The 55,832-nt window shown below is 73.9% G+C and carries 48 protein-coding genes and 2 pseudogenes (1 of these 50 only partly in view); 28 read left to right on the top strand and 22 right to left on the bottom strand.

Going from position 1 to position 55,832, the window contains the following annotated elements:
- The first annotated feature begins 364 nt into the window (after positions 1-364).
- The 3 genes from ACIQU4_RS21395 (at position 365) to ACIQU4_RS21405 (ending at position 4,321) form a co-directional block, all read left to right on the top strand.
- On the top strand, positions 365-1,612 hold the full coding sequence (locus ACIQU4_RS21395) for an MFS transporter (protein ID WP_403732881.1): 1,248 nt from the start codon (positions 365-367) through the stop codon (positions 1,610-1,612).
- 160 nt (positions 1,613-1,772) lie between these two features.
- The gene (gene surE, locus ACIQU4_RS21400) at positions 1,773-2,705 is read left to right on the top strand and encodes a 5'/3'-nucleotidase SurE (protein ID WP_403732884.1); all 933 of its coding nucleotides are present in this window, start codon (positions 1,773-1,775) and stop codon (positions 2,703-2,705) included.
- Entirely contained in the window at positions 2,702-4,321 is a 1,620-nt protein-coding gene (locus ACIQU4_RS21405; protein WP_403732887.1) for a carboxylesterase/lipase family protein, read from the top strand. The genes surE and ACIQU4_RS21405 overlap by 4 nt, the downstream gene beginning before the upstream one ends.
- A 106-nt stretch (positions 4,322-4,427) precedes the next feature.
- On the opposite strand, the gene ACIQU4_RS21410 is transcribed toward ACIQU4_RS21405, so the two are convergent.
- Positions 4,428-5,498 (bottom strand): DUF2330 domain-containing protein, encoded by a 1,071-nt coding sequence (locus ACIQU4_RS21410; protein ID WP_403732889.1) that lies wholly within the window; start codon positions 5,496-5,498, stop codon positions 4,428-4,430.
- A gap of 117 nt (positions 5,499-5,615) precedes the next feature.
- Here ACIQU4_RS21410 and ACIQU4_RS21415 point away from each other — a divergent pair, with 117 nt between their 5' ends.
- Positions 5,616-6,098 (top strand): hypothetical protein, encoded by a 483-nt coding sequence (locus ACIQU4_RS21415; RefSeq protein ID WP_403732892.1) that lies wholly within the window; start codon positions 5,616-5,618, stop codon positions 6,096-6,098.
- Here the strand turns inward: ACIQU4_RS21415 and ACIQU4_RS21420 are convergent.
- From ACIQU4_RS21420 to ACIQU4_RS21440, 5 genes are read right to left on the bottom strand one after another with little or no spacing between them, the layout of a single operon-like run.
- Positions 6,056-6,766 carry an HAD family hydrolase gene (locus ACIQU4_RS21420; RefSeq protein WP_403732895.1) on the bottom strand — a complete coding sequence of 237 codons (711 nt, stop codon included), beginning with the start codon at positions 6,764-6,766 and terminating at the stop codon, positions 6,056-6,058. The two genes, ACIQU4_RS21415 and ACIQU4_RS21420, sit on opposite strands and share 43 nt — an antisense overlap.
- Positions 6,763-7,872, bottom strand: a complete 1,110-nt coding sequence (locus ACIQU4_RS21425) for an ABC transporter ATP-binding protein (RefSeq protein WP_403732898.1) — start codon at positions 7,870-7,872, stop codon at positions 6,763-6,765. The genes ACIQU4_RS21420 and ACIQU4_RS21425 overlap by 4 nt, the downstream gene beginning before the upstream one ends.
- Before the next feature lie 5 nt (positions 7,873-7,877).
- Positions 7,878-8,837 carry an ABC transporter permease gene (locus ACIQU4_RS21430; protein WP_403732900.1) on the bottom strand — a complete coding sequence of 320 codons (960 nt, stop codon included), beginning with the start codon at positions 8,835-8,837 and terminating at the stop codon, positions 7,878-7,880.
- Entirely contained in the window at positions 8,825-9,736 is a 912-nt protein-coding gene (locus tag ACIQU4_RS21435; protein ID WP_403732903.1) for an ABC transporter permease, read from the bottom strand. Before ACIQU4_RS21435 ends, ACIQU4_RS21430 begins: the two co-directional genes overlap by 13 nt.
- Entirely contained in the window at positions 9,736-10,899 is a 1,164-nt protein-coding gene (locus ACIQU4_RS21440) for an ABC transporter substrate-binding protein (protein ID WP_403732905.1), read from the bottom strand. Before ACIQU4_RS21440 ends, ACIQU4_RS21435 begins: the two co-directional genes overlap by 1 nt.
- Positions 10,900-11,152: 253 nt before the next feature.
- Between ACIQU4_RS21440 and ACIQU4_RS21445 the strand changes: the two genes are divergently transcribed.
- Positions 11,153-11,899, top strand: a complete 747-nt coding sequence (locus ACIQU4_RS21445; protein WP_403732908.1) for a GntR family transcriptional regulator — start codon at positions 11,153-11,155, stop codon at positions 11,897-11,899.
- Between the two features lie 212 nt (positions 11,900-12,111).
- The gene (locus ACIQU4_RS21450) at positions 12,112-12,996 is read left to right on the top strand and encodes a LysR family transcriptional regulator (protein ID WP_403732912.1); all 885 of its coding nucleotides are present in this window, start codon (positions 12,112-12,114) and stop codon (positions 12,994-12,996) included.
- A gap of 65 nt (positions 12,997-13,061) precedes the next feature.
- Here the strand turns inward: ACIQU4_RS21450 and ACIQU4_RS21455 are convergent, their stop codons facing one another.
- On the bottom strand, positions 13,062-13,775 hold the full coding sequence (locus tag ACIQU4_RS21455; RefSeq protein WP_387289099.1) for an ABC transporter ATP-binding protein: 714 nt from the start codon (positions 13,773-13,775) through the stop codon (positions 13,062-13,064).
- Between the two features lie 198 nt (positions 13,776-13,973).
- On the opposite strand from ACIQU4_RS21455, the gene ACIQU4_RS21460 reads away from it, so the two are divergent.
- From ACIQU4_RS21460 to ACIQU4_RS21475, 4 genes are all read left to right on the top strand, one after another.
- Complete coding sequence (locus tag ACIQU4_RS21460; protein WP_403732917.1) at positions 13,974-17,273, top strand: FtsX-like permease family protein; 3,300 nt, start codon at positions 13,974-13,976, stop codon at positions 17,271-17,273.
- The gene (locus tag ACIQU4_RS21465) at positions 17,270-20,083 is read left to right on the top strand and encodes an FtsX-like permease family protein (RefSeq protein ID WP_403732920.1); all 2,814 of its coding nucleotides are present in this window, start codon (positions 17,270-17,272) and stop codon (positions 20,081-20,083) included. The genes ACIQU4_RS21460 and ACIQU4_RS21465 overlap by 4 nt, the downstream gene beginning before the upstream one ends.
- Entirely contained in the window at positions 20,080-21,057 is a 978-nt protein-coding gene (locus ACIQU4_RS21470) for an ABC transporter ATP-binding protein (RefSeq protein WP_403732923.1), read from the top strand. The genes ACIQU4_RS21465 and ACIQU4_RS21470 overlap by 4 nt, the downstream gene beginning before the upstream one ends.
- Before the next feature lie 144 nt (positions 21,058-21,201).
- Positions 21,202-22,752 carry a condensation domain-containing protein gene (locus tag ACIQU4_RS21475; protein ID WP_403732927.1) on the top strand — a complete coding sequence of 517 codons (1,551 nt, stop codon included), beginning with the start codon at positions 21,202-21,204 and terminating at the stop codon, positions 22,750-22,752.
- 43 nt (positions 22,753-22,795) lie between these two features.
- Here ACIQU4_RS21475 and ACIQU4_RS21480 read toward each other — a convergent pair whose 3' ends face one another.
- Both ACIQU4_RS21480 and ACIQU4_RS21485 read right to left on the bottom strand, forming a co-directional pair.
- A complete protein-coding gene (locus tag ACIQU4_RS21480) occupies positions 22,796-24,016 on the bottom strand; it encodes an RNA polymerase sigma factor (RefSeq protein WP_403732931.1) in 1,221 nt (406 codons plus the stop codon).
- A 125-nt stretch (positions 24,017-24,141) separates the two neighbouring features.
- The gene (locus tag ACIQU4_RS21485) at positions 24,142-24,501 is read right to left on the bottom strand and encodes a YciI family protein (RefSeq protein WP_403732934.1); all 360 of its coding nucleotides are present in this window, start codon (positions 24,499-24,501) and stop codon (positions 24,142-24,144) included.
- 174 nt (positions 24,502-24,675) lie between these two features.
- On the opposite strand from ACIQU4_RS21485, the gene ACIQU4_RS21490 reads away from it, so the two are divergent.
- Positions 24,676-25,056, top strand: a complete 381-nt coding sequence (locus ACIQU4_RS21490; RefSeq protein ID WP_403732937.1) for a hypothetical protein — start codon at positions 24,676-24,678, stop codon at positions 25,054-25,056.
- Between the two features lie 19 nt (positions 25,057-25,075).
- Here ACIQU4_RS21490 and ACIQU4_RS21495 read toward each other — a convergent pair whose 3' ends face one another.
- From ACIQU4_RS21495 to ACIQU4_RS21505, 3 genes are read right to left on the bottom strand one after another with little or no spacing between them, the layout of a single operon-like run.
- A complete protein-coding gene (locus ACIQU4_RS21495) occupies positions 25,076-25,345 on the bottom strand; it encodes a hypothetical protein (protein WP_403732940.1) in 270 nt (89 codons plus the stop codon).
- Positions 25,346-25,395: 50 nt separating this feature from the next.
- Positions 25,396-26,655, bottom strand: a complete 1,260-nt coding sequence (locus tag ACIQU4_RS21500; RefSeq protein ID WP_403732943.1) for a Dyp-type peroxidase — start codon at positions 26,653-26,655, stop codon at positions 25,396-25,398.
- Positions 26,656-26,657: 2 nt separating this feature from the next.
- Positions 26,658-27,323: a molybdopterin-dependent oxidoreductase gene (locus ACIQU4_RS21505; protein WP_403732945.1), complete on the bottom strand. Its 666-nt coding sequence runs from the start codon at positions 27,321-27,323 to the stop codon at positions 26,658-26,660.
- Positions 27,324-27,610: 287 nt separating this feature from the next.
- Between ACIQU4_RS21505 and ACIQU4_RS21510 the strand changes: the two genes are divergently transcribed.
- From ACIQU4_RS21510 to ACIQU4_RS21520, 3 genes are all read left to right on the top strand, one after another.
- A complete protein-coding gene (locus tag ACIQU4_RS21510) occupies positions 27,611-27,949 on the top strand; it encodes a thioredoxin family protein (RefSeq protein ID WP_403732948.1) in 339 nt (112 codons plus the stop codon).
- Between the two features lie 136 nt (positions 27,950-28,085).
- Positions 28,086-29,273, top strand: a complete 1,188-nt coding sequence (locus ACIQU4_RS21515) for a cytochrome P450 (protein WP_403732951.1) — start codon at positions 28,086-28,088, stop codon at positions 29,271-29,273.
- A 5-nt stretch (positions 29,274-29,278) separates the two neighbouring features.
- Positions 29,279-29,482, top strand: a complete 204-nt coding sequence (locus tag ACIQU4_RS21520; protein ID WP_134068070.1) for a ferredoxin — start codon at positions 29,279-29,281, stop codon at positions 29,480-29,482.
- A 41-nt stretch (positions 29,483-29,523) separates the two neighbouring features.
- On the opposite strand, the gene ACIQU4_RS21525 is transcribed toward ACIQU4_RS21520, so the two are convergent.
- On the bottom strand, positions 29,524-30,522 hold the full coding sequence (locus tag ACIQU4_RS21525; RefSeq protein ID WP_403732954.1) for a BtrH N-terminal domain-containing protein: 999 nt from the start codon (positions 30,520-30,522) through the stop codon (positions 29,524-29,526).
- A 169-nt stretch (positions 30,523-30,691) separates the two neighbouring features.
- On the opposite strand from ACIQU4_RS21525, the gene ACIQU4_RS21530 reads away from it, so the two are divergent.
- Together ACIQU4_RS21530 and ACIQU4_RS21535 are read left to right on the top strand one after the other, a co-directional pair.
- A complete protein-coding gene (locus tag ACIQU4_RS21530; protein WP_053688530.1) occupies positions 30,692-31,045 on the top strand; it encodes a DUF1304 domain-containing protein in 354 nt (117 codons plus the stop codon).
- Positions 31,042-31,623 (top strand): TetR/AcrR family transcriptional regulator, encoded by a 582-nt coding sequence (locus ACIQU4_RS21535; RefSeq protein ID WP_403732956.1) that lies wholly within the window; start codon positions 31,042-31,044, stop codon positions 31,621-31,623. The genes ACIQU4_RS21530 and ACIQU4_RS21535 overlap by 4 nt, the downstream gene beginning before the upstream one ends.
- A gap of 77 nt (positions 31,624-31,700) precedes the next feature.
- Here the strand turns inward: ACIQU4_RS21535 and ACIQU4_RS21540 are convergent, their stop codons facing one another.
- The gene (locus tag ACIQU4_RS21540; protein ID WP_385587748.1) at positions 31,701-31,907 is read right to left on the bottom strand and encodes a cold-shock protein; all 207 of its coding nucleotides are present in this window, start codon (positions 31,905-31,907) and stop codon (positions 31,701-31,703) included.
- 117 nt (positions 31,908-32,024) lie between these two features.
- A complete protein-coding gene (locus tag ACIQU4_RS21545; RefSeq protein WP_403732960.1) occupies positions 32,025-32,378 on the bottom strand; it encodes an HGxxPAAW family protein in 354 nt (117 codons plus the stop codon).
- 108 nt (positions 32,379-32,486) lie between these two features.
- On the opposite strand from ACIQU4_RS21545, the gene ACIQU4_RS21550 reads away from it, so the two are divergent.
- Entirely contained in the window at positions 32,487-32,981 is a 495-nt protein-coding gene (locus tag ACIQU4_RS21550; RefSeq protein ID WP_403732963.1) for a MarR family transcriptional regulator, read from the top strand.
- A gap of 86 nt (positions 32,982-33,067) precedes the next feature.
- Positions 33,068-34,567 carry a DEAD/DEAH box helicase gene (locus tag ACIQU4_RS21555; protein WP_403732965.1) on the top strand — a complete coding sequence of 500 codons (1,500 nt, stop codon included), beginning with the start codon at positions 33,068-33,070 and terminating at the stop codon, positions 34,565-34,567.
- Between the two features lie 111 nt (positions 34,568-34,678).
- Here ACIQU4_RS21555 and ACIQU4_RS21560 read toward each other — a convergent pair whose 3' ends face one another.
- The 3 genes from ACIQU4_RS21560 to ACIQU4_RS21570 all read right to left on the bottom strand — a co-directional run bounded on the left by ACIQU4_RS21560 (position 34,679) and on the right by ACIQU4_RS21570 (position 37,593).
- The gene (locus tag ACIQU4_RS21560) at positions 34,679-35,623 is read right to left on the bottom strand and encodes a class I SAM-dependent methyltransferase (RefSeq protein ID WP_403732968.1); all 945 of its coding nucleotides are present in this window, start codon (positions 35,621-35,623) and stop codon (positions 34,679-34,681) included.
- Between the two features lie 204 nt (positions 35,624-35,827).
- Positions 35,828-36,322, bottom strand: coding sequence for a hypothetical protein (locus tag ACIQU4_RS21565; protein ID WP_403732971.1), 495 nt, complete (start codon positions 36,320-36,322; stop codon positions 35,828-35,830).
- Positions 36,323-36,579: 257 nt separating this feature from the next.
- Complete coding sequence (locus ACIQU4_RS21570; RefSeq protein ID WP_403732974.1) at positions 36,580-37,593, bottom strand: NUDIX domain-containing protein; 1,014 nt, start codon at positions 37,591-37,593, stop codon at positions 36,580-36,582.
- Positions 37,594-37,812: 219 nt separating this feature from the next.
- On the opposite strand from ACIQU4_RS21570, the gene ACIQU4_RS21575 reads away from it, so the two are divergent.
- The 4 genes from ACIQU4_RS21575 (at position 37,813) to ACIQU4_RS21590 (ending at position 42,156) form a co-directional block, all read left to right on the top strand.
- Complete coding sequence (locus ACIQU4_RS21575; RefSeq protein WP_403732978.1) at positions 37,813-39,579, top strand: VanW family protein; 1,767 nt, start codon at positions 37,813-37,815, stop codon at positions 39,577-39,579.
- A complete protein-coding gene (locus tag ACIQU4_RS21580) occupies positions 39,576-40,784 on the top strand; it encodes a DUF418 domain-containing protein (protein WP_403732981.1) in 1,209 nt (402 codons plus the stop codon). The genes ACIQU4_RS21575 and ACIQU4_RS21580 overlap by 4 nt, the downstream gene beginning before the upstream one ends.
- A 77-nt stretch (positions 40,785-40,861) precedes the next feature.
- Positions 40,862-41,326 carry a hypothetical protein gene (locus tag ACIQU4_RS21585; protein WP_403732984.1) on the top strand — a complete coding sequence of 155 codons (465 nt, stop codon included), beginning with the start codon at positions 40,862-40,864 and terminating at the stop codon, positions 41,324-41,326.
- Positions 41,327-41,502: 176 nt separating this feature from the next.
- Positions 41,503-42,156, top strand: a complete 654-nt coding sequence (locus ACIQU4_RS21590; protein ID WP_403732987.1) for an NAD(P)-dependent oxidoreductase — start codon at positions 41,503-41,505, stop codon at positions 42,154-42,156.
- Here the strand turns inward: ACIQU4_RS21590 and ACIQU4_RS21595 are convergent.
- Positions 42,150-43,148 (bottom strand): helix-turn-helix transcriptional regulator, encoded by a 999-nt coding sequence (locus ACIQU4_RS21595; RefSeq protein WP_403732990.1) that lies wholly within the window; start codon positions 43,146-43,148, stop codon positions 42,150-42,152. The genes ACIQU4_RS21590 and ACIQU4_RS21595 overlap by 7 nt on opposite strands.
- 111 nt (positions 43,149-43,259) lie before the next feature.
- Between ACIQU4_RS21595 and ACIQU4_RS21600 the strand changes: the two genes are divergently transcribed.
- The 6 genes and pseudogenes from ACIQU4_RS21600 to ACIQU4_RS21625 form a co-directional block, all read left to right on the top strand.
- The gene (locus ACIQU4_RS21600) at positions 43,260-43,910 is read left to right on the top strand and encodes a TIGR03086 family metal-binding protein (RefSeq protein WP_403732993.1); all 651 of its coding nucleotides are present in this window, start codon (positions 43,260-43,262) and stop codon (positions 43,908-43,910) included.
- An 87-nt stretch (positions 43,911-43,997) separates the two neighbouring features.
- Entirely contained in the window at positions 43,998-45,833 is a 1,836-nt protein-coding gene (locus ACIQU4_RS21605) for an RNA ligase family protein (RefSeq protein WP_403732996.1), read from the top strand.
- Positions 45,833-48,748 (top strand): poly(A) polymerase, encoded by a 2,916-nt coding sequence (locus ACIQU4_RS21610; RefSeq protein WP_403732999.1) that lies wholly within the window; start codon positions 45,833-45,835, stop codon positions 48,746-48,748. Before ACIQU4_RS21605 ends, ACIQU4_RS21610 begins: the two co-directional genes overlap by 1 nt.
- 335 nt (positions 48,749-49,083) lie before the next feature.
- Complete coding sequence (locus ACIQU4_RS21615; RefSeq protein ID WP_403733002.1) at positions 49,084-51,240, top strand: discoidin domain-containing protein; 2,157 nt, start codon at positions 49,084-49,086, stop codon at positions 51,238-51,240.
- A gap of 157 nt (positions 51,241-51,397) precedes the next feature.
- Positions 51,398-52,278: pseudogene (locus ACIQU4_RS21620) on the top strand (SPFH domain-containing protein); the annotation flags it as partial.
- Positions 52,229-52,981 (top strand): annotated as a pseudogene (locus ACIQU4_RS21625) (serine/threonine-protein kinase); the annotation flags it as partial. The pseudogenes ACIQU4_RS21620 and ACIQU4_RS21625, both read left to right, overlap by 50 nt.
- 7 nt (positions 52,982-52,988) lie before the next feature.
- Here ACIQU4_RS21625 and ACIQU4_RS21630 read toward each other — a convergent pair.
- From ACIQU4_RS21630 to ACIQU4_RS21640, 3 genes are all read right to left on the bottom strand, one after another.
- Entirely contained in the window at positions 52,989-53,906 is a 918-nt protein-coding gene (locus tag ACIQU4_RS21630; RefSeq protein ID WP_403733139.1) for an NADP-dependent oxidoreductase, read from the bottom strand.
- 145 nt (positions 53,907-54,051) lie between these two features.
- Complete coding sequence (locus ACIQU4_RS21635) at positions 54,052-55,437, bottom strand: GH1 family beta-glucosidase (RefSeq protein WP_403733004.1); 1,386 nt, start codon at positions 55,435-55,437, stop codon at positions 54,052-54,054.
- 22 nt (positions 55,438-55,459) lie between these two features.
- On the bottom strand, positions 55,460-55,832 hold the 3' portion of the coding sequence (locus ACIQU4_RS21640; protein WP_403733007.1) for a carbohydrate ABC transporter permease. The gene runs 518 nt beyond the window's last position; only the last 373 of its 891 coding nucleotides appear in the window; its start codon lies off the right edge, out of view — the gene reads right to left on this strand; the stop codon is at positions 55,460-55,462.

A 55,832-nucleotide genomic window follows, 5' to 3' on the forward strand; every position in this document is an offset into this window, starting at 1 on the left:
GTCGCCGCGATGCGGCACGGAGTATTGCGGATTTTTGACCGCCACCACAAGCGCAAGATGGATTCCGGACACAATCTCCCTGCTCAGTGGCCTTGAGAGGGTGGTTACACGTCCTTGCACCGTCGACCACCCATCGATCACGATCCGCATACCGCCCGGCCGCAACCTCTAGCGGGGCTCCGGATTGGGTGCTACACAGTGTCCAAGCGCCGAAGGTGACACGTGTAACAACATCACGTGAATCGCCATCGCCTGCCGGGCCATCCCCGGGCGCCGCCACACCCGTCGAAGCCGCAGGTTGCGCCCCCTCCCCCCGCGCCGCACCTCCGCACCCCCTTCTCGCTCCGTCCCCCGAGGAGTCGTCATGGCCCAGAACGAACTCATCGACCCGCCCGCCCAGGCGGATCCGGAACCTCCCCGCCAGCGCGCGCTCCTGCCCCTGCTGCTGGTCGCGAACTCCGCCCTCCTGGCGGTCTACATGGGCGTCGGATCGATCCTGCTGCCCACCCAGATCGCGGAGATCGACCCCGCGCACAAGGTCGCCGTACTCGGCGTGATCGGCGGGATCAGCGCGGTCTTCGCGACCGCCTTCAACCCGATCGCGGGCGCCCTCTCCGACCGCAGCGGCCGTCGCAACCCCTGGATCCTCGGCGGCGCCTTCGCCGCGCTCGCCGCCCTGGCCTTCCTCGGTTACGCGACCACCGCGCTGGTCGTCGGCACCGGCTGGTGCCTCGTACAGGCGACCATGAACGTCTACCAGGCCGCCGTCACCGCGATCGTCCCCGACCGCGTGCCCGTGGCCCGGCGCGGCACCGCGTCCGCGCTGGTCGGGCTGGGCCTGCCGATCGGCGGCACGGTCGGGGTGCTGATCGCCTCCGCGACCGCGGAGCACCTGCGCACCGGGTACCTGATCTTCGGTGCGATCGTCGCCGCCTCCGCGCTGCTGCTCACCACCCTGTGCCGGGACGTACCGCGCACCGGTCCCGCCCCGGCCGCGGTCTCGAAGAAGGCCCAACTGGCGGCGTTCCTCTCCGCGTTGGCGAACCACGACTTCCGGTGGGCGTTCATCGGCCGGGCCCTGATGGTCCTCGGCTACTTCTCCGTCGTCGGCTACCAGCTGTACATCCTGGACGACCACATCAGCCTGCCCGCAGGGCTGACACCGCCCGCCGCGATGGCGGTGCTGACCCCCGTGTCGATGATCGCGATGGCCGTCTCGACCGTGGTGGGCGGGATGCTGTCCGACCGGTGGGACCGCCGCAAGGTGTTCGTCGGCGTCTCGGCCGCCCTCGCCGGGCTCGTCATGGTGGTCCCCGTGATCAGCCCCACCTGGACCGGCATGCTCGTCTTCAGCGCGCTCAACGGGCTCGCGTTCGGCTGCTTCATGGCCGTCGACACGGCGCTCGTCACGCTGGTCCTGCCCCGGGCCGAGGACGCCGCCCGCGACATGGGCGTCCTCAACATCGCGAACGCCGGGCCGCAGATCATCGCGCCCTTCGTCGCCTCGGCCGTCGTGACCGCCCTCGGCGGGTACACCCCGCTCTTCCTCGTCGGCGGCGCCCTCTCACTGATCGGCGCACTCGCCATCCTCCCGATCCGCAGCGTGCGCTGATCACTGCCGGGCCACCGCTTCCCGCACCTGCCGGCGGCCCGGCTCCCGAACTCCGGCGGGCGCATGCCGAGGGTCGTGCGCCCGCCGGTCCCCACACCCACACCCTCACCGCACTTCAGCGCACTTTCGCCTCCTTCCCTCCCTTCTCAAGGAGTCCTCTGTGAGACGCAAGCGAGTCCTGCCGCCGGCCGTGCTCATCCTGTGCACGGCCGCCCTCGCGGGTACGGCCCCCGCGGTCGCCTCGCCGCTGACCGCGCCCGAGCCCGCGCGAGCTGCGGCAACTCCCGCGGCCCCGCTGCGCATCCTGCTCACGAACGACGACGGCTACAACGCGCCCGGCATCCGCAAGGCGTTCGAACGCCTGACCGCGGCCGGGTACGACGTCACGATCGTCGCCCCGCTCACCAACCAGAGCGGGACCGGCACGAAGATGATGAGCGCCCCCACCATTACGGTGAAACACCCCGAGCCGAAGGTGTGGGCCGTCGACGGCACCCCCGGTGACGCCGTGCTCTTCGGCCTCTCCGAGGTCTTCGAGGGCCACGCCCCCGACCTGGTGGTCTCCGGCACCAACTTCGGCCCGAACGTCGCCGGTCTCGCCACCCACTCCGGTACGGTCGGCGGCGCCGTGGCCGCCCTCGAAAGCGGCGTCCCGGCCATCGCCCTGAGCACCGGCGGCCTGGCGGTTCCCGACCCGACCGCCACGATCAACGCGATGGGCCCCACCATGGACTTCGCGGTCAAGCTGATCGACCGCCTGCGCACCCGGGCGAAGTCCGGACCGCTGCTGCCCAAGGGCGTCGGCCTGAACGTCAACCACCCGGTCGTCGGCGCGGACGGCACGGGCACCGCGGCCGGTGTGGCCGCGACCTTCCAGGACCCGCAGGCCCCGCTCCAGCCGGACTTCACCGACTCCGGGGACGGTACCTGGAAGGTGAACGTGCAGTTCCGCCCGCAGCCGGCCGCCAAGGGCGGTGATGTGGAGGCGGTGAACGCCGGCAAGATCGCCATCAGCCCGATGAACGCCGACTGGAACACCGGACCGGCCGAGTTCGCCGCCACCGCGGCCCTGCTCGCGGGAGTCCGCCCGTGAGCAGGCCGCGTACGAGCGCGGCACGGTCGCTGCTCGCCGCCGCCTGCGCGGTGGCGGCCCTGCTCACCTCGGCCCTGCTCACCTCGGCGCTCCCCGCCGCGGCGACCACGAGGGCTTCGTCCGACGGATCCCCGCGCCCGCAGGCCACCGTCGCGCAGGGCGTGCTGCGCGGGCAGACCCACGATGGCGCCGAGGAGTTCCTCGGTGTCCCCTACGCCGCTCCCCCGGTCGGGGACGCACGACTGCGCCCGCCGCAGGCTCCGCGCCGCTGGACCGGGGTCCGCGAGGCCGTCCAACAGGCTCCGGCCTGCCTGCAGTTCTCGCCGTTCGGGCTGCGCGATCCGCAGGCCGTCAGCGAGGACTGCCTGTACCTCGACGTGTACCGGCCCCGCACGGCCCGGGCCGGAGCCCGGCTGCCCGTGATCGTGTGGGTGCACGGGGGTGCGTACAGCCAGGGCACGGGGACGCAGTTCGGCGGTCGCACCATGGCCGATCTCACGGGCAGTGTCGTCGTCAGCATCAACTACCGGCTGGGACAGCTCGGTTATCTCGGGCTGCCCGAGATAACCGGCCAGAACGACCGGCACTCGGGCTCCTTCGGGCTGATGGACCAGATGGCGGCGCTGCGCTGGACCCGGGAGAACATCGCCGCGTTCGGCGGGAACCCCGGGAACGTCACGGTCTCGGGGCAGTCGGCGGGCAGTGGTTCCGTCTGCGCGCTGCTCGCGGCGCCGTCGGCGGCCGGGCTGTTCCACCGGGCCGTGCTGCAGAGCGGGCCGTGCACGCTGCTCGGTACGCCGGACGGCGCGCGGGCCGAGTCCGAGGCCCGGGCCTTCGCCGCGGGCGCGGGCTGTACGGATCCGGCGTCGCTGGCCGCGTGTCTGCGCGGCGCGTCCGGAACGGCGCTGGTCGAGGCGGCCCGTACGGTGCCCACCTCGGGACCGGCGTCCGGTGACGGGCTGCTGCCGGTCGATCCGGCGGCGGCCATCGGGAGCGGCAACTGGAACAAGGTGCCGGTGATGATCGGGAGCACCCGCTCCGAGGCGCGCCTGTTCGTGGCGCTGACGCAGCCCTACCTGACGCGGGAGCAGTACACCGCGCAGGTCCTGGCGGGGTACGGGGCCGCGGGGCCGGAGGTGCTCGCCCGGTATCCGGTGTCGGCGTACGGGTCCCCGTACCTGGCGCTGTCGGCGGTCATGACGGACTCGACGTTCGCGTGCCAGACGGCGTGGACGGCGCAGCTGTTCGCCGCCCAAGTTCCCACGTACGTCTACGAGTTCGACGACCCGAACTCGCCCACGCTGTACGGGGCGCAGGTGCCCGGCCTGGACGAGTCGAACGCGCACAGCGCGGAGCTGGCGTACCTGCACGACTTCACCATGGGCGAACGCCCGCTGACGGTGGATCAGATCGCGCTCGCGACACGGATGAAGCGCTACTGGGGTGCGTTCGCGCGCTACGGAACCCCCGTGGTGCCGGGCCAGACGGCATGGCCCCCGACCGGGTCCGGGGCCACGGTCCTCACCCTCAGCCCCACGGCGACGCGGACGGGTACCTCGTTCGGGTCGGACCACCAGTGCGCGTTCTGGAAGACCCAGCCGCCCCGGCCGCTCTGACCGGCCGAGCGCGGCCGCGGCCCGGGATCCCGACGATCCCGGGCCGCGGCCGCGTCGCCCGCGCGGCGCGTGGTCGGGCGCGGCGGCGCGTACGGGCGGGCGGGCGTCAGGCCCTCGCGGTACGGGACCTGCGGCGGCGGAGGGTGAACGCGGCCGCCGCGAGCGCGACGAGGACGGCCGCGACGGTCAGCAGCCAGGCCGGGATCCCGCCGACGGTGATCAGTTCTCCTTGGTAGATCACCTTGCGGTACGGGGTGTCGGCGGCCGTGGCGCGCAGTTCGTGGTCCCCGTCGATGCGGCCCGGCTCCGGGAACTCCTGGTCGATCGCCGTCAGGAACGCCGGTTTGCCGCCGGTCAGCGCGGCGAGGCCGCCCTCCGGGGTGACCTCGCCGGCGAAGGTGACCTTCGGCTCGGCGCCGCCGATCGCGGAGGCGGGCTCCATCCGGTGGTCGGCCAGGATGTACAGGCCGAGCGACTGCGGGGTCTTGGCCAGCCGGGACAGCCGCATCGGGTAGACCAGCCGGTCGCTGGCGAAGCGGATCTTCAGCGGGTCGAGGGTGCCCGTGAGGGTCTTGCCCTGTTGGCGGGGGGCGAGGCGTACGGCGACGTACTCCCACTTCTGGTCGACGTACGGCTTCAGTTCGGCGGCGAGCCCGTCGGGCAGCTTGAAGCCGTTGGCCTCCAGCCAGTTGCGCAGCGCGTCGGGGTCGGTCGCGGTCAGGCGCGCGACGTCGAAGTCGCCGAGCTGCTCGCGGCCGACGACGCCGACCGCGGGAACGCCCGCGCCGGGGAGCGGGGCTCCCACGGAGTCGCCATTGGTGGAGGAGAACGGCCAGTCCTGGTCGCGCGGCCAGAAGTAGCCGCGGGTCTTGTACTCGGGGCGGGTCAGCCAGGTCAGCTGGCGGAACATCTCCCCGTCGCCCAGCTCCACCGTCGCCCGTCCCGGCACCGGCATGATCCAGGCTGCCCGCGGGGCGTCCCCGCGGACGACGAACCGCATCACGATCTGTTCCGTACGGCCGTCGAATCGCACGACGGAGGTCTCGCGTTCGACGCCGATCCGGGCGTAGCCCTCGGGGATCATCGCCCCGCAGCCGCATGCGTACGCCGGGCTGATCAGGGATCCCAGCTGCGTCGCGAGCAGGGCCAGCAGCAGGGCGGCAATTCTTCGTTTCATCCACACGGGGTCTCAGACGAAGACCTCAGTGATCCGGTTCCGGCCGGGCGGTCACAGGAACGTTCCGACTGGTGGAACCCCCTGGTCAGGGCGGTTCCCGATCCCCATACTGCTCGCATGAGAGGGACGGACGGCACGCCGCGCAGCAGCCCCCTGGTGCCCGACGCGGTGGGGGCGGAGATCGGCCGGCACCACTGGGAGGCGGTCACCTGTGGCTGCGGCCGCGGCGCGGGGCATCTCGTGGACACGCTGTGGGCGGCGGCCGAGGGACATCCGGCCGCCTTCCGCGCGCTGGAGGGCCACGCCTTCCTGTCCGGCCGCCTGCACCCGCCCGCTCCCGCGGTGTGCGGGGTGCTGATGGCCGTCTGGTCGGCGGGCCCGCCGCGGCTGACCACCCGCGAGGCGCTGCTGTGGACCCTGCTGTCCCTGCTCGGCACCGAGGACGACGGGTCCTCGCACGAGGCCGGGCTGTACGGGCAGTGCGCGGCGTTCGTCCGCGCCGGTCTGCCCTCGCTGCGCCACGCGGCGGCCGCCGCTCCGGGCTCCGTGTCGGCGGCCTATGTGGACGGCGTCGTGGAGTTGCTCGGCCTGGGCTCCTGAGGCGGGACGCCCGCGGCGGCGCCGAGGCAGCTCCGCAGCAGCTGCGGAGTGACGTCCTCCAGGGACCGCGCGAAGGTGCGTACGGGAGAGGCCGGCACGTCCAGCAGCGACGGCACCACCAGTACCCGGCAGCCGGCGGCCTCCGCGGAGGCCGCGCCGTCCGGCGAGTCCTCCACCGCCACGCAGTCCCGTACGTCGGCGCCGAGCCGCTCGGCGGCGCTCCGGTACGGGTCCGGATGCGGCTTGGTCCGGTCCGTGTCGTCGGCGGACAGCGTGAACGCGAACGGGACATGGGCCAGCGAACCGCCGACGACCGAGTCGACGACCAGCCGCGGCGAGGCGCTGACGAGGGCGAAGGGCACGCCCTGCGCTTCGAGCGCGGTCAGCAGCCGCTGGGCGCCGGGCCGCATCGGCGCCCCGGCCTCCACCCGGCCGAAGAAGTCCGCGGTCAGGGCCCGCGCCACCTCGGACGGGTCTCCCCCTCCCGAGACCCGTACGAGGTGGGCGGCGGTGTCCTCGACGGCGCGCCCGACGACCTCGGGGGCGTCCGCGTCGGTGAGTTCGTGGCCGAGGCCCTGCGCGACCTGCTCGGTGGAACGCCACCACAGCACTTCGGTGTCGACCAGGGTGCCGTCCATGTCGAACAGGACGGCCGCGAGGCCGCTCACGCGGACCGGGCCACGACGAGGACCGGGCGTTCGGCCAGGCCGACGGCGGCCCGCGCACCCGGCGCCAGCTCGCCCGCGTCCCGCGAGGGCAGGTCCGCCTTGACGGAGGTGCCTCCGGGCAGGTCGAGGTGGAGCCGGGTCACCGCGCCGAAGAAGGACGCGGAGACCACGGTGGCCGTGCCCTCGGGGTCGGCGGTCGCGATGACGTTCTCGGGCCGGACCAGCACCTCCACCTCCCGGGTCGCCGTCGGGACCGGGCCGTCGACGGGCAGCCGGGTGCCGGCCACCTCCACCAGGCCGGAGTCGGTGAGCCGGCCGGGCAGCCGGTTCATGGTGCCGACGAACTCGGCGACGAACGGCGTCGCGGGGCGCTCGTACAGCTCGGCGGGGGCCGCGCACTGCTCCAGGCGGCCGGCGTTCAGGACGGCGACCCGGTCGGCCATCGACAGCGCCTCCTCCTGGTCGTGCGTGACGAACACGGTGGTGATGCCGAGGGAGAGCTGGAGCCGGCGGATCTCGTCGCGCAAGTTGGCCCGGACCTTGGCGTCGAGCGCGGAGAGCGGCTCGTCGAGCAGCAGGACGCGGGGGCGCAGCGCCAGGGCGCGGGCGAGGGCCACGCGCTGCTGCTGGCCGCCGGACATCTGGTGCGGGTAGCGGTCGCCGTGCTCCGGCAGGCCGACCAGGTCGAGGAGTTCGGCGGAGCGCTCGCGGCGCTGGGCCGCGCCGACCTTGCGTACGCGCAGGCCGAAGGCCACGTTGTCGCGGGCGCTGAGGTTCGGGAAGAGGCTGTACGACTGGAAGACCATCCCGGCGTCGCGCCGGTTGGCCGGTACGCGGGTGATGTCCTGGCCGTCGACCAGGACATCACCGGAGTCGGGCTGCTCGAAGCCCGCGACCACGCGCAGCGCGGTGGTCTTTCCGCAGCCCGACGGGCCGAGCAGGGCGACGAGTTCGCCCGGCTCGATGGTCAGGTCGAGCCCGTCGAGGGCGACGGTCGAGCCGAACGCCCGCCGCAGGCCTCGGAATTCGATGCGCGCGCCCGGCGCGGAGTCCGCGCGGTCATCGGAGCCCTCGGGCTTCCTGGCCGCGGGAAGGGTGGTGGACATGGAGGTCAGGACTCCTTGCGGGAGGTGGGGGACGTGCTGGGGGCGGAGGACACCGTGGCGGGGTTGGTCCCGGCCCGCGAGAGGACGAGCAGCAGCAGCCAGGTGATGAGGAGGCTGAGGATGGAGACGGCGACCGACATCCGGGCGTGGGCACCGGAGATCGTGACGATCCACACGGCGAAGGGCCTGAAGCCCAGCAGGGAGGCGATGGTGAACTCGCCGAGGACCAGCGCCAGGGTGAGGAAGGCGGCTCCGGCCAGCGAGGCCCGCAGGTTGGGCAGGAGCACGCGCAGGACCACGTACGGCCAGCTCGCGCCGCAGCTGCGGGCGGCCTCGACCAGCGTCGGCACGTCGATGGCGCGCAGGCCCGCGTCGAGCGAGCGGTAGACGAACGGCAGCGCCAGCACGGTGTAGGCGAGGACCAGGACGACGGGGAACTGCTCGTTCTGCACGGCCAGGAAGGTCTGGTAGAGCGGGGTCCGCGACAGGTGCTCGGGGCCCCAGCGCAGCACGGTGGTGATACCGGTGACCAGCGCGATCGGCGGGACCACCAGCGGCAGCATGCACATCACCTCCACGACCGGGCGCAGCCGCGGTGAGCCGAGGCGTACGGCGACCAGCGCGGGCACGGCGAGCAGCAGCGAGGTCGCGATGGTGGCGGCGGCCAGGCCGAGGGAGAGCAGCATGCTCTCGGTGAACCCGTCGGCTGCGAGGAGCTGGGTGTACGCCTCGAAGCTGATGCCCTGGCCGGGCACGTGCACGGTGAAGACGAAGGAGGCCAGGAGCGGGGCGAGGAAGTACGCGCCGGCCAGCAGGAGTACGGCTCCGCGCCAGACCCGGGGACGGGGGCGGCGGCGCGGGGCGCGGGCCTGCGCCGTGATGCCGGCCGGCGCCACCCCGCTGTCCGGGGCGCTGTCCCCGGTGTCCGGGGCGGTCGGTGCGGGCGTCGGGGTCATCGCAGCCATCGGGCGCTCCGTCGCTGGAGGGGCAGGTAGACCGCCATGACGAGGCCGGCGATCAGGATCATGTCGAGGCCGAGGGCGAGCGCCACGTTCTCCTGTCCGGTCAGCACGTTGCCGGACAGCGCGTCGGCGATCTTGAGCGTGACCAGCGGTACGGAGCCGCCGACCAGGGCCGCGGCCGTGGCGTGCGCGGCGAAGGCGGTGCCGAAGAGCAGCACGAACCCGCCGAGCAGGGAGGGCGCCAGGACCGGCAGTCCGACGTGGCGCCAGAACTGCCATCCGGTGGCCCCGTTGTTCTGGGCGGCCTCGCGCCACTGCGGGCGCAGTCCGTCCAGCGCCGGGGCGATCACGAGCACCATGAGCGGGATCAGGAAGTACAGGTAGACCACGGTCAGGCCGGTGAAGGAGTACAGGTTCCAGCCGAATCCGGTGAGATCGGCGAGCTGGGTGACGACCCCGGAGATGCCGACGGTGGCGATGAAGGCGAACGCGAGCGGCACGCCGCCGAAGTTGGCGAGGACGCCGGATGCGGTCAGCGCGGCGCTGCGCAGGGCCTGCGACCGGGAGGTGACCACGGCCTGCGCGATCAGGACCCCGAGCACGCCGCCGATGAGGGCGGTGAGGGCGGAGAGCTGGACGCTGCCGATGAGCGAGTCGAGGTACGGGCCCTGGAGCGAGCGCGAGAGGTGCTCGCCGGTCAGCCGGGTGGCGCCGGTCGACGGGTCGGTGCGGGTGATCGCGCCGAACGCGATGGCGCCGAGCGGGATGCCGAAGCAGAGCCCGGTGAAGGCGAGGAGCGGGAGGGCGGCCAGCCAGGTGCGCGGGCCGCGCCGCCGGCGGCGGCTGGTGGTGTTGCCGCCGGCGGTCCCCTCCGGGTGGGAGGTGGGGGTGGAGGGGGACATCAGGAGAGGGCCTTGTCCCACTTCTCGGCGAGGGTGGCCTTGGCCTTGTCCAGCTCCGCGGAGGCGGGGAAGGCCGGGGTGCCCTGGATCTGCGGGAGCTTGGCGGCGGCGTCCTTGTCGACGGTGCCGTCCTGGGTCATGACCGGGAGCAGGACCGCGCGGGCGTGGCCCTTGAGGTAGAGGTTCTGGCCCTCGGCGCTGTACAGGAACTCCATCCACAGGCGGGCGGCCGCCGGGTTCGGGGCCTCCTTGTTGACGGCCTGGGAGTAGTACTGGGCGTAGACGCCGTCGGTGGGGACGGCGACCTTCCAGTCGACGCCCTTGCCCTTGAACTGCTCGGCGTAGCCGGCGTTCAGGTAGTCCCAGTCGATGGAGATGGGCGTCTCGCCCTTCTCGACGGTGGCCGGGGTGGACTCGACCGGGATGAAGTTGCCGCTCTTGCGCAGCCGGCCGAAGAAGTCGATGCCGGGCTGGATGTCGGCGAAGGAGCCCTTGTTGGCGAGGGCGGCCGCGTAGACGCCGCCGAAGGCGGAGCCGGACTTGGTCGGGTTGCCGTTGAGGGCGACCTTGCCCTTGTACTCGGGCTTCAGCAGGTCCGCGAAGGTGGTCGGGCAGTTCGGGATCCTGGCCGCGTCGCAGCCGATGGAGACGTAGCCGCCGTAGTCGTTGTACCAGCGGGCGTCGGCGTCCTTCTGGCCGGCCGGGATCTTGTCCCAGGCGGTGACCTTGTACGGGGCGAACAGGTTCTCGCCGGCGCCGCTGCGCGCGAAGGCGATGCCGAGGTCCATGACGTCGGGGGCGCGGTCCTGGCCCTTGCGGGACTTCACGGCGGCGATCTCGTCGGCGCTGGAGGCGTCCGGGTTCTCGCTGCTGACCTTGATCTTGTACTTGGCCTCGAAGGCCTTGATGATCTCGCCGTAGTTCGCCCAGTCCGGCGGCAGCGCGATGACGTTGAGCTTGCCTTCCTTCTGGGCGGCCGCGACGAGGGCGTCCATGCCGCCGAGGTCGGCCGCCGAGGTGGCGGCGCCCGGCTGGACCTTGGACTTGCCGTCACCGGTGGTACCGGCGGCCTTGTCCGGAGCGGCGCCACACGCGCTGAGCGTCGTGAGGACGGCGGCGCTGAGCAGTACGGCTGCACCACGGCGAGCGGAGGAACTGAGCACGGTCTCTCCCGGAGACGGGTTCCTGACGGGGGTCGACTTGTCTGAACAAGTTGGCTCCAGTTCGCCCGGCCTCGCTATACGGAAGATGAACGGGGGCTGGACCGCGGGGCACGGCTCGACGAAGAGACGAGAATGACCGAAAGAAGCCGTGACAGGGAGCATCCAATGATCTTCAACGCCTAGGTTGGCGGGACCGTCGACAGACGCGGGATACGGTCGACGCGAGGTCGACAGATGGGGGGCGGAGTACGCAATGGGCACGATCCGGTATCTGGAGATCGCCGACGCGCTGCGCACGGCGATCCTCTCCGGCGAGTACGCGGTGGGCGCCCAGCTGCCCTCGGAGAGCGATCTGGCCGCCCGCTGGTCCGCCTCGCGCGGAACCGTCCGCCAGGCGGTGGCCACGCTCGCCGCGGAGGGGCTGATCGGCTCCCGGCAGGGCGCCCGGAGGATCGTTCTGCGCCACGAGCGGCGGCACAGCTTCGGCGAGCTGAACAGCTTCGCCCAGTGGGCCGAGGGGCTCGGCCAGGAGGTCACCAGCCGCTTCCTGGCCCGGGTCCGCCGGCCGGCCACCGCCGAGGAGGCGGAGCGGCTCGCACTCGCGCCGGACACCGTGATCCTGGCCGTGGTACGGCTGCGGCTGCTCGACGGGGAGCCCACCATGGTGGAGCGGACCGCGTACGCCGACTGGGTCGCGGCCGCGGTCGAGGCGCTGCCGGACGAAGTCCGCTCGGTGATGGACAGCCTCGCGAACGGCTCCGGAATCGTCGCCCACTACGGCGAGCACCTCATCGACGCCCTGCCGGCCGGCAGCGAGGACGCGCGGCTGCTGGAGATCCGGCGCGGGAGCCCTCTGCTGCGCCAGCGGCATGTATCGGCCACCGCGACGGGTCGTCCGATCGAGTGGACCGATGACCGCTACCGCGCCGGCAGCGTCACGTTCAGTGTGAGCAACTCGGCGGTAGCCACTCCCCTGGAGCGCCGTACGGGCGAGGGCTGACGGCTCAGAGCGCGAGCGCGGCGGCCGCTTGGCGGCGCAGCCGCGGTTGAGGACGGTGACCTCGTCACCCGCGTCGCGCAGGAGGCTGACCAGGTGCTTTCCGAGGTACCGGCTTCCGCCGATCACGAGAATCCTCTGCATGGGTTCGACTGTGCCGCTGTATCGTCCCCGGCAGAACCGATCACTCGCTGAACGGGTACGAAGGAAAACCGATGATCGATGTGCAGCGACTGCGGATCCTGCGGGCCGTCTCCGAGCACGGCAGCTTCAACAAGGCGGCCCGGGCCCTGCTGCTGACCCCTTCCGCCGTCTCGCAGCACATCGCCTCGCTGGAGCGGAGCCTGGGCCACCCGGTGGCGGTGCGCAGCACCCGCGGGGTCACCCTGACCGAGCCGGGGCGGCTGCTGGTGGAGGCGGCGGAGACGATCTCCGCCGAGCTGGACCAGGTCCGCCACGAGATCGACCGGCTGACGGCGCACCGGCCCCGGCTGACGGTGGCCACGTTCACCAGCGGCGGCCGGTGGCTGCTGCCCGCGGCGCTGGCCGAGTTCGTGGCCGCGCACCCCGAGGTGGAGCTGACCGTACGGGAGGCCGAACCGGAGGCCGCGGTGCCCATGGTGCGCGGGGGCGAGGCCGACCTCGCCCTGGCCTACCACTTCGACGGTCCGCCGCCCCTGCGGGGCGGGCTGGACTGGACACCGCTGATGGACGACCCGCTGTGGCTGGCCCTGCCGCACGAGCACCGGCTCGCCGGCCGGGACTCGCTCGCCCTGGCCGAACTCGGCGCCGACCGCTGGGTGTTGGGCTGCCTGAAGACGGAGGCCTATCTGCGCCGGTACGCGGGGCTCGCGGGCTTCGACCTGCGGGTGGCGGCCTCCACCACCGACTACTTCTTCGCGCAGACCCTGGTCGCCGCGGGCGTCGGCGTCGCGCTGATCCCGCACGTCTCGCTGGCCCCGGAGACCTCGGTCACCCTCGTCCGGGTCGAACCGCCGCGCCCCGCCCGGCACATCGGCGTGGTCACCCCCCACCGCCGCCGCCCCCACCCGCACACCGAAGCCCTGACCGCGGCCCTGGCCAAGGCGGCGACCCGATGACCCCCGACCCGATGACCCCCCACCTCCTCGCCGACTTCGCGGACGGTCCGCGGGTGGCGGGCCGGTCAGGCGTCTGAGTCCTCGACGATCCGGCCGTCGCGCAGCTCCACCACGCGGTCCGCGAGTTCGATCAGGGCCGGGTCGTGGGTGGCGACCAGGGCCGTGACTCCCTCGCTGCGGACCACCGCGCGCAGCAGCTGCATGATCGAGCGGCCCGTCTCGGAGTCGAGCTGGCCGGTGGGTTCGTCGGCGATGATCAGGGCCGGCTCGTTGGCCAGGGCGCGGGCCACGGCGACCCGCTGCTGCTGGCCGCCGGAGAGCTCGCCGGGCCGCTGCTCGGCGTGGTCGGCGAGTCCGACCAGCGCGAGGAGGGTGCGGGCGCGCTCCTCGCGCTGCTTCGCCGGGATCTTCCGCATCCGCATCGGGACGCCGACGTTCTCGACCGCGGTCAGGACGGGGAGCAGCCCGAAGGACTGGAACACGAAGCCGATCCGGTCGCGGCGCAGCGCGAGCAGCCCCTGTTCGTCCAGCCCGGCGAGGTCGGTGCCGTCGAGTACGACGCTGCCGCCGGTCGGGGTGTCGAGGCCGCCGACCAGGTTCAGCAGGGTCGTCTTGCCGGAGCCGGAGCGGCCCTTGAGGGCGGTGAGCCGGCCGCGTTCGACCTCGAAGGACACCCCGCGCAGGGCGTGCACCTCACGCTCGCCGCTGCCGAAACTGCGGTGGAGGCCTTCGGCCACGACCATGGGCGTCGCCGCCGTGTCGACCTGGTTCTGCGTCATGGTGTGGACTCCCCCTGGAATCGGCCGGCGATCGCCGATGCGGTCAACGCAATCGCCTCAATCGCCCTCAATCGCTTCGTTTCGAATTTTGTTCATCCGCCCCACCCTTCGCGCAAGCCCCTTCCGTCGCGCATTCGAATCTGACAGCATCGTCCGCTATCCGGTGCCAACGGTCCGGATGGGGGAGGAAAACGGCACATGCTCGGCTTCGTCGTGCGTCGGCTGCGCGGGCGAGTGCCGCTCGCCGCCGCCGTGCTGCTGACCGTACTGATCACCACGACCGTGCTGACCGCACTGTCCGCGTTCACCCGCGGCGTGGGCGAGGCCGGGCTGCGCCAGGCCCTGCAGGGTCCGGACCGGGCCCGGACCACCGTCCTGGTCACCGGCGAGCACGCCGCGGCCGACCGCGGCAACGACGACGAGGCCGTACGGGCCTTCGCCGACGAGCTGTTCGGCCGGCTGCCCGTCGCCGTCGAGAGCGTGGCGCGCAGCCGTTCGTACGGGCTCCCCGGCGCGCGCACCCCCGGCCGGGACGCCGACCTGACCCTGCTCGCCGCCTTCGGCCGCCAGAACGTACGCCTGCTCGCCGGCCAGTGGCCCGAGCCGGTCGGCGCGCCCGGCGGCCGGATACCGGTGGCCGTACCCCGGACGGCGCTGACCCGGCTCGGGCTGAGCCCCGAGGCGCTGCCCGCCGAGGTGCGGCTCGACGACCGGTACGGCGGCGCCCCGCTGACCGTGCTGGTCACCGGGGTGTACCGGGCGGCCGACCCCGACGCGCCCTACTGGCGGCTCGACCCGCTCGGCGGCCGCGAACTCCAGGTCGGCAGTTTCACCACGTACGGCCCGCTGCTCGTGGACGACACGGCCTTCACCGCGGGCGGGCTGGTGCAGAACAACCGCGGCTCGCTCCTCACCCCGGACCTCGCCACCACCCACAGCTCCGACGCCGAGGCGATCGCCGACCGTACGACCGCGGCCGCCGAAGCGCTGAAACGCACCAAGTCCCTCCAGGCCAAGACCGAACTGCCGGAGTTCCTCGGTGAATTGGCATCGGCCCAGCTGGTCGCCCGGTCGACCCTGCTCATCGGCGCACTACAGCTCGCCGTCCTGGCCGGGGCCGCCCTGCTGCTCGTGGCACACCTCCTGACGGAGCGCCAGGAGGGCGAGCGGGTGCTGCTCGCCGCGCGCGGTGCGTCCCGCCGCCGCCTCGGCGCGCTCAGCGCGGCCGAGGCGCTGCTGCTCGCCCTGCCCGCCGCCGTCCTCGCGCCCCTGCTCACCCCGCCGCTGCTGCGCCTGCTCGGCGGGTTCGGCCCGCTCGCGCGGGTGCCGTTCAACACCGCCGGGACCTGGCTGCTGTGGCCGGTCGCGGCCGGCTGCGCCCTGGCCTGCGTCCTGCTGGCCGCGCTGCCCGCCGTACTGCGCGGCGTCGCGGCCGCGGCCCTTCGCCGCAGCGGACGCCGCCAGGCCCTGGTGGCCGGGGCCGCCCGCTCGGGCGCCGACCTGGCGCTGCTGGCACTCGCCGCCCTCGCCTACCAGCAGCTGTCCCGACAGAGCGGGGACGGGCTCACGGCCGGTCCGGCCGCCGACGGCGGACGGATCGGCGTGGACCCGGTGCTGGTGGCCGCGCCGACGCTGGCCCTGTGCGCGGGCACGCTGCTGGTGCTGCGGCTGCTGCCGTTCGCCGCGCGGCTGGGCGGGCGGATCGCCGCCCGGGGCCGCGGGCTCGGCCCGGCGCTCGTGGGCTGGCAGCTCGCCCGCCGGCCCGGGCGGGCCACCGGGCCCGTGCTGCTGCTCGTACTCGCCGTCTCCAGCGGGGTCCTGGCCCTCGGCCAGCACGCGGCCTGGTCCGCTTCCCAGCGCGACCAGGCCGAGTTCGCCACCGCCGGGGGGCTGCGGATCTCCGGCAGCGACCTCGCCTCGATGGGCCAGGCCGGCCGGTACGCGGCGCTGCCCGGCGGCGAAGGAGTGATCCCGGTGATCCGCAAGCCGCAGGAGCTGCCGGGCGGGCGGGCCGCGCAGGTGCTCGCGCTCGACGCGGCCGGGGTGGCCGAACGGGTGCCGCTGCGCGCCGACCTGCGCGACGGGCGCGGGATGCGGGAACTGTTCGCGCCCCTGTCGGCGCCGACCTCCCCCGGCGCGGGCGGCATCGCCCTGCCCGGGAATCCGCAGCGCATCGACCTCGACGTGGAACTGCGGGTGTCCGGCGGTGACAGCGGTCACCCCGGCATCGGGCTGCTGGTGCGCGACCGGTTCGGGCTGACCTACCGGACGCCGATGGTCCAGCTGCCCGCGACCGGGGCGGCCACCGCCTCGGTGGACCTCGGCGCGCTGACCGGCGCCCCGCTCGGTTCCGCCGCGGCTCCGCTGACCCTGGCCGGGATCGCGGTCTCGTACGGATCGGGCGAAGAGGGATCGGACTTCGGTACGGGTGAAGCGGCGGCAGCCGGTGCGGAGTTGGCCGTACGACGGCTGGCCGTCGCCGAGACCGCGACCGGCCGGGCTGAACCGGTGGCGGCCGCGACCGGCGCGGGCGCGGGCGCGTGGACGCTTTCCGGACCCGCGCTCACCGACGGCTCCGCCGCCGCGGAGCTGCTGCCGGGCGCCCGGGACGGCTCGGAGCTGCTGCGGCTGCGCTACCGGGGCGGCCACGAGGCCAAGGCCGGGATTCAGCTGGCGCTGGCGCCGCCCGGTGCACAGAGCGCCGCCGAGGTGCCGGGGATCGCCACCCGCGCCTACCTCGCCGGGGTCGGCGCGGCCGTCGGCGACCTGGTCCCCGTACCGCTGGGCGGCGTATCGGTGCCGGTGCGGATCACGGCCGCGATCGACTCGCTCCCCGTGGCCGGGGACACCGCGCTCGCCGTCGATCTGGGCTCCGTGGGGCGCCTGTTGGCGGCGGGCGGCGCACGCGAACTGCCCGCTCCCACCGAGTGGTGGCTGCCCGCGAAGTCCGCCGCCGACACGGCGCCGGCCCGTGCCGCCGCCGAACTGCGGTCCGGCGCCGGGGTGCAGCAAGTACGACTGCGCGAGGAGGTCGCCGCCGGGCTGCTGGACGACCCGCTGAGCGCCGGCCCGCAGAGTGCGCTGGCCGCCCTCGCCGCGGCCTGCGCGGTGCTGGCGGCGATCGGCTTCGCGGCCTCCGCGGCGGCCGGCGCCCGGGAGCGGGCCCGGGAGTCGGCGGTCCTGCTGGCGCTCGGATCGCCCGGGCGCACCCTGGCCCGGACGGCGGCCGCCGAGAGCTGCCTGCTGGTCGGGCTCGGCTGCGCCGTCGGGGTCGGGCTGGGCGCCGCGATCGTCCATCTGGTGGTGCCGCTGGTGGTGCTGACGCCCGCCGCGCGCCGCCCGGTGCCGCAGGTGATCGTCGACCTGCCGAACGGCACGACGCTGCTGCTGACCGTCGCGATCGCGGCGGTGCCGCTGCTGTCGGCGGTGCTCGGCGGCCGCCGCGACCGGAACGTCTCGAACGCGGCCGCCCGGCTGCGGCACGTGGAGGAGCTGTGACCAGGCCCGCAGACACCCCGGACAGCGCGCAGGACGGCGCACCGGACGGCCCGCCGGAAGCCCGGTCCGCAGCCCCGTCCGGGGCGCGGCCCGGGGTCCGGCCCGCGCCGTGGGTGCGCACCCGGTTGCGGTCGGCCCCGTCGAGCGCCCTGCTCGCCGCGGCGCTCGCCTTCGTCGCCGTACTGCTCGCGGCCGCCCTGCCGCGCGCCCTGGACCGGGGCGCCGATCAGGCCCTGCGCTCGTTCCTGGCCGACCGCGGCCCCGCCGCGACGAGCCTGCTCGCCACCTCCACCGCCCGGTACGGGAAGCAGTCCCCCGAGAACCTGGACTCCGTACGGGACGCACTGCTCGCCCGTACCGGCGACGGCTTCGCCATCGCCCCCTCCGGAACGGTCCACGGCACCCAGGCGGCCAAGGCGCGCAGCCTCGCCAACCCCGAACTGCCCCACCCCGACGGCGTCCAGCCCCGGCTGGACCTGCTGTACCTGCGGGAGGCAGCCGCGCACGCCGAGCTGGTGGACGGACGCTGGCCGAGCGGCGGCGCCCCCGACGGGCGCGTACCGGTCGCGCTGTCCCAGCAGGTCGCGCAGACCCTGGGAGTCCGGGTCGGCACCGTGCTGGAGACCGTCGCGAACAGCTCCGACCCGATGAGCGCCGAGGTGGTCGGCCTCTACCGGGCCACCGACGAGGCCGACGTCTTCTGGACCGGGCTGCCCTGTCTCACCCGTGCCTGCGAGAGCTACACCCCCACCGTTCCGCCGCAGCGGTTCTGGCAGACCGCCGCCCTCGTCGGGTCCGACGGGCTCGACCGGCTCGGGCCGTGGGGCGAGGGCGCCGAGGACTTCTGGCGGCTCCCGGTGGACACCGGCCGGCTGCGCGCCGACCTGCTGCCCGGCGTCGCCCGGGAGGTCGCCGCGTACGTGGGCGGCCCGACCGCCTCCGCCCTGCGCAGTACGACGCAGCGGAGCGACCTGCGGATCACCTCCCGGCTGCCGGACCTGTTCAAGCAGGCCGAGGCCCGGCAGCAGGCGGTCGCGCCGCTCGCCGCGATCGGCCCGGCGGGGGTCGCCGGGGTGGCGGCCGTGGTGTTCTGCCTGGCCGCCGCCCTGACCGGGGACCGGCGGGAGTCGGAGCTGCGGCTGCTGCTGGCCCGCGGCGGATCGCCGCGCGGCATCGTCGGCCGGCTGCTCGGCGAGGGCGCCGTGACCGTCCTGCCCGCCTCCGCGGCGGCGACCGTACTCGCGCTGTGGCTGCTGGCGACCCCGCGGTGGACCGCCGCCCTCCTCGCGGCCGCCTCCGTCACCCTGCTGGCGCTGCTGGCCTTTCCGGTACGGGCCGCCGTGCTGCTGTCCGCGCGGCGCCGCGGGCCGGCGCCGCGGCGCAGGCTGGTCGCCGAGCTGCTGGTCGTCGCCGCCACCGCGGCGGCCGTGTTCGAGGTCCGCCGGCGCGGCGTGGCGCCGGCCGGTGACGGCCTGGATCCGCTGCTGGTCGCCGCCCCGCTGCTGCTCGCGCTGTGCGGCGGCCTGGTGCTGGCCCGCCTCCAGCCCGTCCTGGTGGGGGCACTGGCCCGGGCGGCCGGCCGGCGTCCCGGCCTGGTCGGCTTCCTCGGCCTGGCCCGCGCCGCCCGGGGCACCGGCGGCCGGGCGCGCCCCTCGGTGCTGCCGCTGATCGCCCTGCTGCTGGCCGTCACCACGGGCGGGTTCGGGGCCACGGTGCTGGACTCGGTGGACACCGGCCGGCTGCGGGTGGCCCGCCTGGCCGTCGGCGGCGACGTCCAGATCGCGGCGCCGTACGGGGACGCCCTGCCCCCGGCGATGGCGGAGGCCACCGCCGCCCTGCCCGGCGTACGGACATCGGTCGGGGTGTGGACGGACGACCGGGCGTTCGTGTTCGGCACCGTCCAGGGCTCCACCCAGGTCACGGTGGTCGTCGCCGAGCCGGTGGCGTACGCGCAACTGGCGAGGACCGTGGGACGCGGGCAGTTCGACCCGGCCCTGCTCTCGGGCAAGGGTGGTGACGGATCCACCGAGGCCCCGGTGCCGGCGCTGTTCAGCAGCGACCTGGCCAAGCTGGCGGCGTCCGGTACCTACCGGCTGTCGCTCGGCGCCGGCGGCGAACTGCAGATCGGCTCCGTCGGCGTGGTCGAGGGGACCCCGGCCAAGCCCGGGGCGGGTGGCGCCGTGGTCGTCCTGCCGGCCGGGCCGACCACCGCGCTGCTGCCCAGGACCGGGCACCCCGACCGGTGGTTGGCGACCGGGGAGGTCGACGGGGACCGGCTGCGCGAGGCCGTCCGGGCAACCGCCCCGGCGGGGACCGCCGGGCAGTTCACCGTCCGCACCAGCGCCGCCACGGCCGCCGAGCTGGGCAGCGACCCGCTCCAGCGGTCGGCGGTCCGGCTGTTCTGGGCCTCCGTGGCCGGGGCTGCGGGCTTCGCGCTGCTGGCCGTACTGCTCACGCTGGTACGGGCGGCGCCCGAACGCGCCGCGCTGCTGGCGCGGTTGCGCACGATGGGGCTGCGGCCCCGGGACGGCATCCGGCTGATCCTGACGGAGGCACTGCCGCAGGCGCTGGCCGCCACCCTCGGCGGGGCACTCGTCGCGGCCGCGGCCGTCGCCCTGCTGGGGCCGGCCATGGACCTGTCCGCCCTGGTCGGCTCGACCGTGCCCACGGGGCTCGGCCTGACGGCGCCGCCCGTGCTGACCCAGGCACTGGGGCTGGCCTTCCTGGTCACCGTGGCCGTGCTCGCCGAGGCGGCGATATCCGGACGGCGCCAGATCACCACCGAGTTGAGAGCGGGAGACCAGCGTTGAACAGCGACCAGCCGACCTACGAAGAGCTGCGCCGGCAGGCCGTGGCCGCCGCCGCACCGCGCACCCGGCGGGCCGACACCGCCATCGCCTGCGACCGCCTGGTCCGCATCTTCAGCGCCGACGGGGTCGAGGTGCAGGCCCTGCAAGGCCTGGAACTGACCGTGGAGCGGGGTGACCTGGTCGCTCTGGTCGGCGCGTCCGGCAGCGGCAAGTCCACCCTGCTGAACATCCTGGCCGGGCTGGACGTCCCCACGGCCGGTTCGGCCACCGTCGAGGGCTTCGACCTGCTCGGGATGGGGGCGAAGGACCGGCTGCGCTACCGGCGCGAGGCGGTGGGCTTCGTCTGGCAGCAGACCGCCCGCAACCTCCTGCCGTTCCTGACGGCAGCTCAGAACATCGCCCTGCCCATGCAGTTGCGGGGTCGGCGCGGGCGCGGCGCGGCGGGCCGGCAGGCAGAGCGGGTCGCCCGTCTCCTGGAGGCGTTGGAGATCGCCGATCTCGCGCACCGGCGTCCCGCCGAACTCTCCGGCGGCCAGCAGCAGCGGGTGGCCATCGCCGTGGCCATGGCCAACGACCCGGCGGTCCTGCTGGCGGACGAGCCCACCGGCGAGCTCGACTCCGAGACGGGAGCGGCGATCTTCGAGGCGTTCCGCACCGTCAACCGGGAGCTCGGCGCCACCGTGGTCATCGTGACGCACGACCCGCTCGTGGCGGGCGAGGTCCGCCGTACGGTGGCGATCCGCGACGGCCGTACCAGCAGCGAGGTGCTGCGCCGCACGGTCACGGACGAGCACGGCGCGGAGTCGGTGAGCGAGCGCGAGTACGTGATGCTGGACCGGACCGGCCGCGTGCAGCTCCCGCACAAGTTCCTGGAGGCACTGGGCATGGAACACCGCGTGGCGGTCGACCTGGCCGCGGACCACATCGAGGTCCGCCCCGACACGGCGGAGGACCCGGACGACCGGAGTGCATGAGCCGCCGTTCCGGCGCCCCCGGCCGGGGGACGAGCCGCGGCCCGCGCGATGTCACGACCGGTGAGCGAACTGGTGGGCGTCACTTCCGTGGGGCGGGTGTCGTTAGGGCCTCGGGGTTGACTCTGGGGGCGAAGGGATGACGGAATGCGGCAGTTTCCTCTGGAGATGCACCAGATGGCACCCGGACGGGTCGTCGAGTGGCGGATGCGGTCCACGGCCGGGGCGCCGGCGGACACCGGCGGCACGGGCGACGCGCCGGGTGACACGGCGAGTGACACGCCGGGTGACACGGCGGGCAGGAGGGCTTCGTTCAACCAGGACAAGCACTTCACCGTCGCCGAGGAAAGCCGCGGCGCCGACGATCCCGTCGCGTCCTGGATCGCGGTCACCTTCGAGGTCAAGGGCGCGCTGGTGGAGCACGCCCTGACCCGGGCCCTGCTGGCCTTCGTACGCCGGCACGAGGTGCTGCGGTGCGAATTCCGGCGTCTGGCGGGCGAGTTGGCGTGCGAGCCGATCGCCGCCGCCGAACTCGCCCTCGACACCGTGCCCGTGGCCGACTTCGACTCCTCCGAGGCCCTGCGCGGCTTCCTCGCCGACCGGTTCAAGCGCAGCATCGACACGCTGTCCTGGCCGCTGTTCACCATGGGCGCCGTCCTGCGCGAGGACTCCGCGACCGTCTACCTGGCCTTCGACCACATCGTCTGCGACGGCCTGTCGATGCCGATCGTCGTCCACGAGGTGCAGAACGCGTACGAGGCGCTGTGCCGCGGCGAGGAGATCGATCTGCCGCCCGCGCCGAGCTACCTGGACTTCGCCGAGGAGCAGCGGCGCCGCTACCTCTCCATCGCCGCCGACGACGAACGCCTCGGCTACTGGAAGTCGTTCATGGCGCGCGGCGGCGGCGAGTTCTTCCCCCGGTTCCCGCTCGAACTCGGCGTGGAGCCGGACCGGATGTACCCGATCGTCAACGAGGCCTCGCCGCTGCTGGACGCGGGCGAGGCCGAGGTGTTCGAGAAGGCCTGCCGTGCGGTGGACGGCAAGCCGTTCATGGGGGTCCTGGCGGCCGTAGCGGTCTGTCTGCGCGAGGCCGGCGGGCCGGGCGTGTACCGGGGCTTCATGCCGGTCAGCGAGCGCGGCCGGGCCGGATGGGCCAACTCGGTGGGCTGGTTCGTCAACACCATGCCCATCGAGTTCGATGCCTCGCCGGGCCGGGACTTCGCCCAGGTCATGGCGGCGGTCAGGGCCGGTTTCGGCGAGATGATGGAGCACATCGACGTGCCGTTCGTACGGGCCTGGCAGCTGCTGGCGCCCGCCGAGTTCGCCGCCCGCTCCTGGCCCTACCCCGTGAACTTCTTCTCTTACATCGACGTCCGCAAGTGTCCCGGCGCCGAACGGCACGAGGACTGGCGGCCGACCTCGCACGTGTGGTCGGCGCGGGCCAACGGTGCCTGCTCCTGGTTCCAGCGGGACGCCGACGGGCTGCACATGAACTCGATCTACGTGGACACCGCCGCCGCGCGCCGCACCATGGACGACTTCCAGGAGGCGCTGCGCGCGACGGTCCGGGAGATCGCCCGGCACGGCTCGTTCCGCCGCCCGGTCGCGCTGACCGCTCCGCGCCGCCCCGTCGGCGCGGCGCTCGGCGCGGCGGCCCCGGTCGGCGCGGCTGCGCTCCCGAACGACACGGCCCCGTAAGCCCCGTACACCCGCCGCTCCTGACGACGCCGGCCGCCCGTGTTCACGCGCGGGCGGCACGCCCCAGCAGCAGGGCCCGTTCCCGTGCGTTGTGCGTGAGCGAGGCGGCGCGTTCGAACTCCGCCCGGGCCTCCTCCCTGCGGCCCAGCCGCTCCAGCAGGTCGCCCCGTACGCTCGGCAGCAGGTGGTAGGTGCGCAGGGCCGGCTCCCCGGCCAGGGCGTCGACCAGCGGGAGCGCGGCTTCCGGGCTCTCGGCCATCGAGACGGCGACCGCCCGGTTGAGTTCCACGACCGGTGAGGGGACCAGCTCGACGAGCCGTCCGTAGAGCGTGGCGATCGTCACCCAGTCCGTGTCCTCGTAGCGCACGGCCTCCGCGTGGCAGCCGGCGATCGCTGCCTGCACGGAGTACGGACCGCTCCCGGCGTGCTGCATGGCCAGGGCGCCCCGGCGGATCAGCAGCCGGTTCCACTTGGACCGGTTCTGGTCGGCGAGCAGCACCGGCTCGCCGTCGGGGCCGGTACGGGCGGAGATCCGGGAGGCCTGGAACTCCAGCAGCGCCGCCAGCCCGTGCACCTCGGGCTCCTTGGGCATCAGGCCGGCCAGTACCCGGGCCAGCCGCAGGGCGTCCTCGCACAGGGCGGGGCGCACGAGGTCGTCACCGGCGGTCGCCGAGTAGCCCTCGTTGAAGATCAGGTAGATGACCTCCAGGACCGAGGCGAGCCGCTCCTCGCGGTCGGCTCCGTACGGAACTTCGAAGGGAACCCCCGCCTTGGCCAGGGCCCGCTTCGCCCGGACGATGCGCTGGGCGACGGTGGGCTCAGAGGTGAGGAAGGCGCGGGCGATCTCCTGGGTGGTCAGCCCGCCCATCAGCCGCAGGGTGAGCGCGATCCGCGCCTCGGTGGCCAGGACGGGGTGGCAGGCGGTGAAGATCAGCCGCAGCAGGTCGTCGTCGATGTCGTCCGGGGCCGCCGGCTCGGCGGGCGGCGGTACGTCCTCCAGGGTCCGGCCGACCTCGGCGAGCTTGCGGGCGTAGGTCTCCTTGCGGCGCACGAGGTCGATCGCGCGGTGTTTGGCCGTGGCCATGAGCCAGGCGCCCGGCTTGTCCGGGACACCCGACTCCGGCCACTGTTCCAGGGCGGCGACCAGCGCGTCCTGGGCGATCTCCTCGGCGATGCCGACGTCGCGCACGATGCGCGCGACACCGGCGATGATCCGCGCCGACTCGATCCGGAACACCGTTTCGACCGCCTGGGTCGCACTCACTGCCGTCACGGCCACCCATCAGAGCAGCCGTGACGAGGCAGGGCAAACGCGGCGCGGCGCTCGGCGCGGCGCGCGGCGCCGCCGTGGCGCGGTCGTGGCGCGGTCGTGGCGCGGTCGTGGCGCGGTCAGCTCCCGTCGATCTGGCGCAGCTCGGCGCCGACCGTCCACTCCTCGGGGTGGATCTCCAGGAACCGCTTGGTCCACTCCAGCGCCTCGGCCTTGTCCTTGGCCTGGAGGAGGGCGTAGCCGCCGACGACCTCCTTGGTCTCGGTGAAGGGCCCGTCGGTGTAGCTCAGCTTGCCGCCGGACCAGGTCACCCGGGTCCCCTCGGAGGTGGGCAGCAGCCCGGCGGTGTCGAGCATGACCCCGGCCTTGGTGATCTCCTCCATCAGCGCGCCCATGCGCTCCCCGAACTCCGGCGGGAACTCGGTGGTGGCGGGAAGGGCCTGCTCGTCGATGCGGATCAGGGAAAGGAAGCGCGGCATGGTGGCTCCTCGGTCGGACGGGCGGGGGCTTTCCCCGCCTCTCACTGCTTCGTCGAACGGGAGACGCCCGGATCGACAGCTCCCCGGAGATTTCTTCAAAAAGAATCTTCCAGGCCGAAAAGCCCTACCCGCGAGTAGGATCGCGGGCTCCGGCCCCTCCGAGAGGACCTTCCGATGCCGCGCACTCCTTCCTCCCCTCTGCTCCTCGCCGGCCTGCTGGCGACCGCGGGCGTCGCGCACGCGCTCGCGCCCAAGCAGTTCGACGCGATCGTCCCCAGCGCCCTGCCCGGCACCGCCCGGCAGTGGACGTACGCGAGCGGCGCGGCCGAGCTGGCGCTGGCCGCCGGTATCGCCCATCCGCGGACCCGCCGGGTGGCGGCGCTGGCCGCGGCGGCGTTCTTCGTCGGGGTGTTCCCCGCGAACGTGAAGATGGCCGTCGACGCGGGCCGCCGCTCCCCCGCCGTCCAGGCCGCGACGCTCGCCCGGCTGCCACTGCAGATCCCGCTGGTCCTGTGGGCCCGGAACGTGAGCCGGGGCGCCGGCGCCGCCGGCTGACGTTCCTCACCCGCCCGGATCAGCGGCTGTCGCCCGACCAGTCCCAGTGGTCCGGATCGGCCGCGCGGCGGCGGTAGTGGGCGCGGCCACCGGCTCCGTAGCGCCCTATCTCGGTGGGGAGCCGGGCCTCTTCGGCGAGGTGGCGCGGGCTCCAGTCCGTGATGTCCAGGAGGAGCCCGTCCAGCGGGCCGCCCACGAGTTCGCCGTAGACGTGGCCGGGGCGCGGGCCGGGGTCGGGGTCGTCGTGGTCGGCGCCGTAGACCCGGCGCCCGAGCATCCTGTCGTCCATGCGACCAGCTTCACAGCCACCACTGACAACGGGCCCCGGGGCGCCGGTCCTCAGCCTTCGAGGAGCCGCTGCCCGACGTACTCCCCCGGCGCGGCCCCGCCCGGTACGGCGAACAGGGCGGAGGCCTCGTGCTCGGTGTACCGCGCGAGGGCGTCGCCCCGGGCCAGCCGCTGCTGGACGGGGACGAAGCCCGTACGGGGATCCGCCTGCCAGGCGACGAACAGCAGCCCTGCGTCCGGTGTGCCGTCGGGGCGCAGGCCGTCGTAGTACGACCATCCGCGCCTCAGCATCGTCGCGCCGGCGTTGCTGCGCGGCGCGGCCAGCCGGATGTGGGCGTTGGTCGCGATGACGGGGATCCCGTCCGGCCGCGCGGCGGCCAGGTCGACCGGGGTGCGCTCGGTGCCGCCGGTCAGCGGGGCCCCGTCGGCCACGTGCCGCCCCACGGCCTCCTCGCGGTGGTGGACGGGCAGCCCCTCCCAGGTGTCGAGGAGCATCCGGATCCGGCGTACGACCACGTACGAGCCCCCGGCCAGCCAGGCGGGCGCGTCCGGGCCGGTCGCCAGGATCAGAGCCCGCTGGGCGGGGTCCTCGGCAGGGGCCGGGTTGGCGGTGCCGTCGAGCTGGCCCATCAGGTTCCGGTGGGTACCGGACTCGGCTGCGGAAGCCGAGGCTCCGGGCGGCCGGGTGAAGCCGGACATCACCCAGCGGGTCCGCGCCGCGCCCCGGGCCAGCCGCTGGAGGGTGCGCAGGGCGTGCACGGCGACGAACGGGTCGTCCGCGCCGATCTGCACGAACAGGTCGCCGCCGGAACGGGCCGGATCGAGCCGGTCGTCGTTGAAGGCGGGCAGCGGGGCGAGGGCCTGCGGCCGGGCCGCGGTGAGTGCGAGCCGGTCGAAGAGGCCCGCCCCGAAACCGAAGGTGGCGGTGAGCGAGGCGGGGCCGGCGCCGAGGGCGACGCCCGTATCGCTCCCGGCACCGGCCGGCGGCTCGCCGACGCTCATCCGGGCCGCCGCCTCGGTCCAGGTGCGCAGCAGGGAGGCCGCCCGGGCCCGATCCGCGTCGGGCTCCAGGTCGAGGGCGGCGAGATGCGCGTACGGCTGGCGCCTGGTCAGGATCCCGGCCTGGTGCGGGCCGTGGAAGGGGATGACGGCGCCCGGCCTCCGCTCCCCGGTCCGGGCGCCGGCGGCCCCGGAGGTCGTCAGTACGGCGCCGCCCGCGGCCAGGGCGGCCAGCCCGCCGGCCCCGAGCAGGGCCCGGCGGGCGACCCCGGAAGATCCGCCACCGGCCTCGCCCGACTCGTCGGCCTCCACCGTCACTTCGTCCCGTCGACCACCGGGTCGACGACCCCGACCCACAGCTGGTTCAGCTCGGACACGTACCGGCCGCCCTTGGTGTCCTGCGGTACGACCAGCCGCGGTCCCGCCGCGTCGTCGAACGGCACGCCGTCCTCGGAGACCGCGAGCAGGATCTGGCTCTTGGCGAACCCGGGGTCGAGTTCGGCCCAGGCGAAGACGGCGCGGTAGTCGCCGCCCCCGGTCGCGGCGACCACCCCGCGCAGCTGGCCGTTCTTCTTGGTCTGGTCGAAGCGCGGCTCCGCCGTCTTCAGCACCTCGTACAGCGGCACGCCCGCGTACGTGTGCTCCTGATCGCCCTTGGCGCTGGTGAACTTCACCGGCGCCGACCTCTGGGGCAGCTTGCGCAGGTCGGCGAGGGTGAGGGTGTAGGGCTTGCCGACCGCGCCGCCGACCCGTACCTCGCCGGGCTTCAGCGGGGCGGCGGAGGCATTCGCCGACGCGCCCGCCGACGCGCCGGCGGAGGTGCCCGCGGAGGCGGAGACCGAGGCCGCCGGATCCGCCTTCGCGTCCTTCCCGCCCTTGCCGTCCTTCCCCTCCGCCGCCGGCGTCCCGCAGCCCGCGAGGAACAGCGCGCCCGCCGCGAGCGCGAGGCCCGCTCTCCGAAGGTTCCTGCGACGTTCCATGGACGACCCCTCCCGACACGCCGATCAACTACCCCGCAGATGCAAGGTGATCAGCCCCCTTGTGGCGAAAATGCCGTGCGCAACATACATGAAGTACCGCATCTGCCCCACCCCGCGAAAACCGCCCTGGAGCATCGGCCGAGAGGCCCACCCGCAATCCCCGGCAAACACCCCGGACCCTTGGCGGAAACACCCATTCCGGACGGGAATTCAGGCCGGACGGACCCGGCGGCGATGATGGGGGCCCGCCCATGCACCACTCGGCACACGAAGCAGGAGCACCGCCCATGGCACGTCGGGTACACCAGCCGCTGGAGAACCAGGAGTTCGACTTCATCCTCGGCATGACCGAGGGGCCGGTTCTCGCCTACTTCATCGGGAGCTGGCCCAAGGCCGTGGAGGCCTGCCGCGCGATGGACGCGCTCGTGTCCGAGGCGGCCGAGGAGTACGGCACGCGCCTGACGGCCGTCCGCACCGACATGACCCGCTGCCCGGAGCCGACCAGGCGCTTCGCCGTGACCGGGGCCCCCACCGTCGTCCTCGTCGAGGGCGGCGAGGCCGTCGCGAGCCACGCCGGGGCGATGAGCCGCGCCGAGCTCCGGGCCTTCCTGGACGCCCATCTCTGAGCGTCCCGGCGGCCGCTCGGCCGGGCGGGCCAAAGAGGGCTATCTGGCCGAAAGTGGCATAGGTCAGATAGGTGCCTAGGGCATGTAATGGATTCCGGCGATACGGACCCACGGAACCATGCTTACGAGGTGCTGCATGTCAGAGACCGTTGCCTTTCCCCAGGACCGAACCTGCCCCTACCACCCGCCGACCGCGTACGACCCGCTCCGCGAGGGCAGGCCGCTCTCCCGGGTCACCCTCTTCGACGGCCGCTCGGTCTGGGTGGTCACCGGGCACGCCGAGGCGCGCGCCCTGCTCTCCGACGGACGGCTCTCCGCCGACCGGCAGAACGAGGCCTTCCCCACTCCCACCAAGCGGTTCAAGGGGCTCCAGAACCGCCGTACGGCACTGCTCGGCGTCGACGACCCCGAGCACAACGTCCAGCGCCGCATGCTCATCCCGAGCTTCACCCTGAAGCGGACCGCGGCCCTGCGGCCCGCCATCCAGGAGACCGTGGACCGGCTGATCGACGAGATGGTCGCCAGGGGCCCGTCGGCCGAGCTGGTGAGCGACTTCGCCCTGCCCGTCCCCTCGATGGTGATCTGCGCCCTGCTCGGAGTCCCGTACGAGGACCACGAGTTCTTCGAGGGCGCGTCGCGAAGGCTCCTGCGCGGGCCCGAGCTCGCCGACGTGGAGGCCGCGCGGGACCAGATCAACGGCTACCTGGCCGACCTGATCGAGCGCAAACGGACCGACCCGGGCGACGGGCTGCTGGACGAGCTCGTCGCGACCCGCCTGGAGACCGGTGAGACCGACGTCGACGAGCTGGTCTCGCTGGCCGCGATCCTGCTGGTCGCCGGCCACGAGACCACCGCGAACATGATCTCGCTCGGTACGTTCACCCTGCTGCGGCATCCGGAGCAGCTGGCCGAGCTGCGCGCCGACCCGTCGCTGATCTCGGTGGCCGTGGAGGAGCTGATGCGCTTCCTGTCCATCGCGGACGGAATGCTGCGGGTGGCCACCGAGGACATCGAGATCGGCGGGGTGACGATCCGTCCGGACGACGGGGTGATCTTCTCCACCTCCGTCATCAACCGGGACGCGGCGGTGTTCGAGCAGCCGGACGCGCTGGACTGGCACCGGTCCGCCCGGCACCACGTCGCGTTCGGCTTCGGCGTCCACCAGTGCCTCGGGCAGAACCTGGCCCGCGCCGAGATGGAGATCGCACTGGGGACGCTGTTCGCGCGCCTGCCCGGGCTCCGGCTGGCGGCCGAGCCGGACCGGATCCCGTTCCGGCCCGGCGACACCATTCAGGGCATGATCGAACTCCCCGTGGCATGGTGAGGGACATGTCGCCACAGCGCATCGACATCAACACGGACATCTGCATCGGCGCCGGGCAGTGCGCCCTGACCGCGCCCGACGTGTTCACCCAGGACGACGACGGGTTCAGCCAGGTGCTCCCGGGCCGGGAGGACGGCAACGGCAGCCCGCTGCTGCGCGAGGCCGCCCGCGCCTGCCCGGTGGCCGCCATCAGCATCAAGGAGGAGTGAGCGGGTAGGCGCGGCATCCCCGCCGCACGGCCCCGTACGGCTCAGAGCAGGGCGACGGCCCGGCGCTCCAGCTCCAGCGAGCGGTCCACGAGTTCGGCGCATTCGTCGAACAGGGCCCGCCGCGCGGCGGCGTCGAAGTCCGGCTCGGCCGTACGGGCCAAGGCCGCCAGCCGCGACCAGTGCCCGGCGGAATCCCGCAGGAGCGAGGCCGCCTCGGGCCGCCCGGCGAGGTCGAGGAAGTCGGCGTACAGCGGCCGGGTGGCACCGGGGGCGGTCCACTCCTCCTCCAGGCAGGCGTACAGCCGCCCGGTGCCCACCCGGAAGGCCGCCGGGCTGGCGAACCGGCGCTCCCAGCCCGTCCTGGTGCTGGTGTCGCGCAGCTGCGCGGCGAGCTTCGCCATGCCGGAGAAGCCGAAGTTGACGTCGAACTGGTTGCCCAGGACCGGCCCGGTGAGCCGGGCGGCGGTGGTGGCGACGGCCTCGTCGAGGTCCGGCCCGGCGGTGGCCGGCCCGGTGGGCACCACCATCTGGTGGTGGCCCTTGCGGTGCCCCGTCCAGGCGGCGCCGAACTCCTCCCGGCCGATCCGGTACGGGGCCTCGGCGCCGTCCTCGACGTAGAGGGTCTCGCCCTCGGCGCCCTCGTACCCCGCGACGACCACCGTGTACGGATCCGCGCCGGCCGTCTCCGGGACGCCCTGATGCCAGGGCAGCCGGGACCGGTCGACGGTGCAGAACACCGGACGGCCGTCGTCCAGGGCCGCGCACACCCTGCCCCAGCGGGGTTTGGCGCTGCGCGTGGCCTCGTACGGGACGTTCAGCCGGCCCAGAGCCGTCTGCACCCAGGGCTGGGGGTGGGCCTGGGCGACGATCGTCGGCATCGGCAGGTGGCCGGCGTACTCGAAGACGAAGTACATGAAGCCGATCCCGCCCGCGAGGCCGGCGATCAGCACCTCGTCGTGCACGCTCCCGAGGGCGTGGCGGATGAGCGAGCTCTCGCGGTGGCGGCCGGTGCCGAAGTCCGAATAGACGAGCGGGGTCATGCGGCCAGCGTAGCCGCGCGCGATCGGGTGAACGCACGGCCGCCGGCCGGTCGGCCGGGCCGCGACCGGCCGCCCGGCCGCCCGGCGGCCCGGTCTGCGACTTCCTGTACAGTTGTCCAGGAAGTTGCCCGCCGACGCTGCTCCAGCAGCCCTCGAAACGGAGGTGGCCGTGCACACGGTCGCTCAGGTCCTCATAGGTGTCGTCGCCGCCCTGCACGTGTACTTCCTGGTCCTGGAGATGTTCCTGTGGCAGCGGCCGCCCGGCCGGGCCCTGTCGGGCTTCGACGAGGACCTCGCCCGCCGCACCGCGCCGCTCGCCGCCAACCAGGGCCTCTACAACGGCTTCCTGGCCGCCGGCCTGGTGTGGTCGCTGGTCATCGACTCGCTCGCCACACAGATCTTCTTCCTCGTCTGCGTGATCGTCGCCGGGCTGTACGGGGGCGCGACCGCCAACCGCCGCATCCTCGTCGCCCAGGCCCTGCCCGGCGCCCTCGCCCTGGGCGCGGCACTGCTGGCCGCGTGAGCCCCGAGGACCCGCGCACCGCCCGCACCAAGGCCCGGCTGCGCGAGAGCCTCCTCGCCGAGTGCGCGGACCGGCCGCTCGGGGAGGTCAGCGTCTCGGCGGTGGTCCGCCGGGCCGGGGTCGGCCGCGCCACGTTCTACCTGCACTACGAGGACCTCCCGGCGCTGGCCGTCGATGCCTGCGCCGATGTCGTGCACGCGGCGGTCGACGCCCTGCACGCCTGGCAGACGGAGCCCGGGGCGCACGCCCCGGCCCGGCCCCCGGCCGCGCTGGCCGGCTTCCTCGCCGACGCCGCCGCGCACGCGGCCCTGTACCGCACCCTGCTCCTGCCGGGCGGCGGCGGCCCGCTCGGCGAGCGGCTCCACCGGGAGCTGCGCGCCCGGGCCCGCGCCGAGCGCGCGGCGGCCGGCGCCCCGCACGCCGACCTGGTGGCCTCGGCGGTGGCCGCCGCGTTCACCGGGATCCTCGCCGACTGGCTGCACGACAGCGTCCCGGGCTCCCCCGTGGAGCTGGCGGACCACCTCTGGCCGCTGCTGCTGGCCCTGCACCGCGCGGGCTCCCGGCCTCCCGCCCCGTAACGGCCTCCGCGAAAGCCATGAGCCCCGCCGGACCGACCGGCGGGGCTCATGTCACGGGCTGGGCTCGTGAAGCGGCGTCACCCAGTAGGAACCACGTTCTCCGCCTGCGGGCCCTTGGGGCCCTGAGTGACGTCGAACACGACCTTCGCGCCTTCCTGCAGCTCCTTGAAGCCGGTGCTCTGGATGGCGGAGAAGTGCACGAACACGTCGGGGCCGCCGTCGTCCTGCTGGATGAAGCCGAACCCCTTCTCCGAGTTGAACCACTTCACGATGCCTGTTGCCATCAGTACTGATCCTTCTCAACGTTCCACGCGGGCCGCACGTGCGGTGCAGCCGGTTCCATCCTGCCCGCACGTCACACCCGCCACACCTCAGGCGCGGCCGATCGGGGACGGTTCGAATTACCGACCGGCCAACTCGGCGGGCCGTGTCCGCGGAGCCGCCGTCGCGGCGCGGCGCGGTCCGCCGGCCCGGCAGCCCAGGCAGTGCGCGTGCCCGGACAGCGCGACGGCGTCCCTGGTACGCCAGTCCCATTCGGCTCGGGGGCGGGGACCGCTGGGCTTGCCCCAGCCGGAGAGGTGCAGGACCCAGGTGACGGCTCCGGCCACGACGACCAGGCCGAGGCCGAGCCAGATCCCGGTGGTCCAGGCCGCGCACAGGGCGGCCCCGACTCCGGTACTGCCCAGCAGGGCCAGGGCGGTGCCGGTCCAGCCGGCGACCGTGTGACCCATGTCGACGTCTCCGTGTGCGCTCATGATTCTCCCCAGACGGACGGGCGGCAGTAGGCTCGAAGGGCGAGATGCCTTAGTGAGCAAGATAAGCATCTCACGAGCTAAGTTACTTAGACACTAAGGAGTATCTGCGTGCAGGGCAAGTCCCGCCCCGCGGCCACGGCCCAGGAGGCGCTGTCGCGCATGGACCGGTACGTCGCGCTGGGCCTCATCGGCCAGCAGGAAGTCGCGCAGCTGCTCGGGCTGAACCTCACCGACCTGACCTGCCTGGGCCACATCCTGGGAGCCGGGGACGACCCGCTGGGCGCCGGCGACCTCGCGGAGCTGACGAACCTGACCACGGGCGCCGTGACCGGCGTGCTCAACCGCCTGGAGCGGGCCGGATACGCCCGCCGGCAGCCGGATCCCGAGGACCGGCGCCGGGTTCGCGTGGTGGCCGACCCGGAGGCCGCGGCCCGCGTCTTCGCCGTGTACGAGCCCTTCTACGCCCGGCTCGGCGCGGTGTTCGCCGAGTACTCCCCCGACGAGATCGCCGTCATCGCCGACTGGTTCGCGCGGGCGACGGTCGAGATGACGGCCCATCTCGCCGAGGTGCGGAGCGGACGGCTCGGCCCCGCGGCGCCGTAGCGCTCCCGCGCGACGCCGTAGCGCCCCCGTGGCGCCGCGGCCCCGGTGGTAAAATTCGACTTTTCACGTCTCACGGAAGGTTCTGCATGAAGAACCCGTCGGTTCACGGGCGCTTCGGCATCAAGGCCGGAGCCAAGGCAGGCCCCAAGGGCGGTGGGAAGTCGGGCGGCAAGACCCCCCGGACCGCCCCCCTGAAGGGCGAGTTCGCGATGCCGAAGACGGTCGAGCCGGCGCTGCCGCCGGTGGAGGCCTTCTCCGAGCTCGACCTGCCCCGTGAGCTGGTGACGACGATGACCGACCTGGGGGTGACGCAGCCGTTCCCCATCCAGGCGGCCACGCTCCCCAACTCCCTGGCCGGCCGGGACATCCTCGGCCGCGGCCGGACCGGCTCCGGCAAGACCCTGGCGTTCGGCCTGGCCCTGCTGGCGCGCACCGCGGGCCAGCAGGCCGATCCGAAGCGCCCGCTGGCCCTCGTCCTCGTACCGACGCGCGAGCTGGCGCAGCAGGTGACCGAGGCGCTGACTCCGTACGCGCAGGCCCTGGACCTGCGGATGGCCACGGTGGTCGGCGGACTGTCGATCGGCAAGCAGGTGAGCGCGCTGCGCACCGGCGCCGAGGTCGTCGTGGCCACCCCCGGGCGCCTCAGCGACCTGGTCGGGCGGCGCGACGTCCACCTGGAGCGGGTGAAGATCACCGTCCTCGACGAGGCCGACCAGATGTGCGACATGGGCTTCATGCCGCAGGTCACCGAGATCCTGGACCAGGTGCACCACGCCGGGCAGCGGATGCTGTTCTCGGCCACCCTGGACCGCAATGTCGACCAGCTCGTCCGCAGCTACCTGAAGGACCCGGTCTCCCACTCCGTGGACCCGTCGGCGGCCTCGGTCAGCACGATGGACCACCACGTGCTGCACATCCACTCCGCCGACAAGTACTCGGCCGCCACCGAGATCGCGGCGCGCGAGGGCCGGGTGCTGATGTTCCTGGACACCAAGCACGGCGTGGACCAGTTCGTGAAGCACCTGCGGGCCATGGGCGTACGGGCGGAGGGGCTGCACAGCGGCAAGTCGCAGCCGCAGCGCACGCGCACGCTCGGGCAGTTCAAGACCGGGGCCGTCACGGTCCTCGTCGCCACGAACGTCGCCGCACGCGGCATCCACATCGACGACCTGGACCTCGTCGTGAACGTGGACCCGCCGGCCGACCACAAGGACTACCTGCACCGGGGCGGCCGTACCGCCCGCGCGGGCGAGTCCGGCAAGGTCGTCACGCTGGTCACCCCGAACCAGCGCCGGGACATGGTCCGGCTGATGGCCGAGGCCAAGATCCGGCCGACCACCACCCAGGTCCGCTCCGGCGAGGCCGCGCTGAGCCGGATCACCGGGGCCAAGGCCCCGTCCGGGGTGCCGCTGGCGGGCGCCGAGCCGACCGACGCCAAGGGCCGGCCCTCGGGATCGGACCTCGGCTTCCGCGGGATCGGCACGCGTCCGGGCCGGCCGGGGGTGGGCAAGGAGTCCCGCAAGACCTCGGAGGCCCGGAAGCTCGCCGAGGCGCGCCGCGCGGCCCGGGTCCGCAAGGGCAGCTGACGCGGTACCGACGTGCCGGTGCCGGCCCCCGACGAGGGGACCGGCACCGTACGTGCACAACGTGCGAGACGCGCATGACCGCATGACCCGGATGCGGGCGCGGGCGGCAGGTCAGCGGCGGCGCCGCCGCCAGGACACGATCGCGCGGGTGACCACCGGCGGGAGCAGGTCCTTGGCCAGCCTGCGCCAGGTGGTGCCGGCCCGCGGGCGGGGTCCGGGCTGGTGCGCCGGCTGCCGCACGGGCTCCGCGACGGGCTCGGGCTCCGGACGCAGCGGCTGCGGGGGCGCCGGCGGGACGGCCCCCTCGTCACCTATGCGGACCAGCGACTGGCCGGCCACGAGGTCCACCCCGTGCCACAGGTCCCTGCGGCCGTCCAGCCAGGTGAGCAGCTCCGCCTGATACGGCGCCGCGTCGTCCCAGGTCGCGTACAGCTTCGACGCCGAGACGCAGATGAGGTGCAGCTCGCCGGTGGCCACCGCGCCCCAGACCGCGGCGGCCACGCCGGGGCAGTGTTCGGAGCGGTAGTCGTCGAAGACGACGACCGCTCCCGGGGCCGCCACGACGCGCGAGGACGCGATGTCCTGGACGACGTGCTCGTAGAGGTGCGAGGCGTCGATGTGGATGAACCGGCAGCTCGCCGCGCGCACCCGGTCGGCGACGACGAAGGTCGGCGCCTGGATGATCGTGGGGAGCGCCTCGCGGAAGGCCAGGTAGTTCGTCTCGAAGCCGCGGCGGGTCAGCGTGGGGTACGAGTCCTGCATCTCGGCGAGATTGGAGTCGTCCGGCGCGGGCGAGTCGAAGAGGTCGCAGACGGTGAACTCCTCGCCCTCCCGCAGGTACCCCCCGAGGAAGATCGCGCTCTTCCCCATGAACGCGCCGAGTTCGAGAAGATCGCCCGGCTTCTCCTCCGCGCCGCTGCGGCGGGTCAGGAACCAGTCGAAGAGCACCTGGTCATAGCCCGAGAACCAACCGTTGACCTGGTCGTACGCGGTGGGTGCGGGCGGGGCCGGCTCGCCGTCGGGGGTGGTGACGGGAGCTTGGGAAACGTGCGACACGGAGAGCAGCCTCCAGTGGAACGGCATCGGAATCAACGCTGATACCCGGCCAGGTAGGCAGACCTTAAACCCCCGAACGGCTGTGTGACGAGACTCTTGTGCGGAGCGGATAGAACCGTTGCCGCCGTTTTCCCGTCTTGCTCCTTATTGGCCCTTTCTTCCCGTGGGGCTTCCGGCCGGGCTTCCCGCCGGCGTCCGCCGGGCTCAGCCCGTGACGTTCCGGCGGCGCAGGCGCGCGGCGGCGGCGCTGCGCACGCGGTGGGAGCGGGCCGTGGCGGCGAGCAGGTCGAGGGCCTCGTACGAGCTCAGCGACTGGGCGGCGGTGCGCTGGCACCAGTCGGAGGCCGCGGTGAGCTCGGCCGCGGACCACGGGGCGCCGTCGGTGATCGCCTTGAGCAGGGTCCACTCGCGGAGCCGGCGGGCCGGGAAGGCGCGGGCGCCGATCGCCGTGCCCATGGCGCGGGCCCAGCCGGGGAACCGCGGGTCGGTCATCAGCTGGGCGGCGCGGCGGTCGAGGTGGGTGACCACCGCGCTCTCGGCCATCACCGGGTCGCGATCGCGCAGCACGGCGGCCACGGCGCCGGCCTCGCCCACTCCGGCGGCCGCGGCGGCCAGGGCCTCGAGGTGGCGCCCGTAACGCCAGTGCTCGGGCGCGGTGACCGTGACCTCGGCCCGTATGTGGTTCTCACTTCTCCCCATACACACATTCCACACGACCCCGCTGAACACCCGATGCCCAGGGGTACCCCAACCCGCCCCCGGCAACCGGCCTGCGGCAGCCCGGTCAGCAGACGTGCAGCGCGACCGCGCAGAGCCCCGCTCCACGCGCGGCAACGTCCGGCGGACCTCGGCCGCGCCGAGGAGCGCATTCCCGCACCAGCCGGGCAACTGGGCGGCCCGGTACGGGCCATGACCGTCACGCTACGAGGCGCCACTGACAGCGCCGCCCCGTGCGGTCATCCGTGGGTGGCCTCCGGGGGGAGTTCGGTGAGGGGGGTGCGGGGCGGGGGTGGGAGGGAGAGGCGGGTGCGGGCTTCGTGGACCGCGGCGAGTTCGGCGTGGCCGGCCGGGCCCCAGTCGGAGAGTTCGCGAACCTGTTCGGGGGTGGCCAGCAGGCGGGCGTACGCCGGGTCCTCGGCCGGGGGCGGGGAGGGAAGGCGGCCCACCGTCCGGGGATGGGCCGCCCCGTCGGCGTGGCGGTGGCCGAGCGGGGTGGAGTCCGCCGTCGGGGGCGGGAGGTGGGCGCCGCCGGTGGCGCGGGAGATCAGGAGCAGGACCCGCCCGTCGGGGGCGAACAGCCAGGCCGCGGGCTCCCGTACGGGCACCCCGGCCGGCACCGGGCCGGTGTGCCAGGTGCCGTGGAGCGGGGTGCGGCGGGTGCGCAGGACGCCGAGCCGGTCCAGGGCGGTCGGCAGGGTGGGGTGGCCGTCCTCCAGCAGGGCCGGGCCGCCGCCGTTGATGCGGGCGCGCAGCGCCGACAGGGCGCGGCGGGCGTCGCCCGGGTCCATCAGGGCGGGCAGGTCGGCCGGTTCGGCGAAGTGGATGCCGGTGATCTCCTGGGCCGGGAGTCGGATCCCCTCGATCCGGTCCGGCGTCCAGGTCCCGCCGTCGTACACGTGCAGGATCTCCCCCGGGAACCCCATCTCGGGCGGGATTCCGGGGGTGTCGGCCGGGATCCAGTCCACCGCGAGCCCGCGCGGGTAGCGGCCGTCGACGCCGAGTTCCTCCCGCACCTCCCGGGCCGCGGCGGCGGCCGGGGCCTCGCCCGCGTCCACTGCGCCGCCGGGCAGCAGCCGGTCGGGGCGGTAGTCGACACTCTGGACCAGGACCCGGCCGTCGGTGTCGGTGACCAGGACGACCGCGCCGGTCCAGAGCGCGGCCCGCGAAGCCCCGTACTCCTGCGGGGTCATCCACGTGCTGCGCCCGCCGCCCTCGTCTTCGGTCAAGGCCTCGTCGGTCAGCTGCGGCATCGGCACTCCGTTCACCGTGGATGGACCCTCGTCCTGTGCAACAGCCCGTACGGCCCGGGGGTTACGCCGGTTGCACCACCCCGGCCGCTGACCACACCTTTGCCGTCCCTATACCTCCTTATTACCTTGTTACGTCCTCGTTGGTACGTTCGTCTCGCGGACCGGCCGCATGAAAACCGCCGGTCCGACCACGTCACCGGACCGAGGAGAGACAGCGGTATGCGACGCGCTTCCCGTACGGACACGGGCGCGGATGCGGCCAACAGGGCCGCCCCCGCCCGGCGGCGGAGCGCGCCTGCCGTCGCGGGCGTGGCCGGCGGGGCCGCGGCCCTCGGCTTCGGCGGGCTGTACGCCGCCGGTCTGCTCCTGGCCGGCCAGGACATCGCGTCCGGTACCAAAGTCCGCGGAGTCGACATAGGCGGGCTCAGCCGGGCCGAGGCCGGCCGGCGCCTGGACCGGGAACTCGGCCCGGCCGCCGCGGCCCCGCTCGGGCTGCGCATCGGCGACCGCACCGAGCAGGCCGAACCGGCCGCGCTCGGACTGTCGTTGGACACCGCCGCCACCGTCGACCGGGCCGCCCGCTCCGGCTCCGACCCGGTCAGCGTGATCGGCCGGCTCTTCTCCTCCGGCGACCCCACTGTCCGCCCGGTGGTCCGCCTCGACGAGAAGACGGCCCGCGCCGCCCTCGACGGGATCGGCAGGAAGGCGGGGCAGGAGGTCCGCGAAGGCACCGTCACCTTCGAGAAGGGCAAGGCCAAGCCGGTGCCTCCGGTCACCGGCACGGCCCTCGACGTGGACCGTTCCCTGGGCGCCCTGCGCGAGGCCTACCCCCGTACCGGCGGCGGCGGCGACCCGCTGGAACTGCCGGTCCGCCGGACGGAACCCCGCATCGGACAGCAGGAGACCGACCGGGCCCTGAAGGAGCTCGCCGAGCCCGCGGTATCGGCCCCCGTCACGCTCACCGCCGACGGCAAGCGCATACCGATCAGCCCTGCCGTCCTCGCCCGCCACCTCTCCCTGAAGGACGACGGCAGCGGCCGCCTCGCCCCCGCCCTCGACGCCAAGGCCCTGCTGGCCGATCCGGCCTTCGCCGATCCGCTGCGCCAGGCCGTCCCCCGCCCGGCCGAGGCGAAGCTCCGGCTCGAAGGCTCGGGGCGGGTCGCCGTCGCCGCAGAGGGGCGTGCGGGCCGGCAGATCACCGAGCAGGCCCTGAGCGCGGCCGTGCCGCCGCTGCTGACCGGGAGCGGCGCGGCCGCCCGTACCGGCGAGGTCGCCACCGAGGCCGTCCAGCCCAAGCTCACCCCGGACACGGTCCAACAGCTCGGCGTCAAGGAGAAGGTGTCCTCCTTCACCGTCCGCTTCGAGCCCGCCGCGTACCGGACGACCAACATCGGGCGGGCGGCGGAGCTGATCGACGGATCGCTGGTGCTGCCGGACGAGACGTGGAGCTTCAACCGGACCGTCGGAGAACGCACGAAGGAGAACGGCTTCGTCGACGGCCTGATCATCAACAACGGCCAGTACGAGAAGGCCTCCGGAGGCGGGGTCTCGGCCGTCGCGACCACCGTCTTCAACGCGATGTTCTTCGCGGGCGTCAAGCCCGTCGAGTACGGGGCCCACTCCTTCTACATCGAGCGCTACCCCGAAGGCCGCGAGGCCACCGTCGCCTGGGGCAGCCTCGACCTGCGCTTCGCCAACGACTCGGGCAAGGCCCTCTACATCCAGGCGGAGGCGACCGACACGTCCATCACCATCACCTTCCTCGGCACGAAGAAGTACGAGGAGATACGCGCGACCCAGGGCCCCCGGACAAACGTCAAGCAGCCGGCGACCCGCACCGACAGCGGACCCAAGTGCGAACCGCAGTCCCCGCTGGAGGGCTTCGACGTCGCCGTCGACCGCGTGTTCGTGCAGGGCGGCCAGGAGGTCGAGCGGGAGACGATGAGGACCCGCTACACACCGCGCGACAGCATCACGTGCGGGTGACGAGGACGAGCGGCAGCGGCAGCGGCAGCGGCAGCGGCAGGCTTGCCGTCGTCGACGCCGTCCGCGGTGTGGCCGTCCTCGGCATGTTCGCCGTGCATGTCGGCCCCGGCCCGCGGCCCGAGGGCGCCGGGTACCTGATCGTCGCGGCCGACGGGAGGGCGCCGGCGCTGTTCACCCTCCTCGCCGGGTTCTCGCTCGCCCTCGCCCAGCGCGGCCGCACCCCCGCGGAACAGCCGTCCGGCCGGGCGCGGCGCTACCGCCCGCTGCTGATCCGCTGCGCGGTCCTGGCCGGGCTGGGCCTGCTGCTGGCCTCGCTCCGGCCCGGGATCCTCGTCATCCTGGCCTTCTTCGCCGTCTACTTCCTCGCCGCCGAGCCCTTCACCCGGCTGACCACCCCGGTGCTCACCGCCGTGGCCGGGGTCTTCGTGGTGGCGGGTCCACTGCTCTCGTTCCTGCTCGGCCCGGTGTTCGGGTACGAGTCCTCCGGGCGCGGCGCGGTCCCCGAACTCACCGCCCTGACCGGCTGGGACGGGCTGGGCCGGACGCTGTGCGAGCTGCTGCTCACGGGCGCGTATCCACTGGCCACCTACTTCCCGTACGTCCTGGTCGGACTGGCCCTCGGCCGGCTGTGCGATCTGCGCGAGCGCCGGGCCGCCCGGCGGATGGCGGTGTGGGGCGCGGCCGCCGCGGCCGCGGGCTACGGCTCCGCCTGGGTGGCCACCCATGTCCTCGGCGGTCGGGAGCGGCTGCTCGACGTGATCGCGACCCGCCATCCGGAGGCCCTGGGTGCGGCCGATCCCGTACGGGAGGTGCTGCGGGGGCAGTTCGGCGCCGTGCCGAGCACCTCGTGGGACTGGCTGCTGATGGCGGACCCGTACAGCCAGACCCCCCTGGAGACGATCGGCAACGCGGGGGTGGGCTGCGCGCTCATCGGGCTCTTCGTACTCGCCGCGCGCGGCCGGGCCGGGGCGCGGCTGCTGCGGCCGCTGACCGCGCTCGGGACGATGGCGCTCAGCGCCTACGTCCTGCATGCGCTGGTGCTGGCCGGACCGGCCCACGGGGCCGCGTCCTGGGGCGCGCTGGCGGGTTTCGCGGGCGTGGCGCTGGCGGCGGCCTGGGCCTGGCAACGCCTCTGGGCGGACAGCCCGCTGCGCCGGGGACCACTGGAACAGCTGCTCCGCCTGGCCGCGCAGGGCCGCCCCTGATTCCCGCCCGGCGTGCCGTCACTCGTGTGTGTGACGGTGCGTAGGTTCCGGCGGCTGTCGTACGGCAGGGTGGGCGGATGCAGTTGCGCCGGGTGGCTCTGCCCCTGCCCCTGATCCTCGCCGCGGTGGCACTGACCGCCGGGTGTGTGACCGTACGGCCGGAGCGGCCCGCGGAGGCGGCCCGTACGACTCCGGCCTCCGACCGGACGGCGGGCAGAGGCCCGGCGGCGGCGGTCGAAGCCCTGCCGTTTGGGTGGCTGCCGGCCTCGGAAACCCCGTCGGTGCCTGCGCCGGAGCCTCCCGCGCCGGCCCCGGCCCCGGCGCAGGCCGAGGAGAGCCGGCCGGAGCGGCCCCGGACCCGCCGTCTCGCGCCGGTCCGGCCGGCGCGGCCCGTGCGCCCCGCCCCGGCGCCGGGGCCCCGCAAACGTCAGCCCGTACAGCCGAAACCCCGGCCCGCGCCGCCGCGCACGTACGACATGGCGCCCCTGTGCGAGGCGGCCAAGGGCACGGTCTCCCCGTCCATCGTCGCCCTGTGCCACTAGGCGGTGTCCGGCGGATGGGGCCGGACCAGATCGGATCAGGTCGGATCAGGCCGGATCAGGCCGGATCATCCGTGTGGACTCGGCCCGGCTGCCGGGTGGCGGGAGGCCGGTTCGCTTGGATGGGCGGCGCGGGTCCGACCTGAGGCCCGTACCGCCTCCACCCCCAGGGAGTCGCCATGGCGAAGATCGCCCTGTTCGGCGCGACCGGCACCATCGGAGCCCGCGTGCTGCGCGAAGCGCTCGACCGCGGCCACCAGGTCACCGCGGTCGTCCGCGATCCCGCGAAACTCGCGGATTCCGGAGCCGAGGTGGTGCCCGGCGACGTCCTCGACCCGCACTCGGTCGCCGAGGCGGCCGCCGGCGCTGACGTGGTCGTCAGCGCCGTCGGCCCCGGCACCGGGGACCCGGGCATCCTCGTGACCGCCGCCAAGTCCCTGATCGGCGGCGTCTGCACGCTCGGCCCGGACACCCCCCGCCCCCGGGTGATCGTCGTGGGCGGGGCGGGCTCGCTGCGCACCCCCGACGGCCCGCTGGTCTGGGACGCGGCGGGCGTCCCGGAGCCGGTCCGCGCGCTCATGCACGCCCATGGGGAGGCCCTGGACTTCCTGCGCACCGTGCCCGTCGAGGAGGTGCGCTGGAGCTGTCTGAGCCCCGCCGCGCAGATCGCGCCGGGCACGCGGACGGGCACGTACCGGCTGGCCCTCGACGACCTGGTCGTGGACGAGGGCGGCGGCGGCAGCCACGTCTCGGTCGAGGACTACGCCGTGGCCCTGGTCGACGAGATCGAGCGCGACGCGCACACGGGCAAGCGGTTCACCATCGGCTACTGACCCGGCGGTGGGTCCGGCGCGTCCTCCCCCACGTCCTCCCCCACCTCCTCCCCCGCGTACATCGCCGTGAGTTCGGCGCCGAGCCGGGCCAGCCTCTGCCGCACCTCGGGCGGCTCAAGGACCTCTACCCCCGCCCCCAGCCCCGCCAGGTGGCCGGCCAGGGCCTTGGCGGCCGGGCCGTCCACCCACACCTCGGTCCAGCCGTCGGGCAGCGGGCCGCCGACGCGCACCCGGCCGCCGAGGAACCGTTGCAGCAGGGCCAGCGTGTCGGGGTGGACGCGGGCCCGCGCGGTCACCGCGTTCATGCCGTCCTGGAAGGCCCCGGACAGGGCACGCCAGGCCGTGGCGAGGTCGAAGTCGGGCGGCCGGACCACTGGTTCGCCGGTCGGCTCGACGGAGGTGACCCGGCTCAGCCGGAAGGTGCGCAGTCCCTTGTCCGTACCGGCGACCAGGTAGTCGAGCCCGGCCTTGGCGACGAGCCCGAGGGGGTCGACCGTACGCTCGCCGGCCGGTTTGCCCACGCCCGCGTACCCGAGGCGGACCCGGATCCCGTCGACCACGGCGCCTTGGAGCGCGGAGCGGTGGGCGGCATCGGCGGTGACGGCGTTGCGGGACCAGTCCGTGGCGTCGACGACTCCGGCGCGGGTGGCGGCCTCGGCCTCCGCGCGCAGGGTGGGCGGCAGGGCCCGGACCAGCTTGCGCAGGGTGGTGCGCAGTTCGGGGGTGGCCGTCAGGGGCCCGGTGACGAGGAAGAGCGCCCGGATCTCGTCGGCGGTCAGGCCGGTGAGGTTGGTACGGGCCCCGCCGACGAGGGACCAGCCGCCGCCGCGGCCGCGCTGCGAGTAGACGGGGATGCCGGACGCGGCCAGGGCCTCCAGATCGCGGCGCGCGGTGCGCTCGGAGATCTCCAGTTCGGCGGCCACTTCGGGGACGGTGACGCGGCCGCGCTCCTGGAGGAACAGCAGGGTCGCCACCAAGCGGTCGGCTCTCATGTGCCTCTTTCCTCGCGCGTCAGTGTCTTTACGCGTCTTTCGCGTCTTTCTGTTTCATTCTCTTCGGAAAACTGGCCAGAAGGTGGCCAGTTTGGCTTACAGGATGAACACATGAACGAGACCAAGCAGCTCATCGAGACCACCTCCACCAACTCCGGCGCCACCGACACCGACGCCGTCGTCGCCTCCTCCCCGTTCGATCCGCGGCTCGGCCTCGCCGCGGCCGTCGAGCTGGCGGGCCGTACCCTCGCCGCCGTCCGGCCCGAGCAGTACGACGCCGCGACCCCCTGCGACGAGTTCGACGTCCGGCGGCTGTCCAGCCACCTCGTCGCGGTGGTCCGCCGGATCTCGGTGATCGGGCGGGGCGAAGACCCGTTCAGCGTCCCCTCCTTCGCCGACGAGCTCGCCGACGGCGCATGGGCGGCGGCCTGGGAGCCGGGCGCCCGCGAGGTCGCGGAGGTGTGGGCGGACCCGGACATCCTCGGCCGGCAGCTGCGCCTTCCGATGGGTGTCCTGCCGGGCGCGGCCGCCGCGGCCGTATACACCCACGAACTCCTCGTGCACACCTGGGACCTGGCCAGGGCGACCGGCCAGCACCCGGACTGGGACCCGGCCCTGATCGAGCGGGTGATCGGCGTCGTACGTCGCGCGCTGCCGGCCGAAACCCGGGGCGGGCGGATCCCGTTCGCCGAGGTCGTGACCGTGGACCCCGAGGCCCCGGCCATCGACCGGCTGGTGGCCTGGGCCGGCCGCCGGCCCTGAGGCCCGAGGACCGCCTTATTGATTGGATACCCCGGCTCCGCATACCTAGAGTGACGACGAACCCCGTCGTCACTGCTGGAGCCCGCCATGCGCACGCACTACCCCCGCACCCCGCACCTGCCCTGGTCCCCCGGGGCGACGGCGGACGACGTGCGCGCCGGGGGGCTGGGGGGGCTGGCCGGGCGCGAGGTCGTGGTCACCGAGAAGCTCGACGGGGAGAACACCACCCTGTACGCGGACGGCCTCCACGCGCGCTCGCTGGACTCGGGCCACCACCCCTCGCGGGCCTGGGTCAAGGGCCTCCAGAGCCGGATCGGTGCCGGCATACCGGCGGGGTGGCGGGTGTGCGGGGAGAACCTGTACGCCCGCCACTCGCTGCCGTACGAGGACCTCGACAGCTGGTTCCACGGGTTCTCGGTGTGGGACGGCGAGCACTGCCTGGACTGGGACCGGACCGTGAGCTTCCTGCACGGCCTCGGGGTGCCCACCCCGCGCGTGCTCTGGCGGGGCGTCTTCGACGAACGCGCGCTGCGCAAGCTGCGGCTCGACACCACGCGGCAGGAGGGGTACGTCGTACGGACGGTGGCCGGGTTCACGCGGGCGGACTTCGGGCGGTACGTCGCCAAGTGGGTGCGGGGCGGCCACGTGCAGACGGACACGCACTGGATGTACGCGCAGGTGGTGCCGAACGGACTCGGTCCGCAGGCCCCGCTGTGGGCGGTGCGCTCGGGCTCCGAGCCCGATGCGGCGCAGCTGGCGGCCGCCCTCGGCCCGGAGTCCGGGCCCGCCGGCGGAGTCGAGCCGGTCGTCGCCGAAGTCGGGCCGGTCGTCGCCGAGGTGGCGGACCGGCTCGACGCGTCGGGCCGTACCGGCGAGGCCCGGTTGGCCGGGGTGCTGGCCGCCGTACTGCACCGCGCGCCGCGGGCCCGGATCGGCGCGCGGCTGGCTGCGGGGCCGCTCGGGATGCCGCTCGCCCGGCGGGTCGCCGACCTGGTCGGGCTCTACCCGTACCTGCAGCGGCCGTTCCCGGACGAGGGGCGGCGGGCCGGGCTGGTCCGGATGGCCGTCGCCGCCGATCTCGGGGTGCTGCACGCGCTCGCGGGGGCGGTCGCGGGGGATGCGGCGGATGCCGGGGCGCGGGAGTGCGTCGAGTGGTCCGCGCTGTGCGCCGAGGAGGCGGGGCTGCTCGGCCCCGATCCGCTGGGCCCGCTGCGCGCGGGGCTGCGGGAGGCCCTCGGGGGGCTCGGCGCGGACGCGGCGGACCGCTGCTGGGCGGAGGCCCGGGAGGCGTTCGGGCGGAGCGGGATCTCCAGCGCCGAGGAGGCGGTGGCCGCGACCTGGCGGTGGCGGGACGGCGGCTTCCCGCGGCTGGTGCAGCTGTGCGGGCCCTCGGGCAGCGGGAAGAGCACGTACGCCCGGAGCCTGCCGGGCGTGGCCGCGTACATCGGTCTGGACGATCTGCGCGCCGCCCGGGGTTCCCGGGCGGACCAGCGGGCCAATGCGGACGTGCTGCGCGAGGGCCTGGACCGGCTGGACGCCGCGCTGGCCGCGGCGGCGGGAGCCGGGTCCACGGTGGTGTGGGACGCCACCTCCCTCACCGAACAGCAGCGGGGCCTGGCCGGTGCGGTCGCGCGGCGCCGCGACGCGCTGGTCACCCAGGCCGTGGTGCTGGTCGAGGAGGCGGAGCTGGTCCGGCGCAATGCCGTCCGGCCCCATCCCGTGCCGGCGGAGGTACTGAGCACCCAGCTGCACCGGTTCAGCCCGCCGTATCCGGGTCACGGGACCGCGCACCGCATCCGGTACATCGGGGCGGGCGGGACGGTGGAGGACACGGCGGGGAGCATCGGGACCGGGAACGTGGCCGGGACGGGGTCGGCGTCGGCGTCGGCGTCGGCGGCCGCGGCAGTGGGCGAGGACGGCTGATGCGTACCAGTGAGGAGCTCTACCACCAGGTCCGCTGGGACCCGCGGTTCGATCCCGCGCGCTTCGTGTTCGGGCTGCACCAGCGCGGGGCGCCGCCGAAGCGGGTCCCACTGCCGTCCTTCGTGCCGGGCGGCGACATCCCCTGGCACCGGGTGCTGTTCGTGGAGGCGGACGGCGAGCTCGTATGGGACCGGGCGAGCGGTGTGGACCGGATCGACTCCACCGAGGCCGGCCGGAGCCGCGAACCGCGGCTGCTGCGGGCCCCGTTCTTCACCGCCCGGACCCCGTACGCATGGGATCCGGCGGGCGGCGGTGCCTGGCGGCCGGCCGAGGCGCCGGCCGGGTCCGGGCCCGGGTCCGGGCCCGGGCCCGTGGCACCGGACCCGGGGCCGGGGCCGCAGCGCGTACGGCTGCTGACGTGGAACACCCTGTGGGACCGGTACGACGCCCCGCGCATCGACACCGCCCTGCGCAGGCCGATGCTGCTGGCCGACCTGGCGGCCGCCGATGCCGATGTGATCGCCCTCCAGGAAGTCGAACCGGCCCTGCTCGACATGTTGTTGGCGCAGCCGTGGGTGCGCGCCGCGTACACGGTGGGCACCGCTCCGCGCGGCAAGGACGTCGCCGCGAGCGGGCTGCTGGTGCTGAGCCGGCTGCCCGTACGGGAGGCGGGGCTGCACCTGCTGGGGCCGCACAAGGCGGTCGCGGCGGTGACGGTGGACACCGCGGGCGGCCCCCTCGTGGTGGCCTCCGTCCATCTGACGAGCGATCACACGGAGAACGGCGCCGGGCGACGCAGCACCGAACTGACGCGGATCGCCGAGGGGTTGGGCGGCATCGAGGCGGACGTGGCGCTGCTCGGCGATTTCAACGACGGACGCTCCGGACCGGAGGGGCCGGCGGCGGCACTGGGCATGCGGGACGCCTGGACCGAGGTGTACGGGGCGCAGGACACCACGCCGACCTTCGATCCCGTGGCCAATCCGCTCGCCGCGGTGGGCTCGCTGTCGGGGCGGCCCGGCCGGCTGGACCGGGTGCTGCTGCGTTCGGCGGGGGCACGGGTGGGGGAGGCCGTCTTGCGGGGCGACTCCCCCGGTCCGGAGGGGCTGTTCATCTCCGACCACTTCGGGGTGGAGGCGGTGGTGGACTTCGCAGAGCGGGGTCACGGGCGCGCGGTGCTCGACGTACGGGCGACCGCGCGGACGGCGGTGGCCTGGTTGCCGCCGCACGATCCGGCGGTCGAGGAGCTGCGCCGCGCGCACGACCCGGCGGCCCGCCGCTGGCCCGCGCACGTGAACCTGCTGTTCGGCTTCGTACCGGAGTCCTCGTTCGAGGCGGCCCTGCCGCTGCTGGCCGAAGTGGCCGCGCAGGCGGCGCCGTTCACGGCGCGGCTGGCCGGGGTGCACAGCTTCGGGCACCGGGAGGACGCCACGCTGTGGCTGGACCCGGCGGCGGCCGGCGACCAGCCGTGGCAGCAGCTGCGGCGGGGGCTCGCCGAGAGGTTCCCGGGCTGCCGGGGGCGCGACGGCTTCACCCCGCACCTGACGCTGGGGCGCAGCCGGGATCCGCAGCGGGCACTGGCGGAGTTCGCCGCGCGACTCGGCGGATCCGGGAGCGGGACCGGGACCGGGACCGGGACTTCGGTCCGGGTCGGGGAGCTCGCCGTGCTGTCCCGGCGCGGGGACGGGCCGATGCGGGTACGGGCGACGGTGGAACTCGGCACGGGTACGTGGCGCTGGGTTCCGGAACCGGAAGCCGAACCGGAAACCGAACCGGAAGCACCATCGCCCCATGAGGCCGAGGCCGAGGCCCTCACCGCCCGGATCTCGGAGGCGCTTGCCGACGGCGCGGTGCACCTCGCCGGATCCCGCCGCATGGGCTGCGCCCTGCCCGGGGCGGACCTCGACCTGGTCCTGGCCCTGCCGGGCACGGCCGGGATCGCGGGGGTCCGGGGGCGGGTCGCGGCAGCGCTTCCCGAGGCCGGGCGGCTGCGGGAGGTCGTCGGGGCGCGGGTCCCGGGGCTGCGACTGCACGCGGCCGGACGGGATGTGGACCTGGTGGTCGTCACCACGGGCGCGGTGCACCCGGCGCAGGCGGTGGAGTTGCGGGCGGATCTCGGCGAGGCGGCCGCGATCGCGCTCAGCGCCGTCAGCGACGCCGATGCGGTACGGGACTTCGTGGGCGCCGAACGGCATGGGGAGTTCGTCCGGCTGGCCCGGGAGGTCAAGGCGTGGGCCCGCGTCCGAGGGCTGGACTCGGCGCCGTTCGGCGGGCTGCCGGGGCTGGCCTGGGCGGTGCTGGCGGCTCGTACGGTACGGGAGGCCGTCGACCTGTCCCCCGAGGCCCTGCTCCGGGAGTTCTTCGGGACCTGGGCCGCCTGGGACTGGCGCGACCCGATCGCCCTGACACCCCCGGCCACGGCCACCGACCCCGACCCCGTCACGGTCCTCACTCCCTCCGCGCCGGTCCGCAGCTGCACGGCCCAGGTCGGCCCGGACCTGCGCGATCTGCTGGTTCGGGAGCTCTACCACACCTGGGAGCTCCTGGAGACGGAGAACGACACCGGGACTCCCGTCCCCGCCCCCTCCACCCCACCGATGCACCGCCGGCACGCGGCATGGGCGGTGGTGACCGTACGGGCCGACGAACCACGGGAGTTCGAGGAGCATCTGGGCCGGGCCCGGGGCCGGATGCGCGCCCTGCTCGGCGCCCTCGCGGAGGCCGGTGTCCGGGAAGCGCACGCCTGGCCGCGTCCCTTCGTGCTCTCCCCCGCCTCGGCCCGGTACGCGATCGGGCTCGGCGCGGCCCCGCCCGACGCCGCCGGGCTCGCGGCGCTCGCGGACCGCTGGTCCGCCGGCCTCCCCGGCGTCGAAGTCACCTGGGCGGAATGCGGAGCGGTCCCCTCGCTCGGGTGAACCACCCCTTCCATGGCGCCAAGTAACGAACGCACGCCGACCCTCGCCCTCCACCCAAGGCCACTCCCCGAAGACAGCAAAGCCCTGTCCCGCCGAGCGGGTCTCAGCGGGCTTGGCGGGACAGAGCGGTCAGGAGTCTCAGTAGAGTCTTGGCATCTTTTTTCGTCAACACTTTTCACAAGGATTGAAGAAACTCCGAGTTCACAGGCCTCACGGGCAATTGACACCCTCTCACACGTTCACTTCATGAACGCTGAAACCCTTGACGGCCCTCATGGCGGGCAGTTCACTCACGCTTCGATCCCCCCGGATCCACGACGTCAGGAGAGCCCCCCATGCCCCGCCTCTCGGACCATCCGCCGCGACTGACGGCCGCGGCCCTCGTCACCGCGCTCATAGCGGCCCTCCTCGTGCTCCTCCCGGGAGCCGCCGCCCAGGCCGCACCCGTCCTCCTGTCCCAAGGCAGGCCCGCCACCGCCTCCGGCGAGGAGAACGCCGGCACGCCCGCCTCCGCCGCCGTCGACGGCGACAACGCCACCCGCTGGTCGAGCCAGTTCGCCGACCCGCAGTGGATCCAGGTCGACCTCGGCGCCCCCGCCCAGCTCAGCCAGGTCGTACTGCGCTGGGAGACCGCGTACGCGAAGGCGTACCGCATCGAGCTGTCCGACGACGGCGCCCACTGGAGCACCACCTACTCCACGACCGCCGCCACCGGCGGGGTCGCCGCCCACGACATCACCGGCACCGCCCGCTACGTCCGCGTGTACGGCACCCAGCGCGCCACCCAGTGGGGCTATTCCCTCTACGAGTTCCAGGTCTTCGGCACCTCCGGCGGCGGCCCCACCCTCCCCGGCGGCGGCGACCTCGGCCCCAACGTGATCGTCTTCGACCCGTCGACCCCGAACATCCAGGCCAGGCTGGACGAGGTGTTCCGGCAGCAGGAGTCGGCCCAGTTCGGCGCCGGCCGCTACCAGTTCCTCTTCAAGCCGGGCACGTACAACGGCCTCAACGCCCAGATCGGCTTCTACACCTCCATCTCGGGTCTGGGCCTCAGCCCCGACGACACCACCATCAACGGGGACGTGACCGTCGACGCGGGCTGGTTCGGCGGCAACGCCACCCAGAACTTCTGGCGTTCGGCCGAGAACCTCGCGCTCAACCCCGTGAACGGCACCGACCGCTGGGCCGTGTCCCAGGCCGCGCCCTTCCGCCGCATGCACGTCAAGGGCGGGCTCAACCTCGCCCCCGACGGCTTCGGCTGGGCCTCCGGCGGATACATCGCCGACTCGAAGATCGACGGCCAGGTCGGCAACTACTCGCAGCAGCAGTGGTACACGCGCGACAGCGCGATCGGCGGCTGGGGCAACGGCGTCTGGAACCAGGTCTTCTCGGGGGTCCAGGGCGCGCCCGCCCAGTCCTTCCCGAACCCGCCGTACACCACGCTCGACACCACTCCCGTCTCCCGGGAGAAGCCCTTCCTCTACCTCGACGGGACCGAGTACAAGGTCTTCGTCCCGGCCAAGCGCGAGAACGCGCGCGGGACCTCCTGGGGCAACGGCGCGCCTCAGGGCACCTCTCTCCCGCTGAGCCGGTTCTACCTGGTCAAGCCGGGCACGACCGCCGCGACGATGAACCAGGCGCTGGCCCAGGGCCTGCACCTGCTCTTCACTCCCGGCGTCTACCACGTCGACCAGACCCTCCAGGTGACCCGCGCGGACACGGTCGTCCTGGGCCTCGGCCTGGCCACGATCGTTCCGGACAACGGGGTGACGGCGATGAAGGTCGCCGACGTGGACGGGGTGCGGCTCGCCGGCTTCCTGATCGACGCCGGGCCGGTCAACTCGCCGAGTCTGCTGGAGGTCGGCCCGGCCGGCACGGCCACGGACCACGGCGCCGACCCGACGACCGTGCAGGACGTGTTCATCCGGGTCGGCGGCGCCGGCCCCGGCAAGGCCACCGTCGGCATGGTGATCAACAACCACGACACGATCGTCGACCACACCTGGATCTGGCGGGCCGACCATGGCGACGGGGTGGGCTGGGAGACCAACCGCGCCGACTACGGGTTCCGTGTGAACGGTGACGACGTACTGGCCACCGGGCTGTTCGTCGAGCACTTCAACAAGTACGACGTGCAGTGGAACGGCGAGCGCGGCCGCACGGTCTTCTTCCAGAACGAGAAGGCGTACGACGCCCCGAACCAGGCGGCGATCCAGAACGGCACGACCAAGGGCTACGCCGCGTACAAGGTGGCCGACTCGGTGACCGTCCACGAGGGCTGGGGCCTGGGCAGCTACTGCTACTACAACGTGGACCCGACGATCCGTCAGGACCACGGCTTCCAGGCGCCCGTGAGGCCGGGTGTGAGGTTCCACGATCTGCTCGTCGTCTCGCTCGGCGGCAAGGGCCAGTACGAGCACGTCATCAACACCACGGGCGCACCCACCTCGGGAACGTCGACGACCCCGTCCACGGTCGTCTCCTTCCCCTGACCCGCGGAAGGCCGTGCAGGCGCGGGGCGGCTCTCCGGCCGCCCCGCGCCTGCCTGCTCGGCGGCAACCTCGCCCAATCGGTGTGCGCGGCCCCGGGGGTCTGCGAGACTCCGCTCAACGGGGCGGCACGGACAGCCGGAAGGGCACGGGGAACCGCATGGAGCCGATCATCATCGTCCTGATCATTCTGGTGGTTCTGCTCTTCATCGCACTGGTCAAGGCGATCCACGTGATCCCGCAGGCCAGCGCCGCCGTCGTCGAACGCTCCGGCCGCTACCGGCGCACCCTGGGCGCGGGCCTCAACATCGTCGTCCCGTTCATCGACTCGATCCGCAACCGCATCGACCTGCGCGAACAGGTCGTGCCGTTCCCGCCGCAGCCGGTCATCACCCAGGACAACCTGGTCGTCAACGTCAACACGGTCATCTACTTCCAGGTGACCGACCCGCGGGCGGCGACGTACGAGATCGCCGGCTACATCCAGGCCATCGAGCAGCTCACCATCACCGCTCTGCGCAACATCATCGGCACCATGGACCTGGATCGGGCCCTGGCCTCCCGCGAGAAGATCGACGCGACCCTCCGGGGACACCTCGACGAGAGCACCGGCAAATGGGGCATCCGCGTCAACCGCGTCCGGCTCAAGGAGATCGAGCCGCCGGCCGCCATCCAGGCCGCGATGGAGAGGCAGGCGCGCGCCGAACGCGACAAGCGCGCCGCGATCCTCCAGGCCGAGGGCGTCCGGCAGTCCGAGATCCTGCGCGCCGAAGGGGAGAGGCGGGCGGCGATCCTGCGGGCCGAGACCGAGGTGGCGGTCGCGGACATCCACCGCCGCGGCGGCGCACGGGCGGCGGCTCCGGCCGCGGTTCCCGTACGGCCCGTACGGCACGATCCGCTGCGGCCGGGCGACCCCCGCCGGGTCGGCCGCTACCGGCTGACGGCCCGGCTCGGCGAGGGCGGCATGGGGACGGTCTACCTGGGGCTGTCGCCGGGCGAGCGGCGGGTGGCGGTGAAGGTCGTACGGGCGGACCTGGCGGCGGACCCGGGGTTCCGCAAGCGGTTCTCGCGGGAGATCGAATCCGTGCGCCGGGTGGGCGGCTTCCACACGGCGCTGGTGGTGGACGCGTCGGCCGAGGAAGAACAGCCCTGGCTGGTGACGGAGTACATTCCGGGCCCGTCCCTGGCCACCGTGTTGCGGGATCACGGAGCCCTGCCCGCCCGGACCGTGCGCACCCTGGCGCTGGGGGTGGCCGAGGCGCTGGAGGGGATCCACGCCTGCGGGATCGTGCACCGCGATCTGAAGCCCGGCAACATCATCATCGCCGACACGGGTGCGCGGGTCATCGACTTCGGCATCGCGCGGGCGCTCGACGCCACCGCCCTGACCCGGACGGACTACCTGATCGGCACCGTGGGTTTCCTCGCCCCGGAGCAGCTGACGGGGGCTCCGCTCACGCCGGCCGTCGACGCGTACGCGTTCGGGATGGTGCTGGGCCACGCGTGCGGGGCCGCGCCGTTCCCGCAGGGAGCGGAACTGGAGCCGGCCCTGCGGCTGCTGCCCGCCGACCTGTCGGCGATCGTGAGGGCCTGCCTCTCCCCCGACCCGGCCGCCCGGCCGACCCCGGCGCAGATCCTGGTACGCCTGGGCGGCGGGGCCGCGAAGCCGGCCGGGGACTGGCTGCCCCCGGCCGTGCGGACGATGGTGGATCTGCACAACATGCCGACCGGCGACGCGAACTGAGGAGAGGTCAGACCTCCAGGATGATCTTTCCGGCGGTGCGTCCCGTCTGGCTGAGTTCGAAGGCCTCCGCGAGCTGCGACAGCGGGAACGTCTTGGCGATGGTGACCGTGAGCTGCCCGCTGTCGGCGAGCCTGCCCAGTTCGGCCAGGCCTTCGGCGTCGGGCCGGACCCACATCCACTGGCCTCCCGCGCCGAGCACGGTGTGGTCGGCGATGGAGGCGTGCCGGCCGCCGTCGGCGAGGACCGCCCGGGTGACGTCGAGGACGCCGCCGACGAAGTCCGCGGCGACGGTGATCCCGTCGGGGGCGAGCGTGCGCACCCGGTCGACCAGGCCCTCCCCGTACTCCACGGGCTCGCAGCCGAGTTCGCGCAGCCGGTCGTGGTTGCGCGGGGAGGCCGTGCCGATGACCCGGGCGCCCAGCGCGCGGGCGATCTGCACACCGAATGACCCGACCCCGCCCGCGGCCCCGTGGATGAGGACGGTGTCGTCCTTGCCGGTGGCGAGCCGGGTGAGCAGCTGGTACGCGGTGAGCCCGGCCAGCGGCAGGCCGGCCGCCTCCTGCCAGGACAGCGAGGCGGGCTTGGCTGCCGCGGCCCGTACGGGCACGCTGACGTACTCGGCGAAGGTCCCGCCGTGCACGTAGTCCTTGCGGGCGTACGCCATGACCTCGTCGCCGACGGCGAACTCCGGCACGTCGATGCCGACCCGCTCGACCGTCCCGGCGACGTCCCAGCCGGGGACGACCGGGTACATGACGTCCATCAGGGGGTCGAGCCCGCCCGCCATGATCTTCCAGTCGACGGGGTTGACCGAGGCGCACCTGACCCGGACGAGGATCTCTCCGGGGGCCAGCTTGGGCATCGGCAGCTCGGTCTCGGTGAGCACCTCCGTCCCGCCGTACGTCTCGTACGCCATCGCCCGCATGGTGTCCTGGGACATCTACCGACCTCTCCATGTGCCATGAGCCGTGAGCTGGTGGAAGCACCGCCCGCCATCCCATCACGAAAGGCCGTGCCCGCCCCGAGAAGCGGGGCGGGCACGGCGCGGCGCGGCGCGGGGAGACGCGGTCTCACAGGGCCCGGTGCGCGGCGATCACTTCGGCGTAGCGGCGTCCGCTGGTCTTGATCGTGCGGCGCTGGGTGGCGTAGTCGACGCGGACCAGGCCGAAGCGCTTGTCGTAGCCGTAGGCCCACTCGAAGTTGTCCAGGAGGGACCAGGCGTAGTAACCGGCCAGCGGTGCGCCGCGGCGGGCGGCGCGGGCGCAGGCCGCCAGGTGCCCGGTCAGGTACCGGGCCCGCTCGGGGTCGCGGACGCTGCCGTCGGCGGCGACGGTGTCGTGGTACGCGGAGCCGTTCTCGGTGACGTGGATGCGCCGGGCCCCGTACTCCTCGGTCAGCCGCATGAGCAGGACCTCCAGGCCGTTCGCGTCGACCTCCCAGTCCATGCCGGTGCGCGCGACGCCGGGCCGGTCGATCTGGCGGGCGTACGGGGCGGGGCCGGCCGGGTCGGCGGTGACCGTCTGCGGGAAGTAGTAGTTCAGGCCGGTCCAGTCGAGCGGGGTCGCGATGGCGGCGAGGTCGCCGGGGCGTTCGGGGAGCTCCACGGCGTAGACCTCGCGCATGTCGGCGGGGAAGCCGCGGCCGTGGACCGGGTCGAGCCACCAGCGGTTGACATGGCCGTCCATGCGCAGGGCAGCCGCCCGGTCGGCTTCGGAGTCGGTGGCGGGCTCGATCGTGGAGAGGTTGTTGACGATGCCGACCTGCGCGCCGGGGGCGGCGGCCCGTACGGCCTGGGTGGCGAGCCCGTGGCCGAGGAGCAGGTGGTACGAGGCGCGGACGGCGGCGGTCAGGTCGCTCCAGCCGGGGGCCATCCTCCCCTCCAGGTGGCCGATCCACGCCGAGCACAGGGGCTCGTTCAGGGTGGCCCATTGGGTGACCCGGTCGCCGAGGCGGGCGGCGACGAGCCCGGCGTACGCGGCGAAGTGCTCGGCGGTCGAGCGCTCGGGCCAGCCCCCGCGGTCCTGGAGGGCCTGGGGCAGGTCCCAGTGGTAGAGGGTGACGGAGGGGGTGATCCCGGCGGCGAGCAGGCCGTCGACGAGCCGGTCGTAGAAGGCTAGGCCCTTGGGGTTGGCCGGGCCGTCGCCGCCGGGGACCACGCGCGGCCAGGCGATGGACATCCGGTAGGCGTTGGTGCCGAGCTCCCGCATCAGGGCGATGTCCTCGCGCCAGCGGTGGTAGTGGTCGCAGGCGGTGTCGCCGGTGTGGCCGCCGTCGACGGCGCCGGGAGTGTGGGAGAAGGTGTCCCAGATGGAGGGGGCGCGGCCGTCCTCGGCGACGGCGCCCTCGATCTGGTAGGCGGAGGTCGCGGTGCCCCAGGCGAACTCGCGGGGCAGGGCGGCGAGATCGATGGAGTCGAGTTCTGCGCCGGTGTCGAAACGGGTTTCGGAAAGGGTCATTCGACGGCTCCTGCCGAAAGGGTCATTTGACGGCTCCCGCCGTGAGGCCGGCCACCAAGTACCGCTGGAGCAGCAGGAATCCGGCGACGACGGGGATGCTGACGACGAGCGAGGCGGCCATGATCTGGTTCCAGTAGACGTCGGTCTGCGTGGAGTAGCCCTGCAGCCCGACGGCGAGGGTGCGGGTGGTGTCGTTGGTCATCACGGAGGCGAAGAGCACCTCGCCCCAGGCGGTCATGAACGCGTACACGGCGACGGCGACGATGCCGGGTACGGCCGCCGGGACCACGATGCGCAGCAGCGCACCGAGCGGGCCGCAGCCGTCGACGGTGGCCGCCTCGTCGAGGTCGCGGGGCACCGAGTCGAAGTACCCGATGAGCATCCAGATGGAGAAG

This window comes from Streptomyces sp. NPDC090741 (assembly GCF_044769045.1).
In the GTDB taxonomy this organism is placed as follows: domain Bacteria; phylum Actinomycetota; class Actinomycetes; order Streptomycetales; family Streptomycetaceae; genus Streptomyces.

What these genes read in the sequence shown, in the direction of transcription:
- ACIQU4_RS21395 (WP_403732881.1), top strand. Translation starts at nt 365, where the DNA reads ATGGCCCAGAACGAACTCATCGACCCGCCCGCCCAGGCGGATCCGGAA.
- ACIQU4_RS21410 (WP_403732889.1), bottom strand. Translation starts at nt 5,498, where the DNA reads ATGAAACGAAGAATTGCCGCCCTGCTGCTGGCCCTGCTCGCGACGCAG.
- ACIQU4_RS21415 (WP_403732892.1), top strand. Translation starts at nt 5,616, where the DNA reads ATGAGAGGGACGGACGGCACGCCGCGCAGCAGCCCCCTGGTGCCCGAC.
- ACIQU4_RS21425 (WP_403732898.1), bottom strand. Translation starts at nt 7,872, where the DNA reads ATGTCCACCACCCTTCCCGCGGCCAGGAAGCCCGAGGGCTCCGATGAC.
- ACIQU4_RS21430 (WP_403732900.1), bottom strand. Translation starts at nt 8,837, where the DNA reads ATGGCTGCGATGACCCCGACGCCCGCACCGACCGCCCCGGACACCGGG.
- ACIQU4_RS21435 (WP_403732903.1), bottom strand. Translation starts at nt 9,736, where the DNA reads ATGTCCCCCTCCACCCCCACCTCCCACCCGGAGGGGACCGCCGGCGGC.
- ACIQU4_RS21445 (WP_403732908.1), top strand. Translation starts at nt 11,153, where the DNA reads ATGGGCACGATCCGGTATCTGGAGATCGCCGACGCGCTGCGCACGGCG.
- ACIQU4_RS21450 (WP_403732912.1), top strand. Translation starts at nt 12,112, where the DNA reads ATGATCGATGTGCAGCGACTGCGGATCCTGCGGGCCGTCTCCGAGCAC.
- ACIQU4_RS21455 (WP_387289099.1), bottom strand. Translation starts at nt 13,775, where the DNA reads ATGACGCAGAACCAGGTCGACACGGCGGCGACGCCCATGGTCGTGGCC.
- ACIQU4_RS21460 (WP_403732917.1), top strand. Translation starts at nt 13,974, where the DNA reads ATGCTCGGCTTCGTCGTGCGTCGGCTGCGCGGGCGAGTGCCGCTCGCC.
- ACIQU4_RS21475 (WP_403732927.1), top strand. Translation starts at nt 21,202, where the DNA reads ATGCGGCAGTTTCCTCTGGAGATGCACCAGATGGCACCCGGACGGGTC.
- ACIQU4_RS21485 (WP_403732934.1), bottom strand. Translation starts at nt 24,501, where the DNA reads ATGCCGCGCTTCCTTTCCCTGATCCGCATCGACGAGCAGGCCCTTCCC.
- ACIQU4_RS21490 (WP_403732937.1), top strand. Translation starts at nt 24,676, where the DNA reads ATGCCGCGCACTCCTTCCTCCCCTCTGCTCCTCGCCGGCCTGCTGGCG.
- ACIQU4_RS21495 (WP_403732940.1), bottom strand. Translation starts at nt 25,345, where the DNA reads ATGGACGACAGGATGCTCGGGCGCCGGGTCTACGGCGCCGACCACGAC.
- ACIQU4_RS21505 (WP_403732945.1), bottom strand. Translation starts at nt 27,323, where the DNA reads ATGGAACGTCGCAGGAACCTTCGGAGAGCGGGCCTCGCGCTCGCGGCG.
- ACIQU4_RS21510 (WP_403732948.1), top strand. Translation starts at nt 27,611, where the DNA reads ATGGCACGTCGGGTACACCAGCCGCTGGAGAACCAGGAGTTCGACTTC.
- ACIQU4_RS21515 (WP_403732951.1), top strand. Translation starts at nt 28,086, where the DNA reads ATGTCAGAGACCGTTGCCTTTCCCCAGGACCGAACCTGCCCCTACCAC.
- ACIQU4_RS21520 (WP_134068070.1), top strand. Translation starts at nt 29,279, where the DNA reads ATGTCGCCACAGCGCATCGACATCAACACGGACATCTGCATCGGCGCC.
- ACIQU4_RS21525 (WP_403732954.1), bottom strand. Translation starts at nt 30,522, where the DNA reads ATGACCCCGCTCGTCTATTCGGACTTCGGCACCGGCCGCCACCGCGAG.
- ACIQU4_RS21540 (WP_385587748.1), bottom strand. Translation starts at nt 31,907, where the DNA reads ATGGCAACAGGCATCGTGAAGTGGTTCAACTCGGAGAAGGGGTTCGGC.
- ACIQU4_RS21545 (WP_403732960.1), bottom strand. Translation starts at nt 32,378, where the DNA reads ATGAGCGCACACGGAGACGTCGACATGGGTCACACGGTCGCCGGCTGG.
- ACIQU4_RS21555 (WP_403732965.1), top strand. Translation starts at nt 33,068, where the DNA reads ATGAAGAACCCGTCGGTTCACGGGCGCTTCGGCATCAAGGCCGGAGCC.
- ACIQU4_RS21565 (WP_403732971.1), bottom strand. Translation starts at nt 36,322, where the DNA reads ATGGGGAGAAGTGAGAACCACATACGGGCCGAGGTCACGGTCACCGCG.
- ACIQU4_RS21570 (WP_403732974.1), bottom strand. Translation starts at nt 37,593, where the DNA reads ATGCCGCAGCTGACCGACGAGGCCTTGACCGAAGACGAGGGCGGCGGG.
- ACIQU4_RS21575 (WP_403732978.1), top strand. Translation starts at nt 37,813, where the DNA reads ATGCGACGCGCTTCCCGTACGGACACGGGCGCGGATGCGGCCAACAGG.
- ACIQU4_RS21585 (WP_403732984.1), top strand. Translation starts at nt 40,862, where the DNA reads ATGCAGTTGCGCCGGGTGGCTCTGCCCCTGCCCCTGATCCTCGCCGCG.
- ACIQU4_RS21590 (WP_403732987.1), top strand. Translation starts at nt 41,503, where the DNA reads ATGGCGAAGATCGCCCTGTTCGGCGCGACCGGCACCATCGGAGCCCGC.
- ACIQU4_RS21595 (WP_403732990.1), bottom strand. Translation starts at nt 43,148, where the DNA reads ATGAGAGCCGACCGCTTGGTGGCGACCCTGCTGTTCCTCCAGGAGCGC.
- ACIQU4_RS21600 (WP_403732993.1), top strand. Translation starts at nt 43,260, where the DNA reads ATGAACGAGACCAAGCAGCTCATCGAGACCACCTCCACCAACTCCGGC.
- ACIQU4_RS21605 (WP_403732996.1), top strand. Translation starts at nt 43,998, where the DNA reads ATGCGCACGCACTACCCCCGCACCCCGCACCTGCCCTGGTCCCCCGGG.
- ACIQU4_RS21610 (WP_403732999.1), top strand. Translation starts at nt 45,833, where the DNA reads ATGCGTACCAGTGAGGAGCTCTACCACCAGGTCCGCTGGGACCCGCGG.
- ACIQU4_RS21615 (WP_403733002.1), top strand. Translation starts at nt 49,084, where the DNA reads ATGCCCCGCCTCTCGGACCATCCGCCGCGACTGACGGCCGCGGCCCTC.
- ACIQU4_RS21630 (WP_403733139.1), bottom strand. Translation starts at nt 53,906, where the DNA reads ATGCGGGCGATGGCGTACGAGACGTACGGCGGGACGGAGGTGCTCACC.
- ACIQU4_RS21635 (WP_403733004.1), bottom strand. Translation starts at nt 55,437, where the DNA reads ATGACCCTTTCCGAAACCCGTTTCGACACCGGCGCAGAACTCGACTCC.